This is a genomic window from Bradyrhizobium sp., assembly GCF_028868675.1.
Lineage (GTDB): Bacteria > Pseudomonadota > Alphaproteobacteria > Rhizobiales > Xanthobacteraceae > Bradyrhizobium.
This window is the reverse complement of the sequence record NZ_JAGWUA010000011.1, coordinates 1-48,562: the sequence shown is the minus strand read 5'-3', so window position 1 is coordinate 48,562 and position 48,562 is coordinate 1. Positions and strand designations below refer to the sequence as shown.

Sequence of the window (48,562 nt, the reverse complement as noted above, 5' to 3'; positions counted from 1 at the left end):
TTCAAATCGGCGCCGCCAGCCCCTAAATTTGCCTCATGAATTCCGATTCCACCGACAACCCGGATGGCCCGCACGCGCCCAGACCGCGCCGCCGCGCGTTGCCGGAGGCGCAGGAGCCGGCGCTGCCGGACGTCGATCCCGCCACCAATGGCGGCGAGGACGAGGAGGAGCCGCAGCTGCCGGATCTGCTGGAGGAGACCGGCGCGGTCGGCGAAGGTCCGCTGGCCACGGGGCATGCCGCGATCGAGCGCGCGGTGCGGCTCGCCCCGACCTCGCCCGGCGTCTATCGCATGCTGAACGCGAACGGCGACGTGCTCTATGTCGGCAAGGCCAAGAACGTCAGGAAGCGCCTCTCCAACTACGCGCGGGCCGGTGCGCCGCAGCCGGCGCGCATCCTGCGCATGATCGCGGCGACCGTCACGGTCGAGATCGTCTCGACCACGACGGAGACCGAGGCGCTGCTGCTGGAAGCCAATCTGATCAAGCAGCTCCGGCCGCGCTTCAACGTGCAACTGCGCGACGACAAATCGTTTCCCTATATCCTGATCACCGGCGACCACTGGGCGCCGCAGATCCTGAAACATCGTGGCGCGCAGACGCGGCCCGGGCGCTATTTCGGGCCGTTCGCTTCCGCCGGCGCCGTCAATCGCACCATCACGGCGCTGCAGCGCGCCTTCCTGATCCGCTCCTGCACCGATTCGTTCTTCGAGAGCCGCACCCGCCCCTGCCTGCTCTACCAGATCCGCCGCTGCGCCGGGCCCTGCACCCGCGAGATCGACTTCCAGGGCTATGCGACGCTGGTGCGCGAGGCCACCGACTTCCTCTCCGGCCGCAGCCATCTGGTGAAGCAGGAGCTGGCGGCCGAGATGGAGAAGGCCTCCTCCGAGCTCGAATTCGAACGCGCGGCGCTCTACCGCGACCGGCTCGCGGCACTCTCGGCGATCCAGTCGCAGCAGGGCATCAATCCGCGCACGGTCGAGGAGGCCGACGTGTTCGCCATCCACCAGGAAGGCGGCTTCTCCTGCGTCGAGGTGTTCTTCTTCCGCACCGGGCAGAACTGGGGCAACCGCGCCTATTTCCCGCGCGCCGAGAAGACTTTTACGCCGGAGGAGGTGCTGGGCTCGTTCCTGGCGCAGTTCTACGACGACAAGCCGCCGCCAAGGATCGTCCTGCTGTCGCACGAGATCGAGGAGAGCGAGCTGCTCGCCAATGCCCTGGCGATCAAGGCCGGCCGCAAGGTCGAGGTCTCCGTCCCCAAGCGCGGCGAGAAGAAGGAGCTGGTCGCGCATGCGCTGACCAATGCGCGCGAGGCGCTCGGGCGCAAGCTCGCCGACACCGCGACGCAGAGCCGCCTGCTCGAGGCGATGGCGACGACGCTTGCGCTGCCGCAGCGGCCGAAGCGGATCGAGGTCTACGACAACAGCCACATCCAGGGCACCAATGCGGTCGGCGCCATGATCGTCGCCGGCCCCGATGGCTTCGTGAAGAACCAGTACCGCAAGTTCAACATCCGCTCCGAGGGACTGACGCCCGGCGACGACTACGCCATGATGCGCGAGGTGCTGCAGCGCCGCTTCAAGCGGCTGCTCAACCCGCCCGAGGAGGCGAGCGGCAAGACGATTGACAAGGCGAGCGACGACGACTTCCCGCAATGGCCCGATCTCGTCATCATCGATGGCGGCCGCGGCCAGCTCAATGCGACCCGGGAGATCTTCGGCGCGCTCGGGCTGAGCCAGGTGTCGCTGATGGCGGTCGCCAAGGGACCCGATCGCGACGCGGGCCGCGAGACCCTGTTCATGCCGGACCGCGAGGCGATCAAGCTCGAGCCGCGCGACCCCGTGCTGTACTTCATTCAGCGGTTGCGGGACGAGGCCCACCGCTTCGTCATCGGCTCGCACCGCAAGCTGCGCAAGAAGGACATCCGCGAGGCGGGCCTGCAGGAGATTCCGGGCATCGGCCCGTCACGCAAACGTGCGTTGCTGCACCATTTCGGAACCCTGAAGGAGATCGAACGGGCCTCGATCGCCGATCTCGGCAAGGTTCCGGGGGTCAGCGCCGAGAGCGCGCGCAAGATTTTCGAGTATTTTCATCCCCAGCCGGGGTGAACTAACGGGGGAATGCGGTCATATGGACGTCGCCTCCGGCCCGCATTGGGGGCCGCAACGGTTGACCTTCATGCCGCAGCGGTATTGGTAGAACGGATGAACATCGCCACGACACGAGGGGACGCCAAAGGCTCAACCAGGAGTTCGATGTCCCTTCCGAACATCCTGACATACGCCCGGATCGCGGCGATCCCGGTGGTGGTCGGCTGCATCTACGCCCAGTCGATCCTGAACGGGCCGCTCTGGCTGCGCTGGGTGGCGGTCGCCATCTTCATCGCGGCGGGGGTGACGGATTACCTTGACGGCTACTATGCCCGGATCTGGAACCAGCAATCGGCGTTCGGGCGGATGCTCGACCCCATCGCCGACAAGCTGCTGGTCGCCTCCTGCCTCCTGATGCTGGCCGCCGACGGCATCATCCACGGCTGGACGCTGTGGGCCGCGATCGTGATCCTGTGCCGCGAGATCCTGGTCTCGGGCTTGAGGGAATATCTGGCGGCGCTGCGCGTCAGCGTGCCCGTGACCAAGCTCGCCAAGTGGAAGACCACGGTGCAGCTGGTCGCGATCGGTTTCCTGCTCGCGGGCGAGGCCGGTGACATGGTGGTTCCGGTCGTGACGCAGATCGGCCTGTTGCTGCTGTGGGCCTCGGCGCTGGTCACGATCTATACGGGCTACGACTATTTCCGCGCCGGCATCCATCACCTCATCAAGGAGGACGAGGGATGAAGGTGAAGTACTTCGCCTGGGTGCGCGAGCGCGTCGGCAAGGCCGAGGAGACGATCGAGCCGCCGGCGAGCGTGCGCACCGTGGAGGACCTGATCGCCTGGCTGTCCGGCCGGGGCGAGACCTACGCCCATGCCTTCGAGACGCCGAAGGTGATCCGCGCCGCGATCGACCATGCCCATGTCAGGCCGGATGCCGCGATCGCCGGCGCGCGCGAGATCGCGTTCTTCCCGCCGATGACCGGCGGCTAGGGCTGCGCAAGCGCATGAGCTGCCCCGTCACCATCCGCATCCAGAACGCCGATTTCGACATCGCACGCGAGATCGCGGCGCTGACGGCAAGCCGCACCGACATCGGCGCGGTCGTGAGCTTTTCCGGCATCTGCCGCGGCGACAAGCAGGATGCGAAAATCGCCGCGCTGACGCTCGAACATTATCCCGGCATGGCGGAGGAGGAGATCGGGCGGCACGTCGACGAGGCGGTGGCGCGCTGGCCGCTCCACGGCGTCACGGTCATCCACCGCGTCGGCCGGCTCACGCCGGGCGAGAACATCGTGCTGGTGCTGACTGCATCGGTGCACCGGCAGGCCGCGTTCCAGGCCGCCGAGTTCCTGATGGACTATTTGAAGACCAGCGCGCCGTTCTGGAAGAAGGAAGAGAGCCCGATCGGGACCGGCTGGGTCGAGGCTCATGCCCGCGACGACCAGGCCCTCGAACGCTGGACCAAATCCTGATGGCAAGAGCATCCAAGGGGGCTGGGCGCGGCCGCACCGCGCCAAGGCCTGCCGCAGTCGGCCGCGGCGAGCTCGTCACGCTGCTCGACTTCGTCCGCTATGCGGTGAGCCGCTTCGTCGAGGCGAGGATCGCCTTCGCCCACGGCACCACCGACCCCGTGGCCGAGGCGGCGTTCCTGGTCTGCGAGGCCCTGCATCTTCATCCCGACCAGTTCGAAATCTTTGCCAATGCCCGCGTCACCGCGGCGGAGGCCAAGGTGATCCTCGACCTGATCGGCAGGCGCGTCGCCACGCGAAAGCCGGCCGCCTATCTCGTCAACAAGATCTACATGCGCGGCCTGCCCTTCTACGTCGACGAGCGCGTCATCGTGCCGCGCTCCTTCGTCGGCGAACTGCTGGATTCGCATCTCGGTGGCGAAGGCGGCTCGCTGATCGACGATCCCGCGGCGATCGAGCGCGTGCTCGACCTCTGCACCGGCTCGGGGTGCCTTGCGATCCTCGCCGCGCATCATTTCCCGAACGCGCAAGTCGACGCCGTCGACGTCGCCAGGGGCGCGATCGAGGTCGCGGCACGCAACGTCGCGGACCACGGGCTTGAGGATCGCGTCACGCTCCACCGCGGCGACCTCTTTGCGCCGCTGGGCAACGCGCGCTACGACCTGATCATCACCAATCCGCCCTATGTCGACGCTGAAGGCATGGCGTCGCTGCCGCCGGAATGCCGGGCCGAGCCAAAACTGGCCTTCGACGGCGGCGCCGACGGGCTGGATGTCGTGCGTCGCATCCTGCAGGACGCGCCCGATCACCTCACCCCCGACGGCGGCCTGCTGTGCGAGATCGGCCGCGGCCGCGAGCTCCTCGAAGAGGCGTTCCCCGCCCTGCCGCTGCTCTGGCTCGACACCGAGGACTCGGAGGGCGAGGTGTTCTGGATCTCGGCCGCCGATCTCGGCTGAAGGCGGCAGCCGCCGTTCAATTCTGCATGACCGGCGGCGCAATCATGAACGCCGCCACGTTCACGCCGGCTGCCGAAACTGGTAGCCTCCGCACAAGATGCCGATCCCAAACTGCCAAGAGGCTCCCATGCTGGACAAGAGCGCCCGCCCTTCCAACGTCAATGTTCCGAACGATCTCGCCGCGCATTGGATGCCGTTCACCGCCAACCGTGCCTTCAAGAAGGCGCCGCGGCTGCTCGCCGGCGCCAAGGACATGCACTACATCACCGTCGATGGCCGCAAGATCATCGATGCCGCCTCGGGCATGTGGTGCACCAATGCCGGCCACGGCCGGACGCAGATTTCGGCCGCGATCGCCAAATCGGCGGAGACGCTGGACTACGCGCCGCCGTTCCAGTTCGGCATTCCCCAGGCCTTCGAGCTCGCCAGCCGCATCGCCGAACTCGCGCCCGACGGGCTCGACCACGTCTTCTTCTGCAACTCCGGCTCGGAAGCCGCCGACACCGCGCTGAAGATCGCGCTCGCCTATCACCAGATCAACGGCCAGGGCTCGCGCACCCGCCTGATCGGCCGTGTGCGCGGCTATCACGGCGTCGGCTTCGGCGGCACCTCGGTCGGCGGCATCGTCAACAACCGAAAGCTGTTCGGCACGCTCTTGTCCGGCGTCGATCATCTGCCGGCGACCTACGACCGCGAGAAGCAGGCCTTCACCAAGGGCGAGCCGGACTACGGCGCGCATTTCGCCGACGAGCTCGAGAACCTCGTCGCCCTGCACGGCGCCAACACCATCGCCGCCGTCATCGTCGAGCCGATGGCGGGATCGACCGGCGTGCTGCCGGCGCCGAAGGGCTATCTCAAGCGGCTGCGCGAGATCACCCAGAAGCACGGTATCCTCCTGATCTTCGACGAGGTCATCACGGGCTACGGCCGGCTCGGCTACGCCTTCGCCGCCGAGCGCTACGGCGTGCTGCCCGACATGCTGACCTTCGCCAAGGGCATCACCAACGGCGCGGCTCCAATGGGCGGCGTGCTGGTGCGCGACACCATCCACGACGCGTTCATGACCGGCCCCGAGCACATGGTCGAGTTCACCCACGGCTACACTTACTCCGCGCATCCGATTGCCTGCGCGGCCGGCCTTGCCACCCTCGACGTCTACCGCGACGAAAAGCTGTTCGAGCGCGCACGCGCGCTGGAGCCGAAATTCGCCGACGCCGTGATGTCGCTGAAGGGCCTGCCCAACGTCGCCGACATCCGCACCGTGGGCCTGACCGCGGGCATCGACCTCGCGCCGCGCGCCGACGCCGTGGGCAAGCGCGGCTATGACGCGATGTGCAGCGCCTTCTTCGACAACGACATGATGCTGCGCATCGCCGGCGACACGCTGGCGCTGACGCCGCCCCTGATCATCTCCGAGGACCAGATCGGCGAGATCATGGACAAGGTCGGCAAGGTCATCCGCGCGGTGGCGTGAGCGCGCAGGTCAGGGCAGGCCGGAGCCCTCCGGCCCGCGCCGACGTAGATCGCTGCGACTCAGCGCCTGACGATGACGGCTTCGAGATATTCGGCGTGCACCGCCACCGTGCCGTCCGCGGCGCGGTTGAATTCGCCGAGCAGCGCCAGCACGTCGCGCCGTAGCGCCACCTGGCCGCCGGCATCGAGCGCCGCGAACGCCTTCAGCGTCGGGCCGTAATAGCTCTTGAAGATTTCGAGCCAGTGCTCCGGCGAGCGATAGCGGAACACGAACATCCTGGGCTCGGCGACGATCTCGGATGCCGTCCGGCCGAACATCTCCTCCAGCCGCGCCTTGGTGCCCCACAGCGCCGGCGACCTCACGCCGGACGGCGGCGGCAGATGCCGGCCGATCGTCTTGAAGAGCTGGCCGATGAAGCCTTGCGGCGTCCAGTTGGCGAGACCGATCTTGCCGCCCGGCTTGCAGACCCGCGCGAGCTCGGAAGCCGCCTTGTCCTGGTCCGGGGTGAACATCACGCCGAAGGTCGACGTCACCGTATCGAAGCTCGCATCCGCGAACGGCAGCGCCTCGGCGTCCGCCTCGCGAAACTCGATGGTGAGACGCTCGGCCGCCGCTCGCTCGCGCCCCCGCTCGAGCAGGGCCGGCACGTAGTCGGTCGACGTCACCTCGCACCAGCGCCGCGCTGCCGCAAGCGTCGCATTGCCGTTGCCGGCGGCGACGTCCAGCACCCTGGCTCCCGACCGCAGGTCGAGCGCCTCGCAGAGCTGCTCGCCGACGATCTGCAAGGTGGTGCCGACGACGGCGTAGTCGCCCGAGGACCACGCGCCATGCTGGCGCTGCTTGACGGCGGCGAGGTCCGGTTGTGTCTCGACGGGCTTGCTGAGGGCTGCGGATGTCGACATGGCCATCTCCCTTGGTTGGCAATGCCGGGACGATACGGCGCTGCGCCGCGGCTGGCTTTGAGGGCGGCATTATTTTACTTTGAGGCGGCCTTGATTTTCGTGCCGGAGCCGAACCGATCGTGGCATTCCAGTTCGAGGACTTCGTGCTTGATCCCGAGCGCCGCGAACTGCGCCGGGCCGACAGCCTTGTCGCGCTCGAGCCGCAGGTGTTCGATGTCCTGACCTATCTGATCCGCCACCGCGACCGCGTGGTGACGCGCGACGAACTGCTCGACGCGATCTGGAACGGCCGCGTCGTCTCGGAATCGACCCTTGCAAGCCGCATCAACGCTGCGCGTCGCGCGGTCGACGACAGCGGCGAGGAGCAGCGGCTGATCCGCACGGCGGCGCGCAAGGGCGTCCGCTTCGTCGGCGAGGTAACCGAGCAGCGGAAGGCCATGGCCGCGCCCGCCGCCGTTCAGCCGCCGGGCGGGACCGAGGCCAGCCCTCCCCTGCCCGAGCGCCCGGCCATCGCGGTCCTGCCCTTCGGCAATCTGAGCGGCGAGGCCGAGCAGGACTACTTTTCCGACGGCATCAGCGAGGACATCATCACCGCGCTGTCGAAGCTGCGCTGGTTCTTCGTCATCGCCCGCAACTCCTCCTTCATCTACAAGGGCCGCAGCGTCCATCTGCGCCAGATCGCCGAAGAGCTCGGCGTGCGCTACGTCGTCGAGGGCAGCGTCCGCAAGGAGGGCGAGCGGGTGCGCATCACCGCCCAGCTCAACGACGTCGCCACCGGCAGCCATCTCTGGGCGGAGCGCTACGACCGCCGGCTCGCCGACGTCTTCGCGGTGCAGGACGAGATCACCGAGAACATCGTCGCCGCCATCGAGCCGCAGCTCTATGCCGCCGAGAGCTTCCGCGCCCAGCGCAAGCCGCCCGACAGCATGGACGCGTGGGACCTGGTGATGCGCGCGCTGTCGCACTACTGGCGGGTGACCCGGCAGGACCACGTGGTCGCCCAGGCCCTGCTCGAAAAGGCGATCGCGCTCGATCCGAACTACGGCAAGGCGCTCGGACTGCTCGGCACCAGCTACATGTTCACCGCCCATATGGGCTGGATGGACATGGCGGATGCGATGCTGCGCGCCGAGCGCGCGGCGCTGGCCGCGATCCGCGCCGACGGCGACGATCCCTGGGCGCACAACGCGCTCGGCCATGTCCATCTGTTCGCGCGCCGCTTCGAGGATTCGCTCGCCGAATTCGAGACCGCGCTCCACCTCAACCCGAACTTCGCACTCGCCCAGGGCTATTACGGGCTGGCGCTCAGCTATTGCGGGCGTTGGCAGGAGGCCGACGAGGCCGCGCGCCGCGCCATCCGCCTCAGCCCGCGCGACCCCTATGCGCCGGTCTATTTCGGCATTGCCGCCTATGCCCGATTCCTGGGCGGCGACTACGAGGAGGCGATCAGGCTCGCGCATGAGGCCCTTCGGCAGCGCAGCGACTTCGTCGGCGCGCACCGGGTGCTGACGTCGGCGGCCGGCGCGGCAGGCCGGACCGAGCTCGCCCGCGCCGCGCTGGCCGAGCTGCGCCGTGCCCAGCCCAACATCTCGCTCGCCTGGATCGCCGAGTTCATGCCGATCAGACTGCCGGCGGATCGCGACCGCTACCTGGAGGGCTTCCGGCGCGCCGGCCTAACCTAGTGCGCGAGGCGCTATCCCCTCGAATCAACATTGATGTTAAGCTCGGCTCGCTTGGGGGAGCGTGAGACGAGATAGCGCCTGTAAGGGCCCGTGCTTTCCCGGGTGGGGACGTCTTCAGTCGAGGGTATGGCGCGCGGCATGATTCGCATTTCCACGATCTTCATCGCCATCTGCATGGTGCTGGTCGCAGCCTCGCTCGGCCTTGCGCTCTATTCGGTCGCCGGCATCAGCGGAACGGAATCCGCGATCGTGGCGCTGACCGCGCTGACCTTCCTGATCCTCTACAACGCCGTGTCGATGCGGCTGCGCGACCGCAGCGACGTCGGCGGCCAGATCGCCGACCTGTCGCGCGGCACCGCCGACCTCGCCCGCCAGGTGGCCGAATTCGGCCGCCGGCTCGCCGCCGTCGAGAGCCGCGTCGCCACGGCCAGTTCGACCAGCGCCGACCGGATCCAGTCGGTGGCCGGCGAGATCAACGAACTCGGCGGCCTGGTCAGGCAGCTCGCCGCGACCGTTTCCACACACGAGGACCTGCTGGCCGCCGGCGCTCCCGCAGCGGCGAGACCGGAACCGGAGGCGCCGAAAGACCCGATCAGGGAACAGGAGGCGCCCGGCGACGCCAACCCGGTTGCGGCGCCGATCGCTGTCGCGCCGCCGCCCACCCTCGCGCCCGCCGTCGAGGCCGCGGCAGCCCGCAACCAGACGCAACTGCTGGCGACGCTGCGCAACGCCATCGACGAGAACCGGATCGACATCTTCCTGCAGCCGATGGTGACGCTGCCGCAGCGCAAGGTGCGCTTCTACGAGGCCGTGACGCGCCTGCGCGACGAGCGCGACCAGTTCATTCCGGCCGAGGAGTTCATCGGCATCGCGGAGGCCTCGGGGCTGATCGGCCGCATCGACAACATGGTGATGCTCCGCTGCGTGCAGGTGCTGCGCCGGCTGATGGTGCGCAACAAGGATGTCGGCGTGTTCTGCAACGTCGCGGCGTCCACGCTCGGCAACACCACCGCATTCTCGCAATGCCTGGACTTCCTCGAGGCCAACCGGGCGCTGGCGCCTTCGCTGGTGCTGGAGTTCAAGCAGTCGACCTACCGCAACCTCGGCCCCGCGGCGACGGAGAACCTGGCGGCGCTGGCGCAGCGCGGCTTCCGCTTCTCGATGGACCACGTCACCGACCTCAGGATCGAGCCGCGCGAACTCGCCGACCGCGGGGTACGCTTCATCAAGGTTCCGGCCTCGCTGCTGCTCGACGCCCGGCAAGCTTCGACCGCGGATATTCATCCCTCGGACCTGTCCGACCTGCTCGGCCGTTTCGGCATCGACCTGATCGCCGAACGGATCGAGGGCGAACGCGCCGTGGTCGACCTGCTCGACTATGACGTGCGGTTCGGCCAGGGCTTTCTGTTCGCGCCCCCCCGGCCATTGCGGCCCGAGGGAGCATCTGCTACCGCCGGGGCCTCGCCGGATCCGGCGCAGGACATCCAGGGATCAAGTCAAGGATCGAATGGCTCCGCTCCATCCCGTTCAGGCGAAACGGCGGCCGCGCCACTTGCGCAGCGCGCTACCGGCAACGCGGCGCTCGCGCGCCGCATCTGAGCGGCCGCTCGCATCATGACCACCCTGCATTTCGTCGAGCGGCTGCGCGAGCTCGTCGGTGGCGTCGACGTCGTGCTGAGCGACATCTGGGGCGTGGTCCACAACGGGCTCGAATCCTTTCCCGAGGCCTGCGAAGCGCTGCACACCTTTCGTAGCCAGGGCGGCACGGTGATCCTGATCACCAACGCGCCGCGGCCTGCGGATTCGGTACAGCGCCAGCTGCGCAAGCTCGGCGTGGCCGACGAGACCTACGACGCCATCGTCTCCTCGGGCGATCTGACCCGGCTCTACGTCGCCGACCATCCAGGCCGCAAGATGTTCTGGCTGGGACCGGAGCGCGACAACTCGATCTATCGCGGGCTCGACGCGGCGCTGGCCCCCCTGGAGGAGGCCGACTACATCGTCTGCACCGGGCTCTATGACGACGAGACCGAAACCGCGGAAGACTATCGCGGCATGATGCTGCAGGCCCGCGAACGCAAGCTGACGCTGGTCTGTGCCAATCCCGACATCGTGGTCGAGCGCGGCGACCGGCTGATCTATTGCGCGGGCGCCATTGCCGAACTCTACCGCGAACTCGGCGGCGAGGTGATCTTCTACGGCAAGCCGCACCGGCCGATCTACGAGCGCGCCATGACGCTCGCCGGCGAGCGCCACGGGCATCCGATCGACCGAAGCAAGGTGCTGGCGATCGGCGATTCCGTCCGCACCGACCTGACTGGCGCGCGCGATTTCGGCATCGACTGCCTGTTCGTCACCCGCGGCATCCATTCCGAGGAGTTCGAGGGCCTCGACCAGCTCGATCCGGCGTCGGTGACGGAACTGTTCGGCCATCCGCCAAAGGCCCTGATGCGCGAACTGCGCTGGTAAAGCACTCGTGCCCCGGACGCAGCGCGCCATGAAACGGTGCGCCGCAGAGCCGGGGCCTGTCTCTGAAATGATAGCGAATGGGTCCGGCTCTGCGTCCGGGACACGAAAGAGCGTTACGCGTTCGCCATGTCCGGGAAGACCGCCTCGATCTTGGTCTTCAGCGTCGCTGCGTTGAACGGCTTGACGATGTAGTTGTTCACCCCCGCCTTCTTGGCCGCGATCACGTTCTCGGTCTTGGATTCCGCCGTGATCATGATGAAGGGCGTGGTGGCGAGATTGGGATCGGCCCGCACTTCGCGCAAGAGGTCGTAGCCGGTCATCGGCTCCATGTTCCAGTCGGAGATCACGAGCCCGTATTTCTTGCCGCGCATCTTGTTGAGCGCCGCAGAGCCGTCGCTCGCATCGTCGATGTTCTCGAAGCCAAGCTGCTTCAGCAGATTCCTGATGATACGGATCATGGTGCTGTAGTCATCAACCACCAGAACCGGCATCGACAAATCAACCGCCATCTCGACTCCCCCAACGCAACCTAGGACCATCAACGAACCGAACCTGCCGGGCCGGAAGCCCCGCGGTTCCAGGTGCAACGACTAGCACCAAGGCGTTAAACAGCGCGTTAACTGGCCGCGGCGGAGGAACACGCAAATCCCGGAATGGGACCGGATTCCTGCGCTTGACTTCATCCGGCCGGTCGCGTCACGGTCCGCGCGCGTCCCGCCCTGCCCGAGAATTTTCCCTGATGGCCCCGTCCTTTACCGTCATTCGCGACTCCACGCCGGCCTCGGCGATCCCGAGGGGGGCGGTGGTCGCCATGGGCAATTTCGACGGCGTCCATCTCGGCCACCAGGCGGTGATCGAGGCCGCCATGAAGATGGGACGAGCCCACGGCCGCCCTGCGCTGGCCCTGACCTTCGAACCGCATCCGCGGCGGTTTTTCAGCCCCAACACGCCGCAGTTCCGCCTGACCGACGAGCGCGCCAAGCTGCGGCGCCTCGCCGGAACCGGACTTGCCGGCGCCGTCGTCATGACCTTCGACAAGGCCCGCGCCGGGACCTCGGCGCAGGATTTCATTCACCATGACCTGATCGGACGGCTGGGCGTGAGCGGAATCGCCGTCGGCTACGACTTCCATTTCGGCAAGGGGCGGGTCGGCTCGCCCAGCCTGCTCGTCAACGAGGCGCCACGGCTCGGCATCGAGGTGGACGTGCAGCCGCATGTCGACATCGACGAGCGGCCGGTCTCCTCCAGCGCTATCCGCATCGCGCTCGCCGAGGGGCAACTCGATGAGGCCACCGCCATGCTGGGGGCGCCCTGGTTCGTGACCGGCGAGGTCATCCACGGCGAGAAGCGCGGGCGCGACCTCGGTTTTCCCACCGCCAATATCCGGCTCGATGCCAATTGCGGCCTCAAGCACGGTATCTATGCCGTGCGCGTCGGCCGCAGCGACCGGCGCCTGGATGGCGTTGCGAGCTTCGGCCGCCGTCCGACCTTCGACAACGGCGCGCCGCTCCTGGAAATCTTCCTGTTCGGCTTCAAGGGCGACCTCTACGGCGAGGAGCTGGACTGCGCCTTCATCGGCTTCATCCGCGAGGAGCTGAAATTCGACAGCATCGAGGCGCTGATCCGCCAGATGGATGCCGATTCCGCCCGCGCCCGGGCCATGCTGGCGGCGGCCCCGAACGCCTTCCCGAGGCTCGGGACGATCGGCTGAACCGCCCGGGGGCAGCCCTCTCCGGCCCTTTGCGATTTCCGGGGCCCCCTGCTATGGAGAGCCCATGTTTCCGCGGCGCATCATAGGGATTAGCGGCCCGGCTTCCGCCTGAGCTTTCCAAGCTCGGCGCAAGACCGGGATTTCCGCGTTTCCGCCCGCGATCCTCAATCGCATTTGCTCCGCGCCCCTCCGAACCAGATCGTTCATGTCCGAAAAACCGCAAAAGTCCGACGCCAACGACTATTCGAAAACCCTGTTCCTGCCGCAGACGGAATTCCCGATGCGCGCCGGCCTGCCGCAGCGCGAGCCCGACCTGCTCAAGCGCTGGAACGAGATCGGCCTCTACGAGAAGCTACGCGAGCGCGCGCGCGGCCGTCCCAAATTCATCTTGCATGACGGCCCGCCCTACGCCAACGGCAACATCCATATCGGCACGGCGCTGAACAAGATCCTCAAGGATCTCGTCACCAAGAGCCAGCAGATGCTGGGCTTCGATTCCAACTACGTGCCGGGCTGGGACTGCCACGGCCTGCCGATCGAGTGGAAGGTCGAGGAGGAGCACTACCGCAAGAAGGGCAAACAGAAGCCCGACTTCCGCGACAGTGCCGCGATGGTCGCCTTCCGCACGGAGTGCCGCGCCTATGCGACGCACTGGCTCAACGTGCAGCGCGAGGAGTTCAAGCGCCTGGGCGTGATCGGCGACTGGGCGCATCCCTACGCCACCATGAGCTATCCGGCCGAGGCCCAGATCGCGCGCGAATTGATGAAGTTCGCCGCCAACGGCACGCTCTATCGCGGCTCCAAGCCGGTGATGTGGAGCGTGGTCGAGAAGACCGCGCTGGCGGAAGCCGAGGTCGAATACGAGGACTACACCTCCGATACGGTGTGGGTGAAGTTTCCGGTCACCTCGCCCGCGCATGGCGCGCTCGCCAATGCCGGCGTGGTGATCTGGACCACCACGCCCTGGACGCTACCCGGCAACCGCGCCATCTCGTTCTCGCCGAAGATCGCCTACGGTCTCTACGAGGTCACCGATGCGCCGGCCGACAACTGGGCGAAGACCGGCGATCTCCTGATCCTCGCCGACGCGCTGGCCGAGAGCGTGTTCAAGCAGGCCCGCGTCACCGCCTACAAGAAGGTCCGCGACATCCCGGCCGACACGCTGGATGCGGTGGAATGCGCCCATCCGCTGAAGGGCCTTGCCGGCGGCTACGATTTCATCGTGCCGCTGCTGCCGGGCGATCACGTCACCGACGACACCGGCACCGGCTTCGTGCACACCGCGCCGAGCCACGGCCGCGAGGACTTCGACGTCTGGACGGCGAACACGCGCGACCTCGGCGCGCGCGGCATCCCGACTGCGATCCCCTACACCGTCGACGAGAACGGCGCCTTCACCGATCACGCCCCGGGCTTCACCGGAAAGCGCGTCATCAACGACAAGGGCGAGAAGGGCGACGCCAACGAGACCGTGATCAAGGCGCTGGTCGATGCCGGCAAGCTGCTGGCACGCGGCCGGCTCAAGCATCAGTACCCGCATTCCTGGCGCTCCAAGAAGCCGGTGATCTTCCGCAACACGCCGCAATGGTTCATCGCGATGGACAAGGACATTGCGGCGAACGGCCAGACGAAGAACGGCGACACGCTGCGCGCCCGCGCACTGCACGCGATTTCGGTGACGCAGTGGGTGCCGCCCTCGGGCCAGAACCGCATCAACGGCATGATCGAGGCGCGGCCCGACTGGGTGATCTCGCGCCAGCGCGCCTGGGGCGTGCCGATCGCCGTGTTCGTGCGCGAGACCGGCGACGGCTCCGCCGAGATTTTGCAGGACGAGGCCGTCAACGAGCGCATCGGCGACGCCTTCGAGAAGGAGGGCGCCGACGCCTGGTATCGTGACGGCGCGCGCGAGCGCTTCCTCGGCTCCCGCGCCAAGGAGGACTGGAAGAAGGTCGACGACATCCTCGACGTCTGGTTCGATTCCGGCTCGACGCACGCGTTCGTGCTGGAGGACCCCGTGCACTTCCCGGGACTGTCGGGCATCCAGCGCAAGGTCGACGGCGGCACCGACACGGTGATGTATCTGGAGGGTTCCGACCAGCATCGCGGCTGGTTCCATTCCTCGCTGCTGGAGAGCTGCGGCACGCGGGGACGCGCGCCCTACGACATCGTGCTGACCCACGGCTTCACCCAGGCCGAGGACGGCCGCAAGATGTCCAAGTCGCTCGGCAACACCATCGAGCCGCAGGCCGTCATCAAGGAGTCCGGCGCCGATATCCTCAGACTCTGGGTCGCATCCTGCGACTACACCGACGATCAGCGCATCGGCCCGGAGATCCTGAAGAACACGGTCGAGACCTATCGCAAGCTCCGCAACACCATCCGCTGGATGCTCGGCACGCTGCATCACTTCAAGGCGAACGAGAAGGTCGCCCATGGCGACATGCCCGAGCTCGAGCGTTACATGCTGCACGAGCTCGCGAGCCGCGCGGCTGTCGTCCGCAAGGCCTATGCCGAGTTCGACTACAAGACCGTGGTCGCCACGCTCTCGGCGTTCATGAACAGCGAATTGTCGGCATTCTACTTCGACATCCGCAAGGACACGCTGTATTGCGACCCGCCCTCGTCCGTGACGCGCAAGGCGGCGCTGACCGCGATCGACGTCATCTGCGACGCGATCCTGAAATGGCTGGCGCCGATCCTGAGCTTCACCGCGGAGGAGGCGTGGCGGATGTACCGGCCCGACGCCGAGCCGTCCGTGCATCTCACGCTGTTTCCCGACGATCTCGAAAAGTACCGCCGCGACGCGCTGGCTGCGAAATGGGTCGTCATCCGCGACGTGCGCCGCGTCGTCACCGGCGCGCTCGAGCTCGACCGCGCCGCCAAGAGGATCGGCTCCTCGCTCGAGGCATCGCCGATCGTCTTCGTGTCGGAGCGCGACACGATGGCGACGCTGTTCGACGTCGACCTCGCCGAGATCTGCATCACCTCGAACTACGAGGTGCGCGAGGGCGAAGCGCCTGCGAACGCCTTCCGCCTGAGCGACGTCTCCGGCGTCGCCGTCGTGGTCGAGAAGGCGGTCGGCACCAAATGCGCCCGCTCCTGGAAGATCCTGCCGACGGTCGGTGAAGATCCCGATTATCCCGACGTCACCCCGCGCGATGCCAGGGCGCTGCGCGAGTGGAAGGCGCTGGGAGTGGGCGTCTGAGATGGCGGCGCCGTGACCCCCCTCCGCGCCGGCATCATCGCGGCCGTGGGCACGCTCGCCCTCGACCAGGCCTCGAAAACCTGGCTGCTGCATGTCTTCGATATCGCCCATCGTGGCGCGGTGAAGGTGACGCCGTTCTTCGACCTGGTGCTGGCCTGGAATATCGGGATCAGCTTCGGCTGGCTGCAAAATGACAGCCAGGCCGCCCAGATCGCCCTGATGGCGGTCAAGGCCATTGCCGTGGTCGCGCTTGCAGTCTGGATGGTGCGCTCGGGGACGCGGCTGGCGACGGTGGCACTGGGGCTGATCATCGGCGGCGCCATCGGTAACGGGATCGACAGGCTGGTCTACGGCGCGGTGGTCGATTTCGCGCTGTTTCACGTCGAAATCGGCGGAAACGCCTACAATTGGTACGTGTTTAACCTCGCCGACGTGGCGATCGTTGCTGGGGTGGCGGCCCTGTTGTATGATTCCCTGCTAGGGGCACCCGCCGCAAAAGCGCCCTGATCCCGGCCGATACGGGCCCGGACGGGGGAACGTCGCTTGCGTGGGGCCGGCCGCGCCATGCGCGGCGATCTGCCATAGACGGAATAGGTACAGTGATGCGCAGCTCCGAGACCGGCGGTTCGATCCTTCGAGACCCCAAGCAGGGGATCTTCGGTGCGCTCAAGTTTGCTGCCGTCGCGCTGGGTATTGGCCTCGTGATGTCGGCGGGTGTTGCCCGCGCCGGTGACGACGACGAAGACGAGATGACCTTCGAGGAGAAGATCATCGACAATCTGATGTCTGGTCTCGGCGCCAAGAGCATGGAACGCCCCGGCGTGGAATACCGCGAGCGTTCGCCGCTGGTGGTGCCGCCGAAGCTCGACCTGCCGCCGCCCGCATCGGCTGCGGACGCCAATGCGCCGAACTGGCCCAAGGATCCGGACGTGAAGCGCCGCAAGGAGGCCATCGCCGCGAGGAAGAAAGCCAAGCCGTCTCCCGAGGAGGCCGCCCGGCCGCTGACCCCGAGCGAGCTCAACGTCGGCAGGACGGCCGCGCCCGCGCGCACCAGCGACGACCCGATCCAGCCGGGCGTCAGCGGCAACCCGTCGCTCAGCCCGACCCAGCTCGGCTACAATGGCGGCCTGTGGGGGATGTTCAAGGGCAATTCGTCGGAAGAGAAGAAGTTCACCAGCGAGCCGCCGCGAGAGTCGCTGGTCGAGCCGCCTGCGGGATATCAGACGCCGTCGCCGAACTACGCCTATGGCACCGGACCGGACATGTCGCGGCGGACCTACTACGACATCATGTCCGGCAAGGAGAAGACGCAATAGCGCTTCTGCCCGCCGCGATCGTCTTCACGCGCGGATCTTTCGCATCCGGCAGAACCATGCCGGACGCGGTCCGACACCGTTTTGGTGTCGAGAACGTTCTCTGCTTCGTGACGCAACGCATCAGCCGCATGCTGTACCATGTCGTGCTTTCGACCCGGATGAGCGGTTCCGGGCTTTCACAAGGATCATGATGTCCTCATACCGATCGGCTGCCTGCCTCCTTGCCGCGCTCGTCTCGATCCCGATGTTTTCGGCCAGCGGCGCCCTCGCCCAGACCACCGTCACCTCGCCGCCACCAACCAGCTTCACGCTGGGCAATGGCTTGCAAGTGGTGGTGATCCCGGACCACCGCACACCCGTGGTCACCGAGATGATCTGGTACAAGGTCGGCTCGGCCGACGAGACGCCCGGCAAGTCCGGCCTCGCCCATTTCCTCGAGCACCTGATGTTCAAGGGCACGGCGAAGCATCCGGCCGGCGAGTTCTCCCAGACCGTGCTGCGCGTCGGCGGCAACGAGAACGCCTTCACCTCGGTCGACTATACCGGCTACTTCCAGCGCGTGCCGCGCGAGCAGCTCGCGACCATGATGGAATTCGAGGCCGATCGCATGACCGGCCTCGTGCTGAAGGACGAGAACGTGCTGCCGGAGCGCGACGTCGTGCTCGAGGAGTTCAACATGCGGGTTGCCAACAATCCGGATGCGCGCCTCAACGAGCAGATCATGGCCGCGCTCTATCTCAACCATCCCTATGGCCGGCCGGTGATCGGCTGGCACCAGGAGATCGAGAAGCTCGACCGCGAGGATGCGCTGGCGTTCTACCGCCGCTTCTATGCACCGAACAACGCGATCCTGGTGATCGCGGGCGACGTCGAGGCCGCCGACATCCGTCCGCTGGTCGAGCGCAATTTCGGTGCGATCCCGACCCAGCCGGCGATCCCGGCGCGGCGTGTCCGGCCGCAAGAGCCGACGCCGGCGGCCCCGCGGACCGTCACGCTGTCCGATCCGCGCGTCGAGCAGCCCAACGTGCGACGCTCCTATCTGGTGCCCTCGGCGACCACCGCGGCCAGCGGCGAGAGCGCGGCGCTCGACGTGCTCGCGCAGCTGATGGGCAGCGGCAGCAACTCCTATCTCTATCGCGCGCTCGTCGTCGACCGGCCGCTCGCGGTCGCGGCCAGCGCCAGCTATTCGAGCACCTCGCTCGATCCGACCCAGTTCACGATCTCGGCCTCGCCGAAGCCCGGCGTCGAGTTCGCCGAGGTCGAGCAGGTCGTCGACGGCGTGATCGCCTCCATCGAGCGGGATCCGATCCGCGCCGAGGACCTGGAGCGGGTCAAGACCCAGCTGATCGCCGAAGCGATCTACGCCCAGGACAACCAGGCGGTGCTGGCGCGCTGGTACGGCGGCGCGCTGACCACCGGGCTCTCCATCGAGGACATCCGGAGCTGGCCGGACCGCATCCGCGCGGTCACTGCCGAGCAGGTCCGCGCCGTTGCGCAGAAGTGGCTCGACAAGAGGCGATCGGTCACCGGCTATCTCATCAAGGACACCACCGCGGCCAAGCGCGAGGAGAAGCGTTCGTGACCTATTTCTTCCCCCGCGCGCGAGGCCTCGCGCTGTCCCTTGCCGCCTGCGCGGCGCTGTCGCTGTCGGCGGTCTCGCCGTCGCAGGCCGCGGCCAGGATCCAGCACCTGATCTCGCCCGGCGGCATCGAAGCCTGGTTCGTGCAGGATGCGACCGTGCCGCTGATCGCGATGGAGTACTCCTTTGCCGGCGGCTCGGCGCAGGATCCCGCCGGCAAACCCGGCGTCGCCAACCTCGTTGCCGACCTGCTCGACGAAGGCTCCGGCGACCTCGATTCCAAGAGCTTCCACGAGCGGCTCGACCGCCGCGCCATCGAGCTCTCCTTCAGCGCCAGTCGCGACACCTTCCGCGGCAGCCTGCGCATGCTCCGCGACAACAAGGACGAGGCCTTCGACCTCCTGCGCATGGCGCTGACGGCGCCGCGTTTCGACACCGTCGACGTCGAACGCATCCGCTCGCAGGTCATCTCCGGCCTGCGTCGCGACTCGACCAATCCGACCTCGCTCGCCAGCCGCAAGTTCCTCGAAGTCGCCTTCGGCGATCACCCCTACGGGCGCCAGACCAGCGGCTCGCTCGAGAGCGTCCCGACCATCACGGTCGCCGACCTCAGGGAGTATGCCGGGCGCGTGCTCGCCAGGGACGGCTTGAAGATCGCGGTCGTCGGCGACGTCGATCCGGCGACGCTCGGCAAGCTCCTCGACCAGACTTTTGGCAGCCTGCCCGCCAAGGCGAGCCTTATGCCGGTTGCCGACGTCGCGGCGGCAAAACCGCCGCAGCGCGCCTTCGTGCCGCTCGACGTGCCGCAGACCGTCATCAACTTCGGCGGTCCGGGCGTGAAGCGCAGCGATCCGAACTTCATGGCCGCCTACATCGTCAACCACATCCTGGGCGGCGGCGGCCTGTCGTCGCGGCTCTATCGCGAGGTGCGCGAGAAGCGGGGGCTCGCCTATTCCGTGTTCGAGTCGCTGCTGTGGATGGATCACTCGGCGGTGTTCATCGGCAGTACCGGTACGCGCGCCGATCGCGCTGGCGACACCATCGACGCCGTCGAGAAGGAAATCCGCCGCATCGCCGAGGAAGGCCCGACCCAGAAGGAGCTCGACGAGGCCAAGTCCTACCTCAAGGGCTCGCAGATGCTGGCGCTCGACACCTCCTCCAAGCTCGCGCAGGCGCTCTTGCAATACCAGCAGGACAAGCTGCCGATCGACTACATCGAGAAGCGCAACGCCATCGTCGATGCCGTGACGCTCGACGACGCCAAACAGGCCGCCAGGCGGCTGTGGGGCGAGGGCCTGCTCACCGTCGTCGTCGGCCGTGCGCCGCAGGCCGCGGCGCAGCCGGCCGCCGCACCGGCGCCGAAGTCGAATTGAAACGCAGTATGTCGTCATGGCCGGGCTTGTCCCGGCCACCCACGTCTTTCATGATATGGCGCTGAATGTGGATGCCCGGCAAAGCGCCGGGACGATGAAGCTGGTGCCATCATGCTGCGGATATCCCGCGATCTCGCCATCGACGAGGACGACATCGAGATCGGCTTCGTCCGCGCCTCAGGGCCCGGCGGGCAGAACGTCAACAAGGTCGCGACCTCGGCGCAACTGCGCTTCGACACGCGCAAGCTGACCTTGCCGGAGGACGCGAGCTTGCGGCTGGCGCGGCTGGCCGGCCAGCGCATGACCAAGGACGGCGTGATCGTGATCCAGGCGCAGCGCTTCCGCACCCAGGAGCGCAACCGCCAGGACGCCATCGACCGCCTGGTCGAGATGCTGCGCGAGGCCATGGTGCGGCCGACGCCGCGGCGCGCCACCCGGCCGACCTTCGCCTCCAAGCAGCGCCGGCTCGAAGGCAAGAAGCGCCGCAGCGACATCAAGGCGCGGCGAGGCCGCGGCTTCGACGACTGACGGTCGGCTCCGGCGCCTGCAGGATCCCCTCCCGCATGTGGGCAAGTTCGGTCTTTCCCATGCAATTGCCCGGCCGAGGGACTAGATTGCGACCCATGCCCGTCCGCCAGCTTCCAGAGCAAGTCGTCAACCGCATCGCCGCCGGCGAGGTGGTGGAGCGGCCCGCGAGCGTGGTCAAGGAGCTCGTGGAGAACGCGATCGACGCCGGCGCGAGCCGGATCGACGTGTTCACCGACGGCGGCGGGCGGCGGCGCATCGGCATCACGGACGACGGCAGCGGCATGACGGCAACCGACCTTGCGCTCGCGGTCGAACGCCATGCCACCTCCAAGCTCGATCACGAGGACCTGCTGCAGATCCGCACGCTCGGCTTCCGCGGCGAGGCGCTGCCCTCGATCGGCGCGGTGGCGAAGCTTTCCATCACCACGCGCCACGCGAGCGAACCGCACGCCTGGGCGCTCTCGGTCGAGGGCGGCGATAAGTCCGGGATCATGCCGGCGGCGCTGGCGCACGGCACCCGCGTCGAGGTCAACGACCTCTTCTACGCAACGCCGGCGCGGCTGAAATTCCTCAAGACCGACCGCACCGAGGCGGAGGCGATCCGCGAGGTGGTGCGGCGGCTCGCGATGGCGCGGCCCGACATCGCCTTCACGCTCGCCGGCGAGGAGCGCGCACCGGTGACCTGGGCTGCGGCGCTGCCCGGTGCGGCCGGCCGGCTGACGCGGCTCGGCGACGTCCTGGGTGCGGAGTTTCGCAGCCATGCCGTCGAGGTCCATGCCGAACGCGACGGCGTCGTGGTGGCGGGCTATGCCGCCGCGCCCGCGCTGACGCGGGCCAACGCGCTCGGGCAGTATCTGTTCGTCAACGGCCGCCCGGTGCGCGACAAGCTGATCCTGGGCGCGGTGCGCGCGGCCTATGCCGACTACCTGCCGCGCGACCGCCATCCGGTGGTGGCGCTGTTCGTCACGCTCGACCCGCGCGAGGTCGACGCCAACGTGCATCCGGCCAAGACCGAGGTGCGATTCCGCAACGCCGGGCTCGTGCGCGCGCTGATCGTGCACGGCCTGAAGGAGGCGCTGGCGCGCGAGGGCCGGCGCACCGCCGCCAACAGCGCGGGCCATGCGATCTCCTCGTTCCGCCCCGGCTTCGCGCCGCGACCGGGAGACTGGGACTGGCGCCGTTCGCCGGCGCTCCCCGTGACGCCGCTGCCGAGCTTCGAGGGCGCTGCCGCGCCCGCATTCGCCGAGCGGACGCAAGCCGCATTCGATGTCGGCACGCCCGCCGCCGACATTCGCGCCGAGATGCAAGCCGCAGCCGACCTGCTCGATCGTCCGCTCGGGGCGGCGCGCACGCAGATCCACGAGACCTACATCGTCTCGCAGACCCGCGACGGCCTGATCATCGTCGACCAGCACGCGGCGCACGAGCGCATCGTCTACGAGCGACTGAAGGCGTCGCTGGCGAAGAACGGCGTGCAGCGGCAGATCCTGCTGATCCCCGAGATCGTCGAGATGGACGAGGCGGCCGTGGAGCGGCTGCTGGCGCGCGCCGACGAGCTCGCCGGCTTCGGGCTTGCGATCGAATCCTTCGGCCCGGGCGCGGTCGCCGTGCGCGAGACGCCCTCCCTGCTCGGCAAGACCGACGCCGGCGGCCTGCTGCGCGATCTCGCCGAGCACATGGCCGAATGGGACGAGGCGCTGCCGCTGGAGCGCCGGCTGATGCATGTCGCCGCCACCATGGCCTGCCACGGCTCGGTGCGCGCGGGGCGCAGGTTGAGGCCCGAGGAGATGAACGCGCTGCTGCGCGAGATGGAGGAGACGCCGAACTCCGGCCAGTGCAACCACGGCCGGCCGACCTATGTGGAATTGAAGCTCGCCGACGTCGAGAAGCTGTTCGGGCGACGGTGATTTTGCGGGGTGGATGAGCCACCTCGAATCAAAAACCGCGGTTCAACCCCATGCACAGTGAACGGCCGGCGTCGCCGATATGCCATGTGAGCGTCGCGAAGCCGTTGGTCCGCCGGAGTAATTCGGCGCGATGGCGCATCGTGCCGGCGTGCGGCCGCCGCTACGCGGACGGGCGCTTCAAAAACACGAATTCGGTGTCGTCGTAGGCGCGCCGCTCCAGTTCCTCGAAGCCATCGGGCGCGGCAAACTGCGCGGCCTTCGCCTCCTCGACCACCAGCAGCGCGCCCGGCGTGAGCCAGCCGCCGTCGCGCAAGGACGCGAGCGCCTTTTCCGCAAAACCCTTGCCGTAGGGCGGATCGAGAAACACCAGCGAGAACGGCTCGACCGGATGCGCCGGCCCGAGATCGGTGGCGTCGCGGCGATAGACTTTCGTCACGCCGCCGAGGCCCAGCGCCTCGACATTGTTGCGCAACAGCGCCCGCGCCTCGGCGCCATTGTCGACGAACAGCGTGAACGCCGCGCCGCGCGACACCGCCTCGATCCCGAGCGCGCCGGTGCCGGCGAAGAGATCGAGCACGCGCGCGCCCGCGATCGGATCGCCATAGGCATGGGTCAGGATGTTGAACACGGATTCGCGCAGCCGATCCGCGGTCGGGCGGATGTCGCGCGAGGACGGCGAGGCGAGATTGCGGCCCCTCAATCGTCCGCCGACGACACGCAAACCTCAGTCCTCCCGCGGCTTCAGATCGCGCTTGCCGTGATAGCCGCGCTTGGGACGGCGCGGCGGGCCGTAGTCGGCGGCTTCCATCTCGTTGCGCTCGCGCGCTTCCTCGCTGCCGGTGCGCTGCACCAGCACGCGGCGGCCCTTGCGGTCGTTGATCAGCGCGCTCTTGCCGGCGGGCTTGAACGGCTTCTTCTCGCGCGGCGCGCCGCCCTCATCCCGCGGCTCTGACTTCGCCGGCACGTCGAATTCCGCACCGGCCTGCGCGATCAGCTTGTCGCCGAGCTGCTCGCGCAGCACGCGCGAGCGGATCTCCTCGACCTGGCCTTCGGCGAGCTCGCCGAGTTGGAACGGTCCATAGGACACCCGGATCAGCCGGTTCACCTCCAGCCCGAGATGGCCGAGCACGTTGCGCACCTCGCGGTTCTTGCCTTCGCGGATTGCGACCACCAGCCAGACATTGGCGCCCTGGTCGCGTTCCAGCGTCGCCTCGATCGGACCGTATTTGACGCCGTCGACCTCGACGCCGTTCGCAAGCTGGTCGAGTTGCGCCTGCGTGATCTCGCCATGGGCGCGGACGCGATAGCGGCGCAGCCAGCCGGTGTCGGGCAATTCCAGTATGCGCGCGAGCCCGCCGTCATTGGTGAGCAGCAACAGCCCTTCCGTGTTGAAGTCGAGCCGGCCCACGCTGATCAGCCGCGGCAGGCCCTCGGGAAGATTGTCGAACACCGTCGGCCGCCCCTCGGGGTCGTCATGCGTCGTCATCAGGCCGCGCGGCTTGTGGTAGAGGAACAGCCGCGTGCGCTCGCGCGGCGGCAACGGCTTGCCATCGACCGCGACGACGTCGTTGCGGGTGACGTCGAGCGCCGGCGAATTGATCACGCGGCCGTTCACGGTGACGCGGCCCTGCGTCACGATCTCCTCGGCGTCGCGGCGCGAGGCGATCCCCGCTCGCGCCAGCACCTTTGCGATCCGCTCGCCGGCCTTCTTCGGCTTCGGTTCCTCGCGCGGCGGCCGCCGGTCGAAATCGCGCTCGCGCTCGCGATAGGCGCCGCGGCCGCCAAAGGCCGGGCGTTTGGCAAAAACCTTGCTGTCGTCCTCGTTGTCGCGGCGCGGCCGATCGGAGAAGCGCCTCTCGCTGCGCGGATGCTCCTGCCAATCGGCACGGCCTTCCGGCCGCTGGCGCGGGCGATCGAATTTTTGGCGGTCACCGCGGTATTCGCCAGCTCCGCCTTCGCGATCACGCCGGGGACGATCGAATTTCGGACGATCCTCGCGCGGGCGGTCGAATTTCGGCCGCTCGCGGAATGGACGGTCGCCTGATCCGCGCTCCTCGCGGGAACGGGAGAAACGCGGGCGCTCGTCGCCGCCGCGATCATCGCGTGGCCGTGCATCGCGCTTCTGCCACGGCTTCTGATCGCCGCGATCGCGGCCGCCGAAATCGTCGTCCCGACGGGGCCGGCGCTCGCCAAAATCCTTACGTGGCGGACGATCACCAAAATCCCTGCGCGGCGGGCGATCTCCCCGGTCGCGCTCGCGATCCCCGCCGCGCGAAAATTTCCTGCCGTCGCCGAACTTGCGTTCCGCCCGCTCGCCACGCGGCTTGAAGGAGCGCTTCTCGCCGTCGCGCGAGGAACGATCGGCAAACGGCCGGTCGCCGCGCGGGCGGTCGTCGCGATTGAACCGCGGCTTGTCGCCGTAGTCTCGGCGCGGCTTGTCATTGTCGTCGCGGCTGCGGAACGGCCGTCCCTCGCGCTTGCCGGCGAACGGGCGCTTGTCGCCGTCGTCCTTGCCGCCAAAACCCCGCTTGGCGAACTTCTTCTCGGGCCCGCGCGGCTTGCCGGAACGGCCCTGGCGAGGCGCCCGGTCATCCCGACCGCGCCGGGAATCGTTGTCTTCGTCTCTATTGCGGGGCATGAAAGGTCTCGCTGAAGGTACTCAAAGGGCGTTCCTGCGCGCTCGTCCGTCGAGCCGCATCTTTCGCAAAGCCGGAAGCCACTTTTGCTGAAGGCGCAGCTACTAGCAGGTTTCTCGCGATGATACGAGCCAAGACTGCCCCGTCTTTCATGGATTTGGCGCTCAAAACGGCCGAAAATGCCGGAAAATCGGGTGAAGTCCCCATCGGATGCGTCGTCGTCAGGGATTACGAGGTCATCGCCACTGCCGCCAACCGGACGCTGACCGACCACGACCCCACGGCGCATGCCGAGATCGTGGCGCTGCGGGAGGCCGCCAGGAAGATCGGCAGCGAGCGCCTGGTGGATTGCGATCTCTATGTGACGCTGGAGCCCTGCACCATGTGCGCGGGCGCGATCTCCTTTGCAAGGGTGAGGCGGCTCTATTACGGCGCCGCCGACCCGAAGGGCGGCGCGGTGGAATCAGGCGTGCGCTTCTTTGCCTCGCCGACCTGCCATCACGTCCCGGAAGTCTATTCCGCGGTCGGCGAGAGCGAAGCGGCGCGGCTGCTGCGCGAGTTTTTTCGCGAACGGAGGTAATTGCATCCGCCGTCATTGCGAGCGAAGCGAACCAATCCAGACTGTCTCCGCAGAAGGATTCTGGATTGCTTCGTCGCTGCGCTCCTCGCAATGACGCGTTGGCGCTTCACGCCGCGAAAAACTCCCGCAGCGCTTTCGCCGTGACGTCCGGATTCTCTTCCGTCAGGAAATGCCCGGAATCGACAGGCCTGCCCGTCACGTTCGTCGCCCATTGCCTCCAAGTGTCGAGCGGGGTTGCCGCGGCGCTGGCGATGCCGGCATCGCCCCACAGGGCCAGCATCGGGATCGTGATCTTCTTGCCGGCCGCAACATCGGCCTTGTCGAGTTCGTAATCGAAATAGGCGCCGGCGCGATAGTCCTCGCACATCGCGTGGATGCGGGCGGGATCGCGAAATGGCGCGAGGTAATGTTCGAGCGCGCGCTCGTCGATGGCGTCGAGCGTCTTCGACTTGGTCTGGCTCGCCATCTTGAAGCGCAGGAAGAATTCGCCATTGGCGGAGATCAGCGTCTCCGGCAGCGGAGCGGGCTGCGCCAGAAACGTCCAGTGATAGATCTTCAGCGCGTAGGCGCGGTTCATCCGCTCCCAGTAATCGTAGGTCGGCAGAATATCCAGCACGGCAAGCCGCGACAGCCGGCCGGGATGGTCGAGCGCCAGGCGATAGGACACGCGGCCGCCGCGGTCGTGGCCGGCGAGCGCGAAATGCACGTGGCCGAGCCGCTCCATCGCCTCCACCATGGTCTTCGCCATCGCGCGCTTGCTGTAGGGCGCATGCTGCGCATCGCTCTCGGGCATGTCGGACCAGCCATAGCCCGGCAGGTCGGCGACGATCAGCGTGAAGCGGTCGGAAAGCTGCGGCGCGACGCGATGCCACATCACATGCGTCTCGGAGAAGCCGTGCAGGAGAAGCAGCGGCGGTCCCTTGCCGCCGACACGGGCGAAGATGCGGCCCGCGGAGGTGTCGATCCATTCTGAGGCGAAGCCGGGGAAGAGGTCGGCAAGGTCGGACATGACACCCTCCAAAACGCCGCAGGCGGCTATCGGTTCGCCTTCTCCGCCTCCACCGCCTGCCAGCCGATGTCGCGGCGGCAAAAGCCGTCGGGCCAGCGGATGCGGTCGACGGCCTGATAGGCGCGCGCCTGCGCCTCCGTCACGGTCCTGCCGAGCGCGCAGACGTTGAGCACGCGCCCGCCGTTGGCGAGGATGGCGCCGTCCTTGGCGATCGTGCCGGCATGGAAAATCTCGGCGCCCTCGACCCTGGCAGCCTCATCGAGCCCCTCGATACGGGTGCCCTTCCGGTAGTCGCCGGGATAGCCCTTGGCCGCCATCACCACGGTGATCGCGCAGTCCGGGTACCAACGCAGGTCGAAATTCCGGAGCTGCCCGTCGCAGGCCGCGAGCAGCGCCGGCACGATGTCGCTCATCATGCGCAGCATCAGCACCTGGCACTCGGGATCACCGAAGCGGACGTTGAACTCGAACAGTTTCGGACCCTGCGTCGTCAGCATGATGCCGGCATAGAGTACGCCGCGGAACGGCGTGCCGCGGCTCTTCATGCCGGCGACCGTCGGCAGGATGATCCTGCTCATGATGGCGTCGTGGATCGCGGGCGTCACCAGCGGCGTCGGCGAATAGGCGCCCATGCCGCCGGTGTTCGGGCCGACGTCGTGGTCGAACACGCGCTTGTGGTCCTGGGCGGAGGCGAGCGGAATCGCGGTCTCGCCGTCGCACAGCGCGAAGAAGCTGATCTCGCGGCCGGGCAGGAATTCCTCGATCACGACCTCGGCGCCGGCCTCGCCGAAGGCGCCCTCGAACATCATGGCGATGGCGTCTTCGGCCTCCCGCAGCGACTTTGCGACCACGACGCCCTTGCCGGCGGCGAGCCCGTCGGCCTTGACCACGATCGGCGCGCCCCGGGTGTGGACATAGGCGAGCGCATCCTTCGCATTGGTGAAGCGCTTGTAGGAACCGGTGGGGATACCGAACTCGGTGCAGAGCGCCTTGGTGAAGCCCTTGGAGCTTTCGAGCTGGGCCGCCGCCCTGCTCGGCCCGAACGCCTTGATGCCGGCGGCGGCGAGATCGTCGACGATGCCGGCCGCAAGCGGCGTCTCCGGGCCGACCACCACGAGCTCGACCGCGTTCTGCTTGCAGAACGCGGTCACGGCTGAGTGGTCCGCGACGTCAAGCGCCACGCATTCGGCCTCGCGGGCGATGCCGGCGTTGCCGGGCGCACACCAGAATTTCGTCACCAGCGGGGACGCCGCGATCTTCCAGGCCAGGGCATGTTCGCGGCCGCCGGAACCGAGCAGGAGAATGTGCATATTTGGCCCAGATATTGTTGCCGCAACGCGGTGACGCGGTTTAGCATGCCGCCGGTCTACCGCAACGAGGCTGCTTGCCGGCCATGTGGATATATTGTTGCCCCTCCGGGCTTCGACCGGTAACCCTGCGCGAACAGCCCGAATCGAGCCGATATGCCGCCTGCGGAATCCCTGCTCAACGCGCCCGAATTCACCGTTTCCGAACTGTCGCTGTCGCTGAAGCGGACGGTCGAGGATGCCTATGGCCATGTCCGCGTCCGCGGCGAGATCTCCGGCTTCCGCGGCGCGCATTCCTCCGGGCATTGCTATTTCGCGCTCAAGGACGAGAGCGCCAAGATCGAGGCGGTGATCTGGAAGGGCGTGCACGGCCGGATGCGCTTCAAGCCGCAGGAAGGGCTCGAGGTCATCGCCACCGGCAAGCTCACCACCTATCCCGGCTCCTCGAAATACCAGATCGTGATCGAGGCGCTGGAGCCGGCCGGCATCGGCGCGCTGATGGCGCTGATGGAGGAGCGCAAGAGGAAGCTCGCCGCCGAAGGCCTGTTCGACGAGGCGCGCAAGCAGCTGCTGCCTTGGCTGCCTGAAGTGATCGGCGTCGTGACCTCGCCGACCGGCGCGGTGATCCGCGACATCCTGCACCGGCTCGAGGACCGCTTTCCCCGCCGCGTGCTGGTGTGGCCCGTGAAGGTGCAGGGCGAAGGCTCGGCCGAGCAGGTCGCGGCCGCGATCCGCGGCTTCAACGCGCTGCCGCAAGGCGGCAAGATTCCGCGGCCCGACGTCCTGATCGTGGCGCGCGGCGGCGGGTCGCTGGAGGATCTCTGGTCGTTCAACGAGGAGATCGTGGTGCGCGCCGCGGCCGAGAGCATGATCCCGCTGATCTCGGCGGTCGGCCACGAGACCGACGTCACGCTGATCGACTTCGCCGCCGACAAGCGCGCGCCGACCCCGACGGCGGCGGCCGAGATGGCGGTGCCGGTACGCAGCGAATTGTTCGTCGAGATCGCCGACCTCGCCCGCCGCAACCGCGCCTGCTGGCAGCGCGGCCAGGAGAGCCGGCGCAACGAATTGCGCGCCGCCGCGCGCGCGCTGCCGGCGGCCTCCGACCTGCTGGCGATCCCGCGGCAGCGGCTGGATTCGGCGGGCGCCGCACTGCCCCGCGCCCTCAGGACCAACACGCATGCGCATTACCGCCGCTTCGCCGCGGCGAGCGCGCGGCTGACGCTGCGGGTGCTGCACGGCCAGATCGCGCAATCCGATCACCGCCTGACGGTTTGCGGCGAGCGGCTCGGCCTTGCCGCGCGCACATTGCTGCGCCGCCGCCGCGACCGCTTCGCCGGGCTCGAAGTCCGGCTGCGCGCCTCGAGACTGTCCAACGCGGAGGCGCAGCGCAACGCGATCGCGCGGCAGCGCGAACGCACGCAGCGGCTTTCCGAGCGCGCCAGCCGCGCGCTGGCCACGCTCTTGCAGCGGCTCGATGCCCGCGTCGCCCACAGCGGGCAGCTGCTCGCAGCCTTGTCCTATCGCAGCGTGCTGGCGCGCGGCTTTGCGCTGGTGCGCGACGAGCAGGGCCATCCCCTGCATTCGGCCGATGCGGTCGGGCCCAGTGCGCGGCTCGAGATCGAGTTCGCCGACGGCCGCGTGGCAGCCACCGCCGACGCCGACCGCCCAGCGGCGCAGCCCACCCAGCCGAAGCCCGCATCGCGCGAGAGCAAGCCCGCGCCGAAGCGCGTGGCAAAGCCGGTCGACCAGGGCAGCCTGTTCTAGCGACCAGGTCGCGTCACGAACTCATCGTCCTAGAAACATCTCGTGTCCCGGAGCGCCGCTGCGCACCGCTGAAGACGCGCTGCGCTGCGTCCGGGGCACGAGATCGCATCCCCATGCGCGTCAGCGCGCCAGCCAATCGGCAACCTGCTTCTCCGAATCCGCGCGCGCCTGGGTGTCGGTGCCGACATGGCCGCGGTCCGGCGTGGCGGCGTCTGCGCTCGCGGCGGAGGCGTGCAGCGGCAGGTTGGGGCGGTCGAATTCGTGATAGGCACCGGGATAGATCACGATGCGGGCGAGCGCGCTGCGGCCATGCGCGCCGTCGACCATCTGCCGGCAGGCCGGCGGCGAGGAGACGTCGTCCCTGGCGCCGATCAAGAGCAGCGTCGGCACGCGCGCGCTCCAGCCGAGGCCGGCCGAAATGCGGCAGTCCGGATAGAACGCGACCGCCGCGCGAAAATCCGGTTCGGCATCGTGCGCGGCGAGTTGCGGGCGCACCGCCCAGAGCAGCGCGCTGGCGCCGTTGGCCCAGCCGATCAGGCTGATGCGGTTGCGCTCCACCCAGGGCTGCTTCAACAGCCAGCCGCGCGCGGCCATGATGTCGGCGACGCGTTCGCGACGCGCCTTCACGCGTTGTTCCCTGACGCGGCATTGCGGCCCGAGCTCGCGCGAGCCGTAGCTGTCGGGCCACAGCACCGCATTGCCCGCCTGCAGCAGCCGTTCCGCCCAGTCGCGATAGCGCGACAGCACCGGATCGGCACGGCCGCCGAGGCCGCCGCAGCCGTGCAGCGCGATCACGGCCGGGAACGGACCCTCGCCCGCGGGCCTGTAGAGCTGCGCGTGCAGCAGGCCCCCCTTCAGGGGAATATCGACCGGCTGCGGCGCGGCTGCGTGCGCGGCCGGGACCAGAAGCGTCAGAACGAGGGCGGCGAGAGCAAGGCGCATCGGACGTGCCGGGATCGGAAGTGGATCGTGAGCAACGATCCGCAGGCCTCAGCCGTATCACGCCAAACACCTGCAAAACATCACAAAGCGGTGGGTTTAACCGGCGGACAAGACACCCTATCTGTGCTAGATCGACATCGACACATCGCGCCCGCAAGCGGGCTTCGGAGACCTATCGACCGTGCTGAACAAGTTCGGCCCCTCGGGCCATGGCGAAGCGCAGGTGCAATATCTGGACGGCGACTTTCGGGTGATCTCGCCGGGAACCTATGTGCGCTGCGCGATCACCGACGTGCGCATTCCGCTCGACGAGCTGAAATACTGGAGCGTGGACCTGCAGGAGGCCTACGCCCATCCCGCCGCCGTGCTGCAGCGACATTTTCCCCGTGCGCTGAAGTCGCAATCGTGACGCTGGTATCGCTACCGTAGGGTGGGCAAAGGCGCGGAACGCGCCGTGCCCACCATTTTTTCGCAATTGTTACACAAGAGGTGGGCACGCTATCGCTTTGGCCACCCACCCTACGGGGTCAGCGTGTGAACTGCTTCTCTCGCGCCTTGAACAGACAGTTGCCGACGAATTTGCGCAACTGCGCAGGGTCGTCGAATTCCAGCGTCACCGGGAAGGGCACGATCCCGGACACGCCCTCCATGCCGCGCAGGCGCGCAAAATCCTTTTCCGTGGTGACGGGCGTCAGCGCCTCGCGTTTCGCGTCCGCGACGATCCCGTCGAGATCGCTCCGCGAGAACCTGTGGTGATCGGCGAAGGCGCGCGCGCGGGCGACGTCGATGCCGCAACCGCGCAGCGTGCGGACGAAGCGCTCGGGATCGCCGATGCCGGCAAACGCCAGCACGCGTCGGCCCGACAGCGCTGCGACCGCGGCCGCATCCGGCCGCAGCCGCGCGCGGAGCACCGGCTTGCCGCGCGCCGCGACCGCCGCGACGATTGGATCGGCTGCCTGTCCCTCGCCGATCACGACAAGCGCATCGGTGCGCTCGAGCTGCGGCGCGAGCGGCGCGCGCAGGGGACCTGCGGGAAGCACGTTGCCGTTGCCGAGCCCGCGTGCGGCGTCGATCACGATCAGCGAGGCATCCTTGCGGATGCGCGGATTCTGGAAGCCGTCGTCCATCAGGATCACGCTCGCGCCCTGCGATCTCGCCAGCGCCACGCCGCCGACACGATCGCGCGCGACCGCGACCGGCACCTGGCGTGCCATCATCAGCGGCTCGTCGCCGATGTCGGCGGCACGGTGGCGCCCGGGATCGACCATCACCGGGCCCTCGAGCCGTCCGCCATAGCCGCGGCTGAGCACCACCGGGGCCTCGCCGAGCTCGCGCAGCAGCTTCGCCAGCGCCAGCACGGTCGGCGTCTTGCCGGCGCCGCCGACGTGATAGTTGCCGACGCACAGCACGGGGATGCCGGCCGCAAGGCCCTCGCGCGTCATGCGGCGCGCGGCGATCGCGCCATAGAGCGCGGACAACGGTCGAAGCAGATGCGACTTGAAGGAGCGCGGCCGGTACCAGAAGGCCGGCTCACGCATTGGCCGCTCCCATCTCGAGCCGCAATTGCAGCAGATAGGGCTCGAGCGAGGCAAGCGTCCGCTCGAGCGCGCCGCCGAGCTGCGCGACCACGCGCTCGCCCGCGCGCTGCATGGTCTCGCGCGCGGCGGGATCGGCCAGCAACTGGCCGAGCTGCCTGACCAGCGCCTCCTGCGTCTCGGCCGCGCGCCCGCCGCCGCCGCCGTCGAGCGCCTCGTAGACGTCGGCGAAGTTGAAGACGTGCGGGCCGTGGATGATGGCGGCGCCGAGATTGACCGCCTCGATCGGATTCTGCCCGCCGTGCCGGACCAGCGATCCGCCCATGAACACGACCGGCGACAGGCGGTAGAACAGGCCGAGCTCGCCCATGGTGTCGGCGACATAGACGTCGGTCGCAGCGCCCGGCAATTCCTCGCGCGAACGCAAGGCCGGCGTCAGGCCGGAGGCGGCGACGAGACCGGCGATCGAGGAGCCGCGATCGGGGTGGCGCGGCACGATGACGGTGAGCAGCGAGGGAAAGAATCCGGCGAGGCTGCGATGGGCCGCGACCAGCATCTCCTCTTCGCCCGGATGAGTCGAGGCCGCCACCACGACCGGACGTCCGCGCGTCAACGTCATCAGCCGGTCGAGCTTGACCGGATCGGCGGGAGGTGCGGCAACGTCGAGCTTGAGATTGCCCGTGGTGACGACGTTGCGGCTGCCGAGCGCGGCAAAGCGCTCCGCGTCGGTCTGCGACTGCGCGAGGCAGATGTCGAACTTGGAGAGCAGCGCCGAGATCGTGCCGTGCACCCGCCGCCAGCGCGGGAAAGAACGTGGCGACATCCGCCCGTTGATCAGCACCATCGGCAGCCGCCGCGCGGCACCGGCCAGGATCAGGTTCGGCCACAGGTCGGATTCGATGAACAGCGCGAGCGACGGCTTCCAGTGGTCGAGGAAGCGGGCGACGTAGCGCGGGGAGTCGTAGGGGACATATTGGTGGATGACGTCGGGCGGAAAGCGCTTGGCCACCACCGCGGCCGAGGTCACCGTGCCCGAGGTCAGGAGAATGCGCAGGTTGAGATCGCGCAGCCGCTCGATCAGCGTGGCGGCCGCCAGCACCTCGCCGACGCTCGCGCCGTGGATCCACACCAGCGGCCCGTGCGGCCGCGCGTCCCGCGAGAGGCCGCGCCGCTCGCCGACGCGCGCGGGATCCTCCTTGCCCTGCTTCAGCCGCCGCTTGATCAGCGCCGGCGCCAGCGGAACGAGACCCGAGGCCAGGCGCTGATATACCCGCAGCGTCATCGGCAGCGAGCTAGCCATGGTCCGGTTCCGGGCGGCCGACGAGGGCATAGGCGCGGCGGGTCGATTCGTTGAGGGTCTCTTCGAGCTCGAGCCGCAGCGCTTCCATGGTCGCGGCGTCGGCGTCGGGCGGAACGACGATTTCCTTGATGCCCACCAATGCGCCTCGTCCGAATGGCAAATTGATGGTGGTGCGGTCCCAGTTCTTCAGCCGGATGTAACGGCTGGTCGCCATCGCAAAAGGCATGATCGGCCGCCCCGATTCCCTCGCCAGCATGATGATGCCGAGCCCCGCCACCCGCGAACGCTTCGGCACGTCGGCGGTCAGCGCGACATTACAGCCGTCCTCGAGCGTCTGCACCATTTCTCTGAAGGCGCCGACGCCGCCCTTGCGGTGAAAGGCCCCGCCGTGATCGCCCGAGCCGCGAATGGTGCCGATGCCGAGCCGCTCGGCGGCGATCGCGTTGTACTCGCCGTCGCGGTGGCGGGAGATCAGGACCTTGGCCTTGTGCCAGTCCTTGGTCTTGATGAAGGGCGTCATGAAATGCTGGCCGTGCCAGAACGCGAAGATCGCCGGCATCCTCGGCTCGACGCGGTCGTAGATGTCGGGCGGATCGAACGTGAAACTGTTGGTCCACCAGACCAGACGCAGCCATTCGGCCGCGAGGGTGCCCACGGCGCGCTGAAACCAGCTGCTTCGCAGCGTATTGCGAAGCAGTCTCTTCAACGCGCGGGCTTCGGTTCTTGACCCGGATCGAGCAGCCGGTGGAGGTGGACGATGAAATAGCGCATGTGGGCGTTGTCGACGGTCTGCTGCGCCTTGGATTTCCAGGCCGCGTAGGCGGAGGCGTAGCTCGGATAGAGACCGACGATCTCGACGTCGTCGAGATTCTTGAACGTGTTCTGTTCGAGATCGACCAGCTCGCCGCCGATGACGAGATGGAGCAGTTGCTGCTGCGGGGCAGTATCTGGCATGAATCTTCTTTCCTAACGGGGCTGCCGGCGAGCAGGGTTCGCTAAGCACGGCGGACGGGTCAGGGCAAGGGGCGCGTTCGAAAATGCGCGACGATGCTCGCATGACGATCGCGGCCCGCGGCCACCAGCACTCCGTGCGCCACTTCCCGGCGATTGTAGCGGATGGGATCTCCGGAGAGTTCGGTCATCCTACCATCCGCTTCCTGCACGATCAAATCGGCCGCGGCAAGGTCCCAGTCGTGACTGTTGCCCCCCGCAAAAGCCGCATCGAGCGCGCCATGGGCGACGCGGCACAGCCGCAGCGCCAGCGAGCCGATTCGCGGATGCAGCCTGATCTCGCCGGGGGCCGGCTTGAGCCGCTCGACCAGCGGCTTGGGCCCGGCCATGCGCGAGAAATCGAGCGCTGCGCCGGGCGAGGCGCGCGCCGGGACGCCGTTGAGCGTCGTGCCCTGCCCGCGCATCGCGAAGAAGAACTCGTCGCTGGCCGGCGCGTAGACCGCGGCCAGCACCGGCTGCGCCCGCTCGACCAGCGCGACGCTGACGCACCAGTCGTCGTGACCGCCGAGATAGTTTCGCGTGCCGTCGATGGGGTCCACGATCCAGACCAGATCGCGGCTCAGCCGCGCGTGGTCGTCGGCGCTTTCCTCCGACAGCCAGCCGTAGTCGGGCGTCGCCGCGCGCAGCCGCGATTCCAGGAGATCGTTCACGGCGATGTCCGCCTCCGACACCGGCGAGGACGCGCCCTTGGTCCAGCTCTTCAGCTCGGTGCGGAACAGCGACAGCGCGAGCTTGCCCGCCTCGCGCACCGTGTCCTCGAGCAGCGCGGCATCGCGCGCCAGGACCTCGTTGCCGGAGACCGCGTCAGCGTCCGCCAAGCGTCAAGCCCTCGATGCGCACCGTCGGCGCGTTGACGCCGTAGCGGAATTCGAGATCGTTGGCGGGCACGAGCGACTTGAAGATCTCGAGCAGGTGGCCCGCGATGGTGACCTCGCTGACGGGATAGGCGATCTCGCCGTTCTCGATCCAGAAGCCGGAGGCGCCGCGGCTGTAGTCGCCGGTGACGCCGTTGACGCCGGAGCCGATCAGGTCGGTGACGTAAAAACCCTGTTTGATGTTCGCGATCAATTCCGCGGGCGTTGCCGAGCCGGCTTCCAGATGCAGATTGTAGGGACCGGGCGAGGGCGAAGAGGAAACGCCGCGATGGGCGTGGCCGGTGGTGGTCAGGCCGAGCTCGCGCGCGGTCGCGCAATCCAGGAGCCACGAGGTCAGCACGCCGGCCTCGATGATGGCGAGCTTCTTCACCGCGACGCCCTCGGCGTCGAAGGTCTGCGAGCGCAGGCCGCGCCGGCGCAGGGGATCGTCGACGATGCGGATGTCGCTCGCGAACAATTGCTGGCCGAGCCGATCCTTCAAGAAGCTCGTCTTGCGCGCGATCGAGGCGCCGTTGATGGCGCCGACGAGATGGCCGACCAGCGAGCCCGCGACGCGCGGATCGAACACCACCGGCACCCTGCAGGTCCCGACCTTGCGCGGGTTGGCGCGCTTCACCGCGCGCTCGCCGGCCGAGCCGCCGATTTTTTCGGGCGAGATCAGATCGGCCGCATGCAGCGCCGAGGTGAAATCGTAGTCGCGCTCCATGCCGGTGCCTTCGCCGCAGATCGCGGTCGCCGAGATGCCCTGGCTGGAGCGCAGATAGGAGCCGTGGAAGCCGGTGCTCGTCACCAGCACCATGCCGCCGATGCCGGCGGACGCCGAGGCGCCGCCGGATTTCGTGACGCCCTTCACCGCGAGCGCAGCCGCCTCGGCCTCGAGCGCGCGGCGCTCGAGCTCGGCGGTCGCGGGCACGTCGGGATCGAGCAGATCGAGATCGGCAAAACTCTTGGCAAGCAGCGCCGGATCGGCGAGGCCGACATATTTGTCGTCGGGCGCGACGCGCGCCATCGCCACCGCGCGCTCGGCGAGCTTCGCCGCGCCGTCACCGGAGACGTCATTGGTCGACACCACCGCCTGGCGGCGGCCGACCAGCACGCGCAAGCCGACGTCGTCGCCTTCGGAGCGCTCGGATTCCTCGACCCGACCATCGCGTATCTCGACACCTTGCGAGATGCCGCGCACCGCGACCGCGTCGGCCGCGTCGGCGCCGGCACGCTTCGCCGCCTCGACGAGGCGCTGCGCGAGATCGGAGAGTGCGGACTGGTCGAACAAGTCGCGATCGGCCCCGGCGGACACGATCGGTGCGGACGATGGTGAAGGGTTCACGAAGGAAATCCTGTTGCGGCGGGCGGTTCCGAGGTGAAGCGTCCCCAGGCACAGATGTGCCCTATTGGCGCGGACTTCAAGCATTTTTCGACCGCAGAAAGCTCGGATTCTCGCCTCTCGCGCAACGTCTCGTCAATCATGCGGGCCAAGGTCTCGTCAATCATGCGCGGCGGTGACGGCGGATTAACCAGCCTTTTTAAGCCGATTCCGAACGGCGCGCGCTAAGGTCTCACGCATCGACCGGGAACATAATCCCGGCGGGGAGACTAAGAGCCGTGAGGCGTCAAACAGCAACGAGCGGGAGCAATCCCGCCGGGTCGAGCCGCGTCTTGCGGCTCGACCCTTTTTCCCTGCCGATCCGCTTCGACGCGCACGATCCGCGCGCCGACGGTCAGGTCAGGCAGATCGAGCTTCATCGCGAACGCGTCGTGCTGCGCCGTGCGGTGCACGGCATGCGGATGGCGGTCAACGTCCGCGTCAGCGATTTTTCGGGCATTGCGCTGCGCGCGGGCTCCGACGCACAGACCCTCGTTCTCGTCCATCGTGATCCCTCGCTCTCGGTGCCGCTGCTGGTCAGCGCCGACGACGCCGAGATCGCGCAGGCATGGGCGGAATGGAGCGAGCTCTTCGCCCTGCCTCAGATCGACGAAGGACGGCGCGCGCCTGCGCCGCGGCGTCGCCGCAGCAACGCGATCCGCGCCCGCCGGCCGAAATTTCTGGTGCGCCGCCGCGCAGGCGTCGCGCGCGAGCTCCCGGTTCACGGCGGAGAGCGGGAAATCATCGCGCGGAATTGAGGATTTCCGGGGGCGGGCAACTACGCCGCGCGCAGCACGGCATCCGCGAGCAATCCCGCAAACAGCAGCAGGCCAGCGTCCCGGTTCGACTTGAACAGGTGCAGGCACAGCGCGGGATCGTCGATCCTGAGCCGCGCGATCTGCCAGGCGAGATGCGCGGCGAAGGCGGCGAGCCCGAGCCAGGCCGGCAGCCGCGCGTCGGCTGACGCCAGCGCCACGCCGATCAGCATCACCGCCAGCGCGTAGAACAGGACCAGCGCCTGATGGGTGTGCGCGCCGAACAGGCGCGCGGTCGACTTGACGCCGATCAGCGCGTCATCCTCGGCGTCCTGATGGGCGTAGATCGTGTCGTAGCCGATCACCCAGGAGATCGCTCCCGCATAGAGCACCAGCGCGGTCAGGTCGATGCGGCCGAAGACGACGGCGAACCCCATCAAGGCGCCCCAGGAGAAGGCGAGGCCGAGCACGACCTGCGGCCACCAGGTGATGCGCTTCATGAAGGGATAGACCGCGACGATCAGGAGCGAGGCGATGCCGGTCAGCACCGCGACGCGGTTGAACTGGACGAGCACCAACAGGCCGACCAGGGCCTGCGCGACCAGGAAAGCGAAGGCTCCCCCCACCGTCACCTGGCCCGACGGCAGCGGCCGCGAGCGCGTGCGCTCGACCTTGCCGTCGAGATCGCGGTCGGTGATGTCGTTCCAGGTACAGCCGGCGCCGCGCATGACGAAGGCGCCGACGAAGAACAGCGGAATCGTGAGCGGCAGGAGGCCGGCGTCGCGGGCGATGCCGGCCGCGAGCGCCGCCGACCACCAGCACGGCATCAGCAGCAGCCAGGAGCCGATCGGACGATCGAAGCGGGACAGTCGCAAATAGGGCCGCGCCCAATGCGGCGCGTGGGTGTCGACCCAGTTGCCGGTGGAGTCGGCAACGCGGGCAAACCCGGCACTCATCGGGTCAGGACGTTGCCGTTGAGCGTATCGAAGGTGCTGCCGCCCTTCTTGGCGGCATTGACTTCGGGCGCCGACGCCGAGCCCAGCACCTCGCTCAGCGACGGACCGGCCGGCCCGCGCTGCTGCATCTGCTGGGCGACGTTGCAGACCTTGGTCTGCATCGTCTCGGTGTTCTTGTGTCCGGCCTTCAGCTGCTGGCCGATCTGCGGCGGAATTCCGCATTTGGCGGAATTGCTCTCGACGTACTTGATCATCTTCATTTCGGCCTGAGCGAAATTCTTGATCAGCTTGCAGGCCTCGTCGGGCTGGGCGTGGCGGTCGCTCGCCGCCTTGATCAGCTTGCCGCGCTTCTCCGCCTCCTCGCGCAACGGCACGAAGGCCTTCATGCAATCCGCGCCGGCGCTCTGCGTCGGCGGCGCCGCGCCGAATCCGCCGCCGCCGACCGGCGGGGCGCCGTTCGCCGGGAACGAGGCCTGCGGCGGCGCACCGAGGGTGGCGACGGGCGCCGAGCCGTTGACGGGCGGGAACGCCGGATCGTTGGCAGGCGCCGCGCCCTGGCCGGGCAGCGGCGCGGGAAATGCGCCTTGCGCATGCGCGGCTCCGGCAGCCAAAGCCACGATGGCGGCTGCGATCGGAACCATCAGACGACGGATCATCAAGCAGTTTCTCCGGCAGGATCCACGCGGCCGGCGGCTTCCCAATCGAAGCGCGACCAATTTGTCGCAATTTTACGATTCCCGCCGGCGCTTAACAACCCGTCGAATGGGGCAGGAGCACGGCGCCGGGACGCAGGCAGACGGCGATATTTATCCCCGAACCACCCGCTTTCGGTTAAGAACGGCTCGCGAATTGGACCCCTCGACCATGCCTGCCTGCGACTTTCGCGCCCCCCGCCTCTTCGTCGATGCGCCGCTCGCGCAGGACGCGACCGTCGCGCTCGACCGCAACCAGAGCAACTATCTCGGCAACGTGCTGAGACTGGACGCGGGTGCATCCATCCTCGTGTTCAACGGCCGCGACGGCGAGTGGCAGGCCGCGATCGAAGGCCGCAAGCGTCCCGACCGCCTGGCGATCCTCAAGGCCACCCGGCCCCAGGACCGCCTGATCGACCTCTCTTACGTCTTCGCGCCGCTCAAGCACGCCCGGCTCGACTACATGGTGCAGAAGGCGGTGGAGATGGGCGCCGCACGGCTGCAGCCGGTGCTGACCCGCTTCACGCAGACGAGCCGCGTCAACGGCGAGCGCATGCGCGCCAATGTGATCGAGGCGGCCGAGCAATGCGGCATTCTCAGCCTTGCCGAGGTGGCCGAGCCGGTGGCGCTGGAGCGCTATCTCGGCCAGCGCGAGGCCAATCGCCTGCTGGTATTCTGCGACGAGGCGGCGGAGACGGAAAGCCCCGTCATCGCGCTGCAAGGCGCACTGCAGGCGGCGCGCGGCATCGACCTGCTGATCGGCCCCGAGGGCGGCTTTGCCGAGGAGGAGCGCGCGCTGCTCTTGCGCCAGCCGACCATCCTGCGGCTCGCGCTCGGCCCCCGGATCCTGCGGGCCGACACCGCGGCGGTGGCGGCGCTGGCGCTGGTGCAGGCGGTGCTGGGCGACTGGGCCGGTCGCGGCGCATTGGCCCCCCGTTAAGCCATTGGTCCGATGGAGGTCGAAACCGCCTCCGGGCCATGCTAAGGGGCAGCCCCAATAACCCTCCCCTACCCGGTTCCGCCGGGGATATCGGACCTCGCCATGACCGTGACGGCCACCTCGATTGCTGCCGGCTCCGCCGCCTGGGCGGACGCGCTGCTGTTGTCGTTCGCGCAGGCCGGTTACGTCCGGGCCGAGCCCGCGATCCTGCAGCCGGCCGAGCCCTTTCTCGACCTCTCCGGCGAAGACATCCGCAAGAGCCTGTACCTGACGACCGATCTCGGGGGCGAGGAACTCTGTCTGCGCCCCGACCTGACGATCCCGGTGGCGCGCGATTATCTCGCCTCCGGCCGCGCCGGACAGTCGGCCGGGTTCAGCTATCTCGGCCCGGTGTTTCGCTACCGGGGCGGGCGGCCCAGCGAATTCCTGCAGGCCGGTATCGAATCCTTCGGCCGCCACGACCGCGCCGCGGCCGACGCAGAGATGCTGGCGCTGGCGCTGGAGGCGACCGCCGCCTTCGGCGTCACCGACGTCGAGATCCGCACCGGCGATGTCGCGCTGTTCAACGCCCTGATCGACGCACTCGACCTCTATCCGGTGTGGCGGCGGCGCCTGACCAAGGATTTCAACCGCAAGATCAGCCTGGAGCAGGATCTGGAGCGGCTCACGCTCGCGACCGCCACCGCGCGCAACGAATACGAGGGCGTGCTCGCCGCACTCGCCGGCTCCGACCGCAAGGCGGCGCTCGCGCTCGTCACCGACCTGATGTCGATCGCCGGCACCACCAATGTCGGCGGCCGGACCACGGCCGAGATCGCCGACCGCTTCCTCGAACAGTCGACGCTGAAGGGCGGCGCGCTGCCGCGCGAGGCGCTGACCGTGCTGAAGCGCTTCCTCTCCATCGCGGGCAATCCGGACCACGCCATCGCCGAGCTGCGCGCGCTCACCGCGGACACCGGGCTCGACATCGCGGCCGCAATCGACCAGCTCGAGAGCCGGGTCGGCTTCATGGCCGCGCGCGGCATCGACGTGAAGGAGACGCGCTTCTCCACCGCGTTCGGCCGCGGTCTCGACTACTACACCGGCTTCGAGTTCGAGGTGCACCACAGGGGCAACGGCGTCGAGCCGCTGGTCGCCGGCGGCCGCTATGACGGGCTGATGACCCAGCTCGGCGCGGCCTCGCCGATCCCCGCGGTCGGGTTCTCGGTATGGGTGGATGCGCTGACGAGGATCGGCCGCAAGGTGGGAGCTTGACATCATGAGCGCGCCATTCGTCCTGGCCGTTCCCTCCAAGGGCCGCCTGCAGGAGAACGCCGAAGCCTTCTTCGCGCGCGCGGGGCTGACGCTGTCGAAGCCCGGCGGCGCGCGCGACTATCGCGGCACCATTGCGGGGCTGGACGACGTCGAGATCGCCTATCTCTCGGCGAGCGAGATCGCCTCGCAACTGGCGCGTGGCATGGTGCATTTCGGCGTCACTGGCGAGGACCTGGTGCGCGAGAGCATTCCCGATGCCGACAAGCGCGTGGCCCTGATCGACGGGCTCGGCTTCGGCCACGCCAACGTCGTCGTCGCCGTGCCGCAGGCCTGGATCGACGTCCGCACCATGGCCGACCTCGACGACGTCACCACCGGCTTCCGCGAGCAGCACCACCGGCGGGTGCGGGTCGCGACCAAGTACATCAACCTGACCCGCGCGTTCTTCTCGAGCCACGGCATCGTCGACTACCGCATCGTCGAGAGCGCCGGCGCGACCGAAGGGGCGCCGGCCGTCGGCACCGCGGAGCTGATCGTGGACATCACCACGACCGGCGCGACGCTCGCCGCCAACGGCCTGAGGGTGCTGGACGACGGTGTGATGTTACGCAGCCAGGCCAATCTGGTCGCCTCCCGGGAGGCCGACTGGTCGGCCGGAGCGCGGGAAACGGCGCGCATCATCCTCGACCATATTGCGGCGCGGGCGAGAGCGAATAAATACCGCGAGGTTCGCACCCGCTTTCGCGAGTGCAATGCGGCATTGCTGGACGAGGCGCACCGGAGCTTCGGTGTCGTCGCCCCGTTCGGCGGGCCGACCTCGTCGGGCATGCTGACGCTGCACTGCCCGCCGTCGAAGCTCTATGCGCTGTCGAGCTTCCTGCGCGATCATGGCGCCGAGACGGTTTCGGTGGTCTCGCTCGACTACGTGTTCGACCGCGAGAACCCGCTGTTCGCCAAGCTCGAGGCCTTCCTGCGGCCGTAAGGTCCGAAACGGGTTTTTCGGTCCGTTCAGCGTGGCGACAGCAAGCGCGTGCTACCATATGCTGTGCGATGGATGATGTGGGACCTGATCGATGACGCTGGGCTCTGACGTTTCCGGCCTGAGGACCAACGCGGCCAGCGCCGCGGCCGCCGGGCTGTCGATTGTCGTGCCCGTCTACAACGAGGCGGCAGGGCTTGCTGCACTGCATCAGCGGCTGTGCGAGCTCGCCAAGACCCTGCAGGCCCGCTATCGGCTGGCCTGCGAGATCATCTATGTCGACGACGGCAGCGCCGACGCCACGCTCGCGATCGCCCGCTCGCTTGCCGCCGACGCCGTCGACGTCCAGGTAGTCTCGCTGTCGCGCAATTTCGGCAAGGAAGCCGCGCTGATGGCGGGCCTCGACCACGCGCGACGCGGCGCCGTATTGTTCATGGACGGCGACGGCCAGCATCCGCCGGCGCTGGTCGAGCAGCTCGTCAGGCACTGGATCGAGGACGGCTACGACGTCGTCTATACCGCCAAGGCGCATCGCGACAACGAATCCTTCCTGCGGCGGCAGGCCGTGCACGGCTTCTACGCACTGATCAACTGGGGCGCGCGGCAGAAGATCCCGGAAGACGCCGGCGATTTCCGCCTGCTGTCGCCGCGCGCGGTCGCCGCCCTTCGCCAGCTTCCCGAACGCAACCGCTTCTTCAAGGGCCTCGCGAGCTGGATCGGCTTCCGCCAGATCCGCGTCGACTACGAGCCGGCCCCGCGCGCCCACGGCGTGACCACGTTCAACGCCGCGCGGCTGCTCGGGCTCTCGATCGAGGGCCTGACCTCGTTCTCGGTGGCGCCGCTGCGCATTGCGAGCCTGCTCGGCGTTGCGCTCGCCGGCGTCGCCTTCCTGTTCGGCCTCTCCATCCTCTGGGAGGTCTTCACCACGGGCAAGCAGGTGCCGGGCTATCCCTCGCTGGTGGTCGGCCTGATGACGATCGGCGGCGTGCAGCTCATCATGATCGGCATCGTCGGCGAATACATCGGCAAGATCCTGTCCGAGCTGAAGGCGCGGCCGATCTACTTCGTCGCCGAGCACAGCGAGAAGTCCTTCGAGGCCGCCAAGACCGACGACGCCGCGAGCAGGACGGCGGCCGAATGAAGCAGGCCGCGCAGCCGCGGCGTATCTGGCTCTGCGCCGACGATTACGGGCTGAGCCCCGGCGTCAACAGCGCGATCCGCGACCTGATCGAGCGCGGCCGCCTCAACGCCACGTCGGTGATGGTGGTGGGTCCCGCGCTCGACCGCGGCGAGATCGATGCGCTGGAAGCCGCGGCCAAGCCCAGCCCGCGCTGCGCCATCGGCCTGCACGTCACGCTGAGCGCGCCGTTCCGGCCGCTGACCATGCATTTCCGCCCGCTCGACGGCGACATGTTCCTGCCGTTTTCAAAACTCCTGCGCGCGGGCGCGATGCGGCGGCTCGACCGCGAGATGATTCGCGCCGAGGTGGCGGTGCAACTCGCCACCTTCGCCGACAGGTTCGGGCGCTTGCCCGATTTCGTCGACGGCCACCAGCATGTGCAGCTCTATCCGCAGGTGCGCGACGGCTTCGTCGACGCCGTCGCCGAGGCGGCGCCGAAAGCCTGGGTCCGCCAGGGCGGCCGCGACCAGCCGCTGGCGCGGCGGCTGCGCTCGCCGAAGGCTCTCCTGCTCGACACCTTGAGCGTCCCGTTCCGCCGCCGCGCCCGCGCGGCCGATCTGGCCTTCAATCCCGGCTTCGCCGGCGTCTATGATTTCAGCCCGAACGTCGACTTCGGCGCCCTGATGCTGCAATTCATCGAGAACCTGCCGGAAGGCGGCCTGATCATGTGCCATCCCGGCTTCGTCGACGACGTCTTGCGCAGCCTCGATCCCGTCACCGACGTCCGCGAATCCGAGCACGCCTTCCTCGCCGGCGACGCGTTCCCGGATCTGCTCAAGGCGAGCAACGTGACATTGGGATGAAACCGATCCGCGCGAGATGCCGCGCCAGGATGGTGGGCATCATGTCGCATACCGAAATTTGATCCGAACCCCACTGTTGACGGCGCAATGGAACCCTACATCTTCCGCGCGCTTGAATTGCGCGAGGGAGAACCATCATGACGCCGCAGGAACGCCAGCTCGTCGACGAGCTTTTCGACCGGCTTTCGAAACTCGAAACCGCGCCGCGCGACGGCGATGCCGCCGCCGCGATCTCCGACGGCCTGCGCAAGGCGCCCAACGCGACCTACGCGCTGGTGCAGACGGTGCTGCTGCAGGACGAGGCGCTGAAGCGCGCCCACGCCCGCATCCAGGAGCTGGAGGCGGCGCGCGAGCCAGCGCAGGGCCAGGCGGGCTTCCTCGATACCATGCGCGAGACGCTGTTCGGCTCGTCCGAGCCGCGCGGCTCGGTTCCGAACGTTCCGCCGCGCGACAGCCGTCCGGTGTGGAACTCCGGCCAAGCGATGCAGCAGGCGCAGCCCGGTTACGGACAGCCGGCTTACGGTCAAGGCGCGCCGCCGTTCGGCGGTGGCGGCGGCTCGTTCCTGGGCACGGCGGCGGCGGCCGCGGCCGGCCTCGTCGGCGGCTCGCTCCTGCTCAGCGGCATCCGCAACATGATGGGCGGCCCTCACTACGGCTTTGGCGACGCCAACGCGCTTCCGGAGCGCGGCGGCAGCCCATGGGGCGGCGGCGACCAGTCCGGCAGCACGCTCGCCCGCGACGCCGGCATCGACGATATCGGCTCGCGCGGCCGCGACGACAGCCGCCAGGGCTTCTTCGACCAGGCCTCGAACGATCAAGGCAATGACGGCGACGACCGCGACGACATGGATTTCGACGCCGACGACGGTGGCGATTTCGGCGGCGGCGATGACGACGGCGGCAGCGACTACGCCTGAGCGATCTTCACCGGCCCAAATGCAGAACGGCCGCCCGTCAGGCGGCCGTTCCCGTCGTCAGTTCGTCCCGTTCACATCACCACGACCCTGGCCCCGACATTGACGCGGCCGTAGAGGTCGATGACGTCCTCGTTGCGCATGCGGATGCAGCCGGAGGAGACGTTGGTGCCGATGGTCCAGGGCTCGTTGGAGCCGTGGATGCGGTAGAGCGAGGAACCCAGATACATCGCACGCGCGCCGAGCGGGTTTTCAGGTCCACCCTCCATGTGCCGCGGCAGGTCGGGGCGGCGCGCCAGCATTTCGGCGGGCGGCGTCCAGTCCGGCCATTCGCGCTTGGCCGAGATCGTCTTCACGCCCGACCAGGTGAAGCCGGGGCGCCCGACGCCGATGCCGTAACGCAGCGCCTTGCCGTTGTCCTGCACGAGATAGAGGAACTTGTTCGGCGTATCAACCACGATGGTGCCGGCACTTTCCCGACCCGGATAATCGACGACCTGCTTCTCGAATCTCGGATCGAACGGACGGGTCCGCGGATCGGCCGCCTCATCGCGCATGCCCTGCATCTGCGGGTCGTTCGCCTGCGGCAGGCTCCGCTGATCGTAATAGGCCGGCTGCTGCTGATACATCGGCTGCCGATCGTAGCTCCGGCCCTGTCCCGGCCCGTCGCCGAACAGGAATTCGATGAAGCCGCCGCCCATGTTGGAACGGCCGTTGTAGGCCATGCGCATCGGCTGGGCCTGCGGTCCGCGCGGCTGCATCGCGGTTTCAGGGGACGAGGCTCTGGCATCGAGCGCCGCGGCGGGATCCATGCCGGCAACGAGCATGCAGGCACCGCCGAGCAGCGCGGCGGACATTCTCTTGAACATGACGTACTCTGTACTGTTTCGTCTGGTGGCGTTCATCGTGGCGAGCGCCTGGTCGTCGCGCCCTCGCCGCGCCGCGAGTTAAGATCAAAAGCCGATCGGTTTGGTAAACGGAAACAGCGTTTCGATTCACCACGTCGTCAGCCGGCGCGCAATTCGCCGGGTAGCGTTTATTTTCGGTGAACGGCGCGAGGGCATGGTTAATCGCCGGTTGCATCTGCGATCGCGCGCAATCGAACGCCAGTTCCTCGTGAACTTCGTGTTAAATCGCTTCTGTCTAAAAAAGGCTCGTGAGCGAGGTGGGGGGAGTATCAGAATGGCTGTTCACCGGAAACGTTTTCGCGTCGAGGAAGTCGTGCTCGGCGCGGCACCCATGCCCGATGTGGATGAAGAGACGCCGATGCATCACGAGATCATGGCCGAGTTGCGCGCGATCCGCGCGCAGATGGCCAAGGGCACGGTCAATCTCACGGGCAGTGCAGCCATGGAGGCCATCGATGCATCGACCGCGCATGAGCTCGCGGAAGCCCGCGCCATGCTGGAAACCTATCGCGCCCAGATCGAGCAGTGCGAAAAGCTGAAGATCGAGCTCGACCTCATTCACGACGCCATCGACCGCACCAAGCGCGAGATCGCGGTGCTGCACGGCAAGAGCTTCAACGGCGAGGAGATGGCCAAGGTCAACGGCGAGCTCGGCGCCGTGGTCGGCGGTACCGAGCAGGCGACCCAGCAGATCCTGGAAGCGGCCGAGTCGATCGACCAGGCGGCCTCCGCCCTGTCCAAGGTGGATTCGGTCGACCAGCAGAAGCAGCTCGCCGACGACATCCAGGAGCGCGTGATCTCGATCTTCGAGGCCTGCAACTTCCAGGACCTGACCGGCCAGCGCATCAGCAAGGTCATGAGCACGATGAAGTTCATCGAGCAGCACATCAATGCGATGATGGACATCTGGGGCGGCGTCGACGCGATCAAGGCGCATGTGCCGCCGATCGTCGACACCCGTGAGGGCGATGCCAGGCTGCTCAACGGCCCCAAGCTCGACGGCGACGATGGTCACGCCTCGCAGGACGACATCGACGCGCTGTTCGACTGAACGGGCGGCTTATCGGAATAAGAAAAACGCCGGCGCTAAGCCGGCGTTTTTGTTTGTCCCGTCATTGCGCCATCACGCCCTGGGCGCGCAGCGGACGTAGACCATGTTGCCGTAGCGGGTGGCGGCGTCCTTGTCGATGAAGCGGGTCACCATGACGCGGCCGTCGAAGGAGACGATCTCGCGATCCTGCTCGCCGGGGGTCGGACCGGGCGGCCCGATGTAGTTCTTGCCGCTCGGGCTGCCCTTGAGCCGCAACTCCTGCGGCGTCGCCTGGTCGGCGAGATGCATGATGACGCCGCCGCTCGAGCCGGCGCCGATCACGTAAGGATTCTTGCACTGCGCGCGCGCCGCGGCCTCGGTGCGGGCGCGGTCGGCCGGGTTCTGGAACGAGGCAAGACCCCAGCGGCCGACGATCTCGTCGGCGCGGATGGTCGCCGGCATCTCCGGCGCGGTGCCAGGCTCCGCCTCGGGCGGCGGCGATGAGGACGAGAAGGACGGCAGGCTCATGCCGCCGCCGCACGCGCCCAGCAGCAGCGCCAGGGCCGAGGCGGCGGCCAGATTGGCAACCGTCCGCGCGTGAGCTGAACTGTTCATGGCATTCCCCCGAGCAAAGCGCCCCCGAACGAGAGCCTGACCGCATCCCTCCGGCAGCCAAGCGCAAAACTGCTGTCGGAGCAATGACGTCCTGTAATACGCCGGCGCCCCGCACAAGGTTTCCCGGACACCATCCTATATCCGCCTCACCAAGGACTTAACCCCCTTTGCTTGACAGGATCGAAGCCAAGCCATATTTCCGGGCGCACTGTTAGCACTCGGAATGGCCGATTGCTAAGCGCGGCGTCCGGTCCTCCGAGAGGCCGGACGGGGGCGCGCCCCCACCCACTTTCCGCCGCTTCGAAAAGCGAGCCTCCAAAGGGAAACGTCATGGCTAAATCCAGATTTCGTCCGCTGCATGACCGCGTCGTGGTCAAACGTATCGATGCCGAGGAAAAGACCAAGGGCGGCATCATCATTCCGGACACCGCCAAGGAGAAGCCCTCGCAGGGTGAAGTGGTCGCCGTCGGCCCCGGCGGCCGCGACGAAAGCGGCAAGCTGATCCCGATCGACCTCAAGGTCGGCGACCGCGTGCTGTTCGGCAAATGGTC

The 48,562-nt window shown here is 68.0% G+C and carries 46 protein-coding genes; 29 read left to right on the top strand and 17 right to left on the bottom strand.

Annotated features, from left to right (window positions below):
• Positions 1–35 precede the first annotated feature (35 nt).
• From uvrC to KGM94_RS03095, 6 genes are all read left to right on the top strand, one after another.
• Complete coding sequence (gene uvrC, locus KGM94_RS03120; RefSeq protein ID WP_300254899.1) at positions 36–2,105, top strand: excinuclease ABC subunit UvrC; 2,070 nt, start codon at positions 36–38, stop codon at positions 2,103–2,105.
• A gap of 96 nt (positions 2,106–2,201) precedes the next feature.
• Entirely contained in the window at positions 2,202–2,831 is a 630-nt protein-coding gene (gene pgsA / locus KGM94_RS03115) for a CDP-diacylglycerol--glycerol-3-phosphate 3-phosphatidyltransferase (RefSeq protein ID WP_300254897.1), read from the top strand.
• Positions 2,828–3,079, top strand: a complete 252-nt coding sequence (gene moaD, locus KGM94_RS03110) for a molybdopterin converting factor subunit 1 (protein WP_300254896.1) — start codon at positions 2,828–2,830, stop codon at positions 3,077–3,079. The genes pgsA and moaD overlap by 4 nt, the downstream gene beginning before the upstream one ends.
• Before the next feature lie 14 nt (positions 3,080–3,093).
• Positions 3,094–3,561 carry a molybdenum cofactor biosynthesis protein MoaE gene (locus tag KGM94_RS03105; protein WP_300254894.1) on the top strand — a complete coding sequence of 156 codons (468 nt, stop codon included), beginning with the start codon at positions 3,094–3,096 and terminating at the stop codon, positions 3,559–3,561.
• Entirely contained in the window at positions 3,561–4,514 is a 954-nt protein-coding gene (prmB, locus tag KGM94_RS03100) for a 50S ribosomal protein L3 N(5)-glutamine methyltransferase (RefSeq protein WP_300254892.1), read from the top strand. Before KGM94_RS03105 ends, prmB begins: the two co-directional genes overlap by 1 nt.
• A 127-nt stretch (positions 4,515–4,641) precedes the next feature.
• Positions 4,642–5,988, top strand: coding sequence for an aspartate aminotransferase family protein (locus KGM94_RS03095; protein WP_300254891.1), 1,347 nt, complete (start codon positions 4,642–4,644; stop codon positions 5,986–5,988).
• 59 nt (positions 5,989–6,047) lie between these two features.
• Here KGM94_RS03095 and KGM94_RS03090 read toward each other — a convergent pair whose 3' ends face one another.
• The gene (locus KGM94_RS03090; RefSeq protein WP_300254889.1) at positions 6,048–6,890 is read right to left on the bottom strand and encodes a class I SAM-dependent methyltransferase; all 843 of its coding nucleotides are present in this window, start codon (positions 6,888–6,890) and stop codon (positions 6,048–6,050) included.
• Between the two features lie 119 nt (positions 6,891–7,009).
• On the opposite strand from KGM94_RS03090, the gene KGM94_RS03085 reads away from it, so the two are divergent.
• The 3 genes from KGM94_RS03085 to KGM94_RS03075 all read left to right on the top strand — a co-directional run bounded on the left by KGM94_RS03085 (position 7,010) and on the right by KGM94_RS03075 (position 11,041).
• Positions 7,010–8,572 (top strand): winged helix-turn-helix domain-containing protein, encoded by a 1,563-nt coding sequence (locus tag KGM94_RS03085; protein WP_300254887.1) that lies wholly within the window; start codon positions 7,010–7,012, stop codon positions 8,570–8,572.
• Between the two features lie 138 nt (positions 8,573–8,710).
• A complete protein-coding gene (locus tag KGM94_RS03080; protein ID WP_300254885.1) occupies positions 8,711–10,171 on the top strand; it encodes an EAL domain-containing protein in 1,461 nt (486 codons plus the stop codon).
• A gap of 15 nt (positions 10,172–10,186) precedes the next feature.
• Positions 10,187–11,041 carry a TIGR01459 family HAD-type hydrolase gene (locus tag KGM94_RS03075; protein WP_300254883.1) on the top strand — a complete coding sequence of 285 codons (855 nt, stop codon included), beginning with the start codon at positions 10,187–10,189 and terminating at the stop codon, positions 11,039–11,041.
• Positions 11,042–11,154: 113 nt separating this feature from the next.
• Here KGM94_RS03075 and KGM94_RS03070 read toward each other — a convergent pair whose 3' ends face one another.
• Entirely contained in the window at positions 11,155–11,550 is a 396-nt protein-coding gene (locus tag KGM94_RS03070) for a response regulator (RefSeq protein WP_300254881.1), read from the bottom strand.
• A 230-nt stretch (positions 11,551–11,780) separates the two neighbouring features.
• Between KGM94_RS03070 and KGM94_RS03065 the strand changes: the two genes are divergently transcribed.
• The 8 genes from KGM94_RS03065 (at position 11,781) to mutL (ending at position 22,660) form a co-directional block, all read left to right on the top strand.
• On the top strand, positions 11,781–12,752 hold the full coding sequence (locus KGM94_RS03065; RefSeq protein ID WP_300254879.1) for a bifunctional riboflavin kinase/FAD synthetase: 972 nt from the start codon (positions 11,781–11,783) through the stop codon (positions 12,750–12,752).
• Between the two features lie 205 nt (positions 12,753–12,957).
• Positions 12,958–15,957, top strand: a complete 3,000-nt coding sequence (gene ileS, locus KGM94_RS03060) for an isoleucine--tRNA ligase (RefSeq protein ID WP_300254877.1) — start codon at positions 12,958–12,960, stop codon at positions 15,955–15,957.
• Positions 15,958–15,969: 12 nt separating this feature from the next.
• Positions 15,970–16,464, top strand: coding sequence for a signal peptidase II (gene lspA, locus KGM94_RS03055; protein ID WP_300254875.1), 495 nt, complete (start codon positions 15,970–15,972; stop codon positions 16,462–16,464).
• 95 nt (positions 16,465–16,559) lie between these two features.
• Positions 16,560–17,273, top strand: a complete 714-nt coding sequence (locus KGM94_RS03050) for a hypothetical protein (RefSeq protein ID WP_300254873.1) — start codon at positions 16,560–16,562, stop codon at positions 17,271–17,273.
• Between the two features lie 190 nt (positions 17,274–17,463).
• A complete protein-coding gene (locus KGM94_RS03045; protein ID WP_300254871.1) occupies positions 17,464–18,855 on the top strand; it encodes a pitrilysin family protein in 1,392 nt (463 codons plus the stop codon).
• Entirely contained in the window at positions 18,852–20,225 is a 1,374-nt protein-coding gene (locus KGM94_RS03040) for a pitrilysin family protein (protein WP_300254869.1), read from the top strand. Before KGM94_RS03045 ends, KGM94_RS03040 begins: the two co-directional genes overlap by 4 nt.
• Positions 20,226–20,336: 111 nt before the next feature.
• Positions 20,337–20,753: an alternative ribosome rescue aminoacyl-tRNA hydrolase ArfB gene (gene arfB / locus KGM94_RS03035; RefSeq protein WP_300254868.1), complete on the top strand. Its 417-nt coding sequence runs from the start codon at positions 20,337–20,339 to the stop codon at positions 20,751–20,753.
• Positions 20,754–20,848: 95 nt separating this feature from the next.
• Positions 20,849–22,660 (top strand): DNA mismatch repair endonuclease MutL, encoded by a 1,812-nt coding sequence (gene mutL / locus KGM94_RS03030; protein ID WP_300254867.1) that lies wholly within the window; start codon positions 20,849–20,851, stop codon positions 22,658–22,660.
• A 160-nt stretch (positions 22,661–22,820) separates the two neighbouring features.
• Here mutL and rsmD read toward each other — a convergent pair whose 3' ends face one another.
• Together rsmD and KGM94_RS03020 are read right to left on the bottom strand one after the other, a co-directional pair.
• On the bottom strand, positions 22,821–23,381 hold the full coding sequence (gene rsmD / locus KGM94_RS03025; RefSeq protein WP_300254865.1) for a 16S rRNA (guanine(966)-N(2))-methyltransferase RsmD: 561 nt from the start codon (positions 23,379–23,381) through the stop codon (positions 22,821–22,823).
• 3 nt (positions 23,382–23,384) lie between these two features.
• Entirely contained in the window at positions 23,385–25,298 is a 1,914-nt protein-coding gene (locus KGM94_RS03020) for a pseudouridine synthase (RefSeq protein ID WP_300254864.1), read from the bottom strand.
• 149 nt (positions 25,299–25,447) lie between these two features.
• On the opposite strand from KGM94_RS03020, the gene KGM94_RS03015 reads away from it, so the two are divergent.
• Positions 25,448–25,876, top strand: coding sequence for a nucleoside deaminase (locus KGM94_RS03015; protein ID WP_300254862.1), 429 nt, complete (start codon positions 25,448–25,450; stop codon positions 25,874–25,876).
• A 106-nt stretch (positions 25,877–25,982) separates the two neighbouring features.
• Here KGM94_RS03015 and KGM94_RS03010 read toward each other — a convergent pair whose 3' ends face one another.
• Together KGM94_RS03010 and purD are read right to left on the bottom strand one after the other, a co-directional pair.
• Positions 25,983–26,885 carry an alpha/beta hydrolase gene (locus tag KGM94_RS03010; protein ID WP_300254860.1) on the bottom strand — a complete coding sequence of 301 codons (903 nt, stop codon included), beginning with the start codon at positions 26,883–26,885 and terminating at the stop codon, positions 25,983–25,985.
• Between the two features lie 26 nt (positions 26,886–26,911).
• Positions 26,912–28,195 carry a phosphoribosylamine--glycine ligase gene (gene purD / locus KGM94_RS03005; RefSeq protein WP_300254858.1) on the bottom strand — a complete coding sequence of 428 codons (1,284 nt, stop codon included), beginning with the start codon at positions 28,193–28,195 and terminating at the stop codon, positions 26,912–26,914.
• A 153-nt stretch (positions 28,196–28,348) separates the two neighbouring features.
• On the opposite strand from purD, the gene xseA reads away from it, so the two are divergent.
• Positions 28,349–29,959, top strand: a complete 1,611-nt coding sequence (xseA, locus tag KGM94_RS03000) for an exodeoxyribonuclease VII large subunit (RefSeq protein WP_300254856.1) — start codon at positions 28,349–28,351, stop codon at positions 29,957–29,959.
• A 120-nt stretch (positions 29,960–30,079) separates the two neighbouring features.
• Here xseA and KGM94_RS02995 read toward each other — a convergent pair whose 3' ends face one another.
• Positions 30,080–30,901, bottom strand: a complete 822-nt coding sequence (locus tag KGM94_RS02995) for a dienelactone hydrolase family protein (RefSeq protein ID WP_300254854.1) — start codon at positions 30,899–30,901, stop codon at positions 30,080–30,082.
• A gap of 181 nt (positions 30,902–31,082) precedes the next feature.
• On the opposite strand from KGM94_RS02995, the gene KGM94_RS02990 reads away from it, so the two are divergent.
• Positions 31,083–31,310 carry a DUF2093 domain-containing protein gene (locus KGM94_RS02990; protein ID WP_300254852.1) on the top strand — a complete coding sequence of 76 codons (228 nt, stop codon included), beginning with the start codon at positions 31,083–31,085 and terminating at the stop codon, positions 31,308–31,310.
• A gap of 118 nt (positions 31,311–31,428) precedes the next feature.
• On the opposite strand, the gene lpxK is transcribed toward KGM94_RS02990, so the two are convergent.
• Genes lpxK through KGM94_RS02960 form a run of 6 tightly spaced genes read right to left on the bottom strand, consistent with a single transcriptional unit; the run spans position 31,429 to position 36,949 of the window.
• A complete protein-coding gene (gene lpxK / locus KGM94_RS02985; RefSeq protein ID WP_300254851.1) occupies positions 31,429–32,439 on the bottom strand; it encodes a tetraacyldisaccharide 4'-kinase in 1,011 nt (336 codons plus the stop codon).
• Positions 32,432–33,766 (bottom strand): 3-deoxy-D-manno-octulosonic acid transferase, encoded by a 1,335-nt coding sequence (locus tag KGM94_RS02980; RefSeq protein ID WP_300254848.1) that lies wholly within the window; start codon positions 33,764–33,766, stop codon positions 32,432–32,434. The genes lpxK and KGM94_RS02980 overlap by 8 nt, the downstream gene beginning before the upstream one ends.
• Positions 33,729–34,442, bottom strand: a complete 714-nt coding sequence (locus KGM94_RS02975) for a lysophospholipid acyltransferase family protein (protein ID WP_300254846.1) — start codon at positions 34,440–34,442, stop codon at positions 33,729–33,731. Before KGM94_RS02975 ends, KGM94_RS02980 begins: the two co-directional genes overlap by 38 nt.
• Complete coding sequence (locus tag KGM94_RS02970; protein ID WP_300254844.1) at positions 34,439–34,690, bottom strand: DUF4170 domain-containing protein; 252 nt, start codon at positions 34,688–34,690, stop codon at positions 34,439–34,441. The genes KGM94_RS02975 and KGM94_RS02970 overlap by 4 nt, the downstream gene beginning before the upstream one ends.
• A 59-nt stretch (positions 34,691–34,749) precedes the next feature.
• The gene (locus KGM94_RS02965) at positions 34,750–35,565 is read right to left on the bottom strand and encodes a 3'(2'),5'-bisphosphate nucleotidase CysQ (RefSeq protein WP_300254843.1); all 816 of its coding nucleotides are present in this window, start codon (positions 35,563–35,565) and stop codon (positions 34,750–34,752) included.
• A complete protein-coding gene (locus KGM94_RS02960) occupies positions 35,552–36,949 on the bottom strand; it encodes a TldD/PmbA family protein (protein WP_300254842.1) in 1,398 nt (465 codons plus the stop codon). The genes KGM94_RS02965 and KGM94_RS02960 overlap by 14 nt, the downstream gene beginning before the upstream one ends.
• 275 nt (positions 36,950–37,224) lie before the next feature.
• On the opposite strand from KGM94_RS02960, the gene KGM94_RS02955 reads away from it, so the two are divergent.
• Positions 37,225–37,743 carry a DUF6101 family protein gene (locus KGM94_RS02955; RefSeq protein WP_300254841.1) on the top strand — a complete coding sequence of 173 codons (519 nt, stop codon included), beginning with the start codon at positions 37,225–37,227 and terminating at the stop codon, positions 37,741–37,743.
• Between the two features lie 20 nt (positions 37,744–37,763).
• Here the strand turns inward: KGM94_RS02955 and ubiA are convergent, their stop codons facing one another.
• Both ubiA and KGM94_RS02945 read right to left on the bottom strand, forming a co-directional pair.
• A complete protein-coding gene (ubiA, locus tag KGM94_RS02950; RefSeq protein ID WP_300254839.1) occupies positions 37,764–38,696 on the bottom strand; it encodes a 4-hydroxybenzoate octaprenyltransferase in 933 nt (310 codons plus the stop codon).
• Positions 38,693–39,352, bottom strand: coding sequence for a hypothetical protein (locus tag KGM94_RS02945; RefSeq protein ID WP_300254837.1), 660 nt, complete (start codon positions 39,350–39,352; stop codon positions 38,693–38,695). Before KGM94_RS02945 ends, ubiA begins: the two co-directional genes overlap by 4 nt.
• A gap of 208 nt (positions 39,353–39,560) precedes the next feature.
• Here KGM94_RS02945 and KGM94_RS02940 point away from each other — a divergent pair, with 208 nt between their 5' ends.
• The 6 genes from KGM94_RS02940 (at position 39,561) to KGM94_RS02915 (ending at position 45,461) form a co-directional block, all read left to right on the top strand.
• Positions 39,561–40,328 carry a 16S rRNA (uracil(1498)-N(3))-methyltransferase gene (locus KGM94_RS02940; protein ID WP_300254836.1) on the top strand — a complete coding sequence of 256 codons (768 nt, stop codon included), beginning with the start codon at positions 39,561–39,563 and terminating at the stop codon, positions 40,326–40,328.
• 102 nt (positions 40,329–40,430) lie between these two features.
• On the top strand, positions 40,431–41,582 hold the full coding sequence (locus KGM94_RS02935; RefSeq protein WP_300254834.1) for an ATP phosphoribosyltransferase regulatory subunit: 1,152 nt from the start codon (positions 40,431–40,433) through the stop codon (positions 41,580–41,582).
• Between the two features lie 4 nt (positions 41,583–41,586).
• A complete protein-coding gene (gene hisG / locus KGM94_RS02930; RefSeq protein ID WP_300254832.1) occupies positions 41,587–42,564 on the top strand; it encodes an ATP phosphoribosyltransferase in 978 nt (325 codons plus the stop codon).
• A 91-nt stretch (positions 42,565–42,655) separates the two neighbouring features.
• Complete coding sequence (locus KGM94_RS02925; protein WP_300254830.1) at positions 42,656–43,702, top strand: glycosyltransferase family 2 protein; 1,047 nt, start codon at positions 42,656–42,658, stop codon at positions 43,700–43,702.
• Positions 43,699–44,544, top strand: coding sequence for a ChbG/HpnK family deacetylase (locus KGM94_RS02920; RefSeq protein WP_300254828.1), 846 nt, complete (start codon positions 43,699–43,701; stop codon positions 44,542–44,544). Before KGM94_RS02925 ends, KGM94_RS02920 begins: the two co-directional genes overlap by 4 nt.
• Before the next feature lie 137 nt (positions 44,545–44,681).
• Positions 44,682–45,461, top strand: coding sequence for a DUF2076 domain-containing protein (locus KGM94_RS02915; RefSeq protein WP_300254826.1), 780 nt, complete (start codon positions 44,682–44,684; stop codon positions 45,459–45,461).
• A gap of 71 nt (positions 45,462–45,532) precedes the next feature.
• Here KGM94_RS02915 and KGM94_RS02910 read toward each other — a convergent pair whose 3' ends face one another.
• A complete protein-coding gene (locus tag KGM94_RS02910; RefSeq protein ID WP_300254824.1) occupies positions 45,533–46,327 on the bottom strand; it encodes a L,D-transpeptidase in 795 nt (264 codons plus the stop codon).
• Positions 46,328–46,640: 313 nt separating this feature from the next.
• Here KGM94_RS02910 and KGM94_RS02905 point away from each other — a divergent pair, with 313 nt between their 5' ends.
• Positions 46,641–47,417, top strand: coding sequence for a protein phosphatase CheZ (locus KGM94_RS02905; protein WP_300254821.1), 777 nt, complete (start codon positions 46,641–46,643; stop codon positions 47,415–47,417).
• A gap of 72 nt (positions 47,418–47,489) precedes the next feature.
• Here the strand turns inward: KGM94_RS02905 and KGM94_RS02900 are convergent, their stop codons facing one another.
• Positions 47,490–48,011 carry a hypothetical protein gene (locus KGM94_RS02900; protein ID WP_300254818.1) on the bottom strand — a complete coding sequence of 174 codons (522 nt, stop codon included), beginning with the start codon at positions 48,009–48,011 and terminating at the stop codon, positions 47,490–47,492.
• A 330-nt stretch (positions 48,012–48,341) separates the two neighbouring features.
• Here KGM94_RS02900 and KGM94_RS02895 point away from each other — a divergent pair.
• Positions 48,342–48,562, top strand: a 221-nt coding sequence (locus KGM94_RS02895; protein WP_300254816.1) for a co-chaperone GroES, incomplete at its 3' end; no start/stop codon positions are given.

Coding starts and splice junctions, on each gene's coding strand:
- uvrC (WP_300254899.1), top strand. CDS start 36: ATGAATTCCGATTCCACCGACAACCCGGATGGCCCGCACGCGCCCAGA.
- pgsA (WP_300254897.1), top strand. CDS start 2,202: ATGAACATCGCCACGACACGAGGGGACGCCAAAGGCTCAACCAGGAGT.
- moaD (WP_300254896.1), top strand. CDS start 2,828: ATGAAGGTGAAGTACTTCGCCTGGGTGCGCGAGCGCGTCGGCAAGGCC.
- KGM94_RS03105 (WP_300254894.1), top strand. CDS start 3,094: ATGAGCTGCCCCGTCACCATCCGCATCCAGAACGCCGATTTCGACATC.
- prmB (WP_300254892.1), top strand. CDS start 3,561: ATGGCAAGAGCATCCAAGGGGGCTGGGCGCGGCCGCACCGCGCCAAGG.
- KGM94_RS03095 (WP_300254891.1), top strand. CDS start 4,642: ATGCTGGACAAGAGCGCCCGCCCTTCCAACGTCAATGTTCCGAACGAT.
- KGM94_RS03090 (WP_300254889.1), bottom strand. CDS start 6,890: ATGTCGACATCCGCAGCCCTCAGCAAGCCCGTCGAGACACAACCGGAC.
- KGM94_RS03080 (WP_300254885.1), top strand. CDS start 8,711: ATGATTCGCATTTCCACGATCTTCATCGCCATCTGCATGGTGCTGGTC.
- KGM94_RS03075 (WP_300254883.1), top strand. CDS start 10,187: ATGACCACCCTGCATTTCGTCGAGCGGCTGCGCGAGCTCGTCGGTGGC.
- KGM94_RS03070 (WP_300254881.1), bottom strand. CDS start 11,550: ATGGCGGTTGATTTGTCGATGCCGGTTCTGGTGGTTGATGACTACAGC.
- KGM94_RS03065 (WP_300254879.1), top strand. CDS start 11,781: ATGGCCCCGTCCTTTACCGTCATTCGCGACTCCACGCCGGCCTCGGCG.
- ileS (WP_300254877.1), top strand. CDS start 12,958: ATGTCCGAAAAACCGCAAAAGTCCGACGCCAACGACTATTCGAAAACC.
- KGM94_RS03050 (WP_300254873.1), top strand. CDS start 16,560: ATGCGCAGCTCCGAGACCGGCGGTTCGATCCTTCGAGACCCCAAGCAG.
- KGM94_RS03045 (WP_300254871.1), top strand. CDS start 17,464: ATGTCCTCATACCGATCGGCTGCCTGCCTCCTTGCCGCGCTCGTCTCG.
- arfB (WP_300254868.1), top strand. CDS start 20,337: ATGCTGCGGATATCCCGCGATCTCGCCATCGACGAGGACGACATCGAG.
- mutL (WP_300254867.1), top strand. CDS start 20,849: ATGCCCGTCCGCCAGCTTCCAGAGCAAGTCGTCAACCGCATCGCCGCC.
- KGM94_RS03020 (WP_300254864.1), bottom strand. CDS start 25,298: ATGCCCCGCAATAGAGACGAAGACAACGATTCCCGGCGCGGTCGGGAT.
- KGM94_RS03015 (WP_300254862.1), top strand. CDS start 25,448: ATGGATTTGGCGCTCAAAACGGCCGAAAATGCCGGAAAATCGGGTGAA.
- KGM94_RS03010 (WP_300254860.1), bottom strand. CDS start 26,885: ATGTCCGACCTTGCCGACCTCTTCCCCGGCTTCGCCTCAGAATGGATC.
- purD (WP_300254858.1), bottom strand. CDS start 28,195: ATGCACATTCTCCTGCTCGGTTCCGGCGGCCGCGAACATGCCCTGGCC.
- xseA (WP_300254856.1), top strand. CDS start 28,349: ATGCCGCCTGCGGAATCCCTGCTCAACGCGCCCGAATTCACCGTTTCC.
- KGM94_RS02995 (WP_300254854.1), bottom strand. CDS start 30,901: ATGCGCCTTGCTCTCGCCGCCCTCGTTCTGACGCTTCTGGTCCCGGCC.
- lpxK (WP_300254851.1), bottom strand. CDS start 32,439: ATGCGTGAGCCGGCCTTCTGGTACCGGCCGCGCTCCTTCAAGTCGCAT.
- KGM94_RS02980 (WP_300254848.1), bottom strand. CDS start 33,766: ATGCCCTCGTCGGCCGCCCGGAACCGGACCATGGCTAGCTCGCTGCCG.
- KGM94_RS02970 (WP_300254844.1), bottom strand. CDS start 34,690: ATGCCAGATACTGCCCCGCAGCAGCAACTGCTCCATCTCGTCATCGGC.
- ubiA (WP_300254839.1), bottom strand. CDS start 38,696: ATGAGTGCCGGGTTTGCCCGCGTTGCCGACTCCACCGGCAACTGGGTC.
- KGM94_RS02945 (WP_300254837.1), bottom strand. CDS start 39,352: ATGATCCGTCGTCTGATGGTTCCGATCGCAGCCGCCATCGTGGCTTTG.
- KGM94_RS02940 (WP_300254836.1), top strand. CDS start 39,561: ATGCCTGCCTGCGACTTTCGCGCCCCCCGCCTCTTCGTCGATGCGCCG.
- KGM94_RS02935 (WP_300254834.1), top strand. CDS start 40,431: ATGACCGTGACGGCCACCTCGATTGCTGCCGGCTCCGCCGCCTGGGCG.
- hisG (WP_300254832.1), top strand. CDS start 41,587: ATGAGCGCGCCATTCGTCCTGGCCGTTCCCTCCAAGGGCCGCCTGCAG.
- KGM94_RS02925 (WP_300254830.1), top strand. CDS start 42,656: ATGACGCTGGGCTCTGACGTTTCCGGCCTGAGGACCAACGCGGCCAGC.
- KGM94_RS02920 (WP_300254828.1), top strand. CDS start 43,699: ATGAAGCAGGCCGCGCAGCCGCGGCGTATCTGGCTCTGCGCCGACGAT.
- KGM94_RS02915 (WP_300254826.1), top strand. CDS start 44,682: ATGACGCCGCAGGAACGCCAGCTCGTCGACGAGCTTTTCGACCGGCTT.
- KGM94_RS02910 (WP_300254824.1), bottom strand. CDS start 46,327: ATGTTCAAGAGAATGTCCGCCGCGCTGCTCGGCGGTGCCTGCATGCTC.
- KGM94_RS02905 (WP_300254821.1), top strand. CDS start 46,641: ATGGCTGTTCACCGGAAACGTTTTCGCGTCGAGGAAGTCGTGCTCGGC.
- KGM94_RS02900 (WP_300254818.1), bottom strand. CDS start 48,011: ATGAACAGTTCAGCTCACGCGCGGACGGTTGCCAATCTGGCCGCCGCC.